Origin of the sequence: Lactobacillus sp. UMNPBX16, from assembly GCF_002553775.1 — a bacterium.
GTDB lineage: Bacteria > Bacillota > Bacilli > Lactobacillales > Lactobacillaceae > Lactobacillus > Lactobacillus crispatus.
The window spans coordinates 1-57,671 of the sequence record NZ_PCYU01000002.1 but is presented as its reverse complement, the minus strand read 5'-3'; the positions used below and the strand labels follow the sequence as shown (position 1 = coordinate 57,671).

Genomic DNA, 57,671 nt, shown 5'->3' with positions numbered 1-57,671 from the left:
TTCTTACTGTGGCAAAGTCTTCCTCCCGTGAAGATGTTTTTTCTGTTCGTTTATTTAATAATAACGTTCTTAAAAAGGCTTAATTATTGGTCGTCTTTGAGCGACTCGTAATTAAGCCTTTTTTAGCGTCAAGTTTGTTTTTGTTTATTTTGTGTTTTATGGAGGAATCAATGAAAAGATTTCGTAAAATCTTGGTAGCCGTTGTGGCAATGCTTGTTGCAGTTGTTGCAACTGCATGTTCAAGTAAGAGCAGTAGTTCAAAGGAAAACTACACTCCTAAGTCATTAACTATTCAATTTGTACCAAGTCAAGCTGCAACTAAGTTGCAAGCTCGTGCTAAGCCTCTTGAAAAGATGCTTTCAAAGAGATTAGGTATTCCTGTTCACGTTTCAATGTCAACTGACTACAACACTGTTGTAGAAGCTATGAAGTCAAAGAAGGTTGATGTTGGTTTCCTTCCACCAGATGGTTATGTATTGGCTCACAAGCAAGGCGCTGCTGATTTGCTTTTGCAAGCTGAACGTTGGGGCGTTAAACAACCAGGCGGTAAGGCAACTAAGAATTTAGTTAAGAACTATCGTGCCGAAATCCTTGTTAAGAAGGGTTCAAAGATTAAGTCATGGAAGGACTTGAAGGGTAAGTCAATCTCAGTTCAAAACCCAACTTCATCTGCAGGTTACGTTTTCCCAGTTGCTGAACTTAAGGAAAAGGGCTTGGATGTAACCAAGGACTCTAAGTTAGTTACTGTAACTGGTCATGACCAAGCTGTTTTGAACGTATTGAACGGTGACACCGATGCAGCATTTGTCTTTGAAGATGCACGTAACACTGTTTTGAAGGACAACCCAAAGATTATGAGTCAAGTTGTTCCAATTTACTTCACTAAGCCAATTCCAAACGATACTATTTCAGTAATTCCAAGCATGTCTAAGTCATTCCGCAAGAAGCTTGCTAAGGCATTTATCGCTGTTGGTAAGTCTAAGGAAGGCCGTAAGGTTATTGAAAGTGTCTACAGCCACGAAGGCTATGATTACGCTAAGGACAGTGACTTCAACATTGTTCGTAAGTATGACAAGATGGTTGAATCCACTAAGAAATAATAATTCAAATTAAGGGAGCTGCGATTAAATGGCAGATAAGCCAATGATCCAATTAAAAGATGTTTCTAAGATCTATGACAATGGGACTGTCGGTTTAAAGGACATCAATTTAACAATTAATAAGGGCGAATTCGTTGTAGTAGTTGGTCTATCAGGTGCAGGTAAATCAACTCTGCTTCGCTCCATCAATCGTTTACACAATATCAGTTCGGGCGATATTTTGATTGACGGCAAGTCAATTACTCAGGCAAAAGGTAAGAACTTGCGTAACTTGCGCCGTGATATCGGAATGATTTTCCAGAGCTTTAACTTAGTTAAGCGTTCCAGCGTTTTACGTAATGTATTAGTTGGCCGCGTTGCTTATTACCCAACTTGGAAGACCACGTTTAATTTATTTAGCAAAGAAGATAAACAAAAGGCCTATGAGGCATTGCAAAAAGTTGACTTGGCTGACAAGGTTTATGCTCGTGCCGATGAGTTATCTGGTGGTCAACAACAACGTGTTGCGATTGCTCGTGTTTTGATGCAAAATCCTAAAATTATTTTGGCCGATGAACCAACTGCATCACTTGACCCACAAACATCAGTCAGAGTCATGAATGACTTAAAGATGTTGAACGAAAAATACGGCATGACTGTTGTTGCCAACTTGCACAGTATCGAATTGGCTCAACAATTTGGTGAACGTGTAATTGGTATTCGCGCTGGTCAAGTTGTTTATGATGGTAAGATGAAGGATACTCCTAAGTCTGTCTTCACTGATATTTATAATGGTGGCGACGGCAGCGAGGAGGCAGAATAATGCCTAAAACAAAAGAGGCAATGAATTTGCCTAAGCGTAAATTCAAGATTATGAATTTGGTTTGGACCATCATCATGGTCGCTGGCTTGTTCATTTCAATTGATGTAACCAATACGCACATTTCTGTTTTATTCCAAAACTGGGATCAATTTGCGGATATTTTTGTGCAAATGTCTCACCCAGATTGGGGCTATATGAGTGTTATTTGGCCTAAGTTGATTGAAACGATTAAAATGGCTGTTTTGGGAACCGTCATTGGGTCAGTAATCGCATTTATTTATTCATTATTAATTGCACGTAATATTGTTAAAAACAAGGCAGTGACTGGTGTGCTTCGTTTTATCATGAACATCATCAGAACTATTCCTGACTTGCTTTTGGGTGCGATTTTCGTAGCTATTGTTGGTATCGGTCCTGTTGCCGGTGTCATGGCTTTGGCAGTTTTCACCTTTGGTGTGGTTGTTAAGCTGTTCTACGAAGCAATTGAAACTATTGATCCAGGTCCAATTGAAGCTTTAACTGCAGTAGGTGCTAATAAATTACAAATTATTCACCAAGCAGTTTTGCCACAAATCATGACTTACTTCATTTCATATGTTTTATATGCATTCGAAATCAATGTCAGAGCATCAACAGTCCTTGGTTATATCGGTGCCGGTGGTATTGGTTTGAACTTGCAACAGACTTTGCAGGTCTTCAACTATGCTCAAACTGGTACGATCATCATCGTTATTATCGTAGTTGTTGTCTTAATCGACTATGTTTCATCTAAGTCACGGGAGGCGTTAATGAGATAATGGATACTACTATGAAAAAATTACCTGCTAAACCCGTTGACCGTAAGAAGCAAGTAGTGCATTGGCTGATTGCGATTGTGACAATCATCATTATTGTTTGGTCATTCACTGGCATTAACTTTGGTGGGATCAAGGCAACTGCTGGCCAGATTGCAGGAGCGATTTTCTCAGGGATTTTCCATCCGGATTGGAAATACGTTTACAATGGCTCTGGTGAAGATCTGATCTCGCAATTATGGCAAACTATTTGTATCGCATTCTTAGGTACATTTATTTCTGCAATTATTTCATTGCCATTTGCCTTTTGGGCAGCACACACTAAGCATAAGCACTGGTACACTTCAAGAATTGGTAAAATTGTTTTGGCAATTATCCGTTCTTTCCCAGAAATTGTTTTAGCCTTGATGTTCATTAAAGCTGTGGGTCCAGGCTCTGCAGCCGGTGTTTTGGCATTGGGTTTCCACTCGGTGGGGATGCTTGCCAAGCTGTTTTCAGAGGCAATTGAAAACTTGGATGACGGACCAAATGAAGCTGTTGTTGCAGCCGGTGGTTCTAAGTTTCATGTGGTCATGTTCTCAACTTTGCCTAACTTGATGCCAGCACTTATTTCAAATACGCTTTATCGTTTTGATGTTTCCATTCGTTCCGCATCTATCCTTGGTTTGGTAGGTGCCGGTGGTATCGGTTATCCATTGATTATTGCCTTGCAATATCGTCAATGGGACCGTGTTGGTATCATTTTGCTAGGGATCATCATTATGGTGGTGATCATCGACTGGATTTCTGGTTGGATCAGAAAGAAGTTAGTCTAATTCCCAAAATTTGAATATTAAAGAAAGCGAAGACGAAAAGTCCTCGCTTTTTTGTTAGCCGTGAAACTTAAATTGGCATTGATTTAAATGATCATTGATTAATCCGATTCCCTGCAAGTAGGAATAAATGACTACAGGTCCCACAAAGGAGAAACCATCTTTTTTCATTTGTTTGGATATCTTTTGCGATAGGTCATTAGAAGTGGGAACGTCATCAAAGCTGGCAATATCATGCACAATTGGAGTAGGTACAAAATTTTGTAAATATTTGGCGACTGAACAATATTTTTGTTCAATTGTCAAAAATGCCCGAGCATTTTTAACAGCAGCATTAATTTTCATTCGATTACGGATAATGCCCTTGTTTTGCATTAATGAATCGATATCTTTATCGGTCATCTTTGCGACTTCAGAGATCTGCCAATTTTTGAATGCAGCTTTAAAATTGTCGCGTTTATGCAAAACTGTGGACCAGCTTAAACCTGATTGGAAAAGTTCGAGCACAAGCATTTCATACAAATGTGACTCATCTAGATTAAGTTTGCACCATTCATGATCGTGATACTCCTGTACTGCTTCGTCTTTTGTATCGCCCCATGGACAGCGAATAATTTCTTGATTCATATTTTTCTCTCTTTCTATGTAAGTAATGTTTTACCCCTCTATTATTTATTACGCAAAAAAATGCGATTATTTTTTGAGAAATTATATTTTTATGTGCGAAATAAGGGTTTTAACAGCTTTTTTTGCTATAATTAGGTGTGAATTTCGAGGAGGATCCTATGGAAAAATTAGATACCATGATGTTGGCTGATGATTTAGCCTTATCACAAGATAAAATTTTAAATGGCGAACAAGACTTTGGCGCTGAAGCTGTTTACAAAGTAATCGATAACTTGGGCGTTTTAAATAACCCAATCAAGGATTACTTCGACATGACTGAAGAACAATATTATGAAGCTGAAAGCGATCACAAACTAACTTTGATCAAGATGGACAGTAAGTTGACTGATTTGCATGATCGCATTTTAACTAACCATGTTGATGGTTTTGTTGATAAGGACGAGATCAACTTGACCTACAATCATGAGAATCCATATGAAGATGATTTATACGATCCAACTACTGATTATCGTGAAATTGTTTACAGCTTGAAAGTTATTGGTGCGGTTCAAGCAATTGCAGCTAAGGACTTGCAAGAAGTATTGTCTAAAGATGCTGTATTATCAATTGGACTTGCCGCATATTCTTTAGCACACAACGCATAAATTATTTGAGTCGGCTGGTAAGCGGCCGGCTTTTTTTGCTTTTTTGAGGCGAAAAGATGAATTTGTTTAAACACATAAAGGGAATAGTTGATCGAATCGTTGGCGCCAAAAAACGCTCTGCAATGGATAAAGATAGTGAATTGCTTGATCCGATGCAAAAATATACTACTGTTGGAGAATATCATGTTGGTGCCGTTGATGGTACGCCGCATGGTAAGGACTATGTTTTAACCGTTTATCAAGACGAAGACGGCGTGTTGCGACAAGCACTTAGTCCAGAGAGTACAACTAAATTAGCACCGGAATATTTACGCAAGTATAATGCGAAACTAGGTCATTTTCGTGCCTTTCATAATAAGAAGACAGGGCGCCGTTATTGGGTGGAAAATTACTTGGATAATTTCACTACGGAAGTGAAAAAGCATATTCGCCCAGGCACTAATTCGGTCAATATCGGTGTAATTACAGATACTCACTTTAAAGATAAAGATAGCAGCGATTTTTATGGCTTTAATGGGCTGCAACATGTGCAAGAATTTTCTTATTTAGATCAATCTGGCTTGGTAGATTTAAAAGTCCACTTAGGTGACTGGATCGATGGCTCCGATGCTGGCCTGGTCAGTGAAAGTGAATTGGTCAAGCTGAACAAGTCTTTTAAGTCGGATCAGGTGCCATATTTGAGTATCAAGGGTAATCATGATGAAAATGATAAGTTTGATGAACATCATGATTTAAAAGCCTCATTTCCAGAAAATGAATTCGAAAATATTATGTGGCCCGATATGTACCGGCAACGAGGAATTCATTATGTTTCGCGCCAGCACGGGGTGGCATACTTTGATTTAGATGACGTGCGGGTGATTTCAGTTAATACGTCAGATGTTCCATATGAATTAAATAACCGCGGGCAAAAGCGCTATGACAATAAGATTGTATTGGCTGTGCGTGAAGATCAAATTGAGGAAATTATCGAAATTTTGGCTAATTCTTCCAACAAAAAGATCATCTTCATGTCCCATGCCAACCCGATTAATCGAAAGGGGTCTAATGCACTTAAGTATAATGGCCGCTCTTTGCACGAACTGCTAGTTGCTTTTAATCAACGTGAAAAAGGTCGAATGCACGCTAGCAATGGTGTTCCAGCAGAATTTCGTTTATCAAATGGTTTTGATTTTACCAATATCAAGAATGCGAGAATTATTGCCTACTTCTGTGGACATCGGCATCGTGAAGACCAGTATCGGATCAACGGGATTCAATATATTTTGTTTAACTGTTCTGCCTTGATGGGGCCAAATCATTCGCTAACAACTAAATACAACAAAAACTTAGACCGAAGAATTGATCAAAATAATGAATTTGCGGGTTATATTGTGAACGTCGATTTAAAACGACACCGCATTCAATCCTTTGGCTATGGTGCAGCTTCTAGACGCCGGGTGTATTTCATTTAGTTAAGGAATAGTAAAGGTATTTGGCTATTACAAGTGTTTAGCTTATAATAAAAAAGTTAAAGTAAAAAATAGTGAATATTATAGCAAATATTAAGATTTAGAGATTTGACTTAGGGGAATTTAAATTATGTGCGGAATTGTCGCGTTTTATGATCCAAAGATAAATGAAAAACAAGCTGTTATTGGTAAAATGATGGCTGCAATTAAACACCGTGGACCTAATTCTGACGGTTATTATACTAACGATGAAGTTGCCCTTGGCTTTAGAAGATTGTCAATTATTGACCTTCGTGGGGGCAGTCAACCTATTTATAACGAAGATAAAACTCGAGCAATTATTTTTAATGGGGAAATTTATAACTTTAAACCATTAAGAGAAGAATTAATTAAGGCAGGTCACGTCTTTTCTACTAAGGCCGATACTGAAGTATTATTGCACGGCTATGAAGAATGGGGCATGGATGGCTTACTTAAACGTGTTCGCGGGATGTTTGCCTTCCTTATTTGGGATGACAACAATAAGACCCTTTATGGTGCCCGTGACTTCTTTGGGATTAAGCCAATGTACTACAGTAACCAAAATGGGCACTTGCTTGTTGGTTCAGAACTTAAGAGTTTCTTGGAATTTCCAAAGTTTAAGCGCGAATTAAACGTTGAAGCAGTTAAGCCATACTTGATGAATCAATACAATGACCTAGAAGAAACCTTCTTTAAGGGCGTTTACCGCTTCCCAGCGGGCCACTGGTTTGAATACAAAGATGGTGAAATGAAGACCCATCAATATTGGGATGCTGAATATAAAGAAAATAGCCTTTCCTTTGAAGAAACTTTGCAAAAGATCAACGAAGATTTGAAAGAAACGGTTGATTTGTATAGAAACGCTGATGTTAAGGTTGGTGCTTTCTTATCAGAAGGAATCGACTCTTCATACTTGACTAGTTTGCTTAACCCAGATGACGTTTTCTCAGTAAGTTTTGATGATTCAACTTATGATGAAGCTTCTAAGGCTAAGGCATTAGCAGATATTAATCACTGGAAGTTCTTCAGCGATAAGGTTGATGCTGATGAAGCTATGCGTGACTTCCCAGAAATGCAATACCACATGGATGAACCTGATGCTAACCCATCAATCATCCCACTTTGGTATTTGTGTAAATTAGCGCGTAAGCATGTTACTGTTGCCTTATCTGGTGAAGGTGCCGATGAATTGTTTGCCGGTTATGTGAACTACGGGATGCACACGCACAATGATATTATTAAGGTCTTTACTTCAGAACTTAAGAAGTTGCCTGAAAAGAAGCGCGTGAAGTTGGCACATAAGATTAAGAGAATGCCTAATTTCCCAGGTAAGGTACATATGTACACCAACTTGGCTGAGCCAAGTGAATTTTATGTTGGTCAATCAGTGATCTATGATATGGATTATCCAACTATCTTCACTTCTAAGGATGCTAACAGCATTTTGCAGCCTACTTACCGCAATAAGTTAACCGTGAACGGTATCTATCAAAAGGACTTCAAGAAGGTTAAGGGTATTGACAATGTTAAGCAGATGCAATATATTGACTTGCACCACTTCATGCTTAATGACATTGAACAAAAGGCTGACAAGATTTCAATGGCTCACTCATTGGAAGTTCGTGTACCATACCTTGATAAAAAGATTGCAGAATTAGCTAACTCAATCCCAACTAAGTACTTAGTTAACCGTCATGATACTAAGTATGCTTTGCGTAAAGCTTCAGAAAAAGTTTTACCAGATGAGTGGGCTAAGAGACCTAAGCTTGGCTTCCCAACTCCAATTAAGCAATGGTTGAAGGAACCACGTTTTTACAAACAAGTTCATGCTCTTTTTGAAGAAGAATTTGTCAATGATATTTTTGACCAAAAGAAGATTATCAAGTTACTTGACGACAACTATGAAGGTGATGGCTCACATAGACGTCAAATCTGGACTATCTACACCTTCCTTGTTTGGTACAAGTTGTTCTTTGTTGATTACGAAAACACAGTTAAGAAATATCAACACGTGCAACCTGAAGTTGCTAAGCTAATTTCACAGGGTAAATTACTATAATTCTAGGGAGATTTTTTGAGGATGAGTAAAAAATTTACGCCGATCTTACTCGGTAGTGATATCAACGTGTATGGTATGGCACGTTCATTTAATGAAGCATATGGCATTAAAGTGAAGGCCTTAGCTGACGTTCAACTTGCTGCTACTCGTTATTCAAGCATTGTGGACGTTGAATTGCATCATGGCTTTAGTAGCGATCCTACTTTTATGGACGTGATGCACAAAAAGATGGAAGAATACAAGAATCACGAGGAGCCAGTTATCTTGATTGCTTGTGGTGATGGCTATGCTGAGTTGCTTTCTAAGCACCAAGATGAATTGAAAAAGGTCTTTATCGTTCCTTACATAAAATATGACTTACTTGAAAAATTAATCTCTAAGGAAGGCTTTTATGAAATTGCGGAAGAATATGGCTTGCCTTACCCTAAGACTAAGATCATTACGATGGATGACTACAAGTCAGGTAAGTACGAGGATGTCCCATTTGATTTCCCAGTGGAATTAAAGCCGGAAGATCCAGTTTCATGGTTGAAGTGTCAATTTGAAGGTCGGAAGAAGACTTTTGCCATTCAAGATAAGGCTGAATTTAAGGATATCGTAACTAAGATTTATACTCATGGCTACAACGCTGACCTTATTTTGCAAGACTTTATTCCTGGTGATGATTCTAACATGCGGACCTTGAATGCTTATGTTGATAAGAACCACCAAGTAAAAATGATGTGTTTAGGGCACCCATTATTGGAAGACCCAACTCCACAATCAATTGGTAATTACATGGCGATTTTGCCTGAGTACAATGAAAAATTGTACGAAGAAGTACAACAATTCCTTGAAAAGTTGAACTACACTGGTATGGCCAACTTTGATATCAAATATGATCCACGTGATGGTGAATTCAAGTTCTTCGAAATCAACTTACGTCAGGGACGTTCTAGCTTCTACGTAACTTTGAATGGTTACAACTTGGCTAAATGGTACATTGATGACTATGTTGAAGATGCCTTGAAAGATAAGGAAACAGTTTATGGTAATAAGCTTGAATCTAAATACAAGCTTTGGTTAGGCGTGCCTAAGAAGATCTTCAATAATTATGCTTATGACAACGACTATAAGACGACTGCTGACGAACTTATTCGTGAGGGCCGCTATGGTACTACTGTCTTTTATGACAAGGATAGAAACTTCAAGCGCTGGTTATTGATGAAGTACATGTTCCATAACTACTTCAAACGTTACAAGACTTACTATGAAGTTAATAAGGGTAAGATCTTTGACGAAGAAAATAAAAAATTAAACAAATAGTTTAAATTGAGAGGTAAAAAATGCCTCTCTTTTTTTCTAAAAAATTTTAGCTGAATCATTTCCCAATTTAATGGTCTTTTGGTTAATACAAGATATATTCATCTATATTTGAACATAATACAAGATGTTGTGCTTTGTGCTATGATAAAGACACGATATTTGGAGTGATTGAAATGCTAAAAGAAGAATTTAACCAACAAAATGTAACAAAATTTAATACGCCTAAAACTTTTGTTAAACGTGATGGGTCAAAGTATCCGTTCGCAATTTTTAAACTCAACATGGTTTTGCATAACCTAGATTTAGATAATGTAGCACCTGCTGTAATTGAAAAAATTGTGGCTAAACTAGATGCTGCTGATGAAGTAAATGCACAAGATGTAGCAGTTGCTTTTAGAGATAGCCTAAATGAGTTGGGTTATTTGGATGAAGCTAAAGCTTATGTGCAATACCGCAAGCACGATGAAGAGGAATGGATTAAACAAACCGATACTCGTGCACGGTTAAAGCGAATGGTTAATGGTGACCCAACGATTGTTAACGAGAATGCCAACAAAGATAGTGAGGTCTTCAGTACTCAACGTGATTTAACTGCCGGGACCGTTGGTAAAACAGTTGGTTTGACCATGATGCCTGAGCACATTGCTAAAGCCCACTTGCGCGGTGATATTCACTGGCATGACTTGGATTACACACCACTTTCACCAATGACTAACTGCTGTTTGATTGACTTTAAGGATATGCTAACTAATGGCTTCAAGATTGGAAATGCCTATATGACTAGTCCTAACTCAATCAATGTGGCTACACATCAAGTTACGCAAATTATTACTAATGTAGCTTCTAGTCAATATGGTGGCTGTTCTTTTGATCGAGCTGATGAAGTGTTGGCTCCTTTTGCAGAGAAAAACTACCAAAAGCATTTAAAGGATGCTGGCAAGTTTATTGATGATCCTGAAAAGCTGGAAGAATATGCTAAGAGTCAAACTAAGAAGGACATTTACGATGCCATGCAAGGCTTGGAATATGAGATTAATACCATGTTCTCTAGCCAAGGACAAACGCCATTTACTACTTTAGGTTTTGGTTTAGGTACTTCTTGGATTGAAAAAGAAATTCAAAAAGATATCTTGCGTATCAGAATTAAAGGATTGGGTAGAGAACGCAGAACCGCAATTTTCCCTAAATTAGTTTTCACCATTAAGAAGGGCTTGAACTTACATCCAGGGGACCCTAACTACGATGTTAAACAACTGGCTATTCAATGTTCAACTAAGCGGATGTATCCAGACGTTTTAATGTATGATACGATCAAGAAAATTACAGGTTCTTTCAAGGCTCCAATGGGCTGTCGTTCATTCTTACAAGGCTGGAAGGATGAAAATGGTAAGGAAGTTAACTCGGGCAGAATGAACTTGGGTGTTGTAACTGTTAACTTGCCAAGAATTGCCATGGAGAGTCATGGCGATAAGAAGTTATTCTGGGAAATCTTCAATACTAGAATGCGGACTTGCCACCAAGCTTTAGCCTTTAAGGGTAGACGTGCAATTCAAGCTAAGCCTGAAAATGCGCCAATTATGTATCAATATGGCGTCTTTGGTAAACGACTTAAGCCAGGTGATGATGTTAACGAGCTTTTCAAAAATGGTCGAGCTACGATTTCGTTAGGCTACATCGGTTTGTACGAAGTAGGGACAGTCTTTTATGGTCCTGATTGGGAACACAATGAAGAAGCACATGATTTTACAATTGAGATCGTGAAGAAAATGCATGACTTGTGTGCTAAGTGGGAAAAAGAGGACCCATATCATTGGCATTACAGTTTGTACTCAACTCCTAGTGAAAGTCTAACTGATCGCTTCTGCCGGCTCGATACGGCAAAGTTTGGCAAGGTGAAGGACATCACTGATAAGGAATACTACACTAATTCGTTCCACTATGATGTTCGTAAGCACCCAACCCCATTTGAAAAGTTGACTTTTGAAGCACCATATCCATATTATGCTGCAGGTGGTTTTATCCATTATTGTGAGTACCCTAACTTGAAGCAAAATCCAGCAGCCCTTGAAGCAGTTTGGGATTGGGCTTATGACAAGGTAGGCTATCTAGGAACTAATACGCCAATTGATAAATGTTATAAGTGCGGTTTTGCTGGTGAATTCAAGTCTACTGCCAAGGGTTTTGAATGTCCTAAGTGTGGTAATCATGATCCTGCTACTTGTGATTGTGTCAAGCGAACTTGTGGCTACTTGGGCAACCCATTGAAGCGGCCAATGGTTCACGGTCGTCATGAAGAAATCGTGCACCGGGTTAAGCATATGGACTTTGGCATGGAAGATAGTTTAGCTACCGAAGAAGAAGTAAAAAACGGTGAGTACTAATGCCTGAAAAAGATAAAAACACTCAAGAAGGACCAGATATCCGGAGTAATTTGATCAAGGTTAATATGGGTGGGGATACCATGTTTGTGGATCCTGACCAATATAAGCCACAGTTAGATCACCAACGTGAGTTAAAAAGAATGCACCGCAAGCCGAAAAATCCAAAACCACAAGAGTGGAAGACTGAGGATTATTCTAAACATAAAATTGCGGATTATAAGCCATTTAACTTTGTTGATGGTGAAGGCGTTAGATGTAGTCTTTATGTTTCAGGCTGTTTGTTCGATTGCCCTGGTTGCTATAATTTAGCAGCCCAAAACTTTAATTATGGTTTTCCATATACGCAAGAATTGGAAGACCGCATTATTAAAGACTTGGGCCAGCCATACGTGCAGGGATTAACCTTACTAGGCGGAGAGCCATTCTTGAATACTTGGGTTTGTTTAAGAATTATTAACCGAATTCGAAAAGAATTTGGCCACAGTAAGGACATCTGGTCCTGGTCTGGATATACTTGGGATGAATTGCAAAAAGAAACACCTGATAAAAAGGAAATGTTGTCTAAGATAGATATTCTAGTTGATGGCCGCTTTATGAATGATTTAAAGGATTTAACCCTGCAATTCAGAGGTTCTAGTAACCAACGAATTATTGATGTGCCAAAGTCGATGAAGGCAGGCAAGGTTGTCATCTGGGATAAATTGCAAAAATAAGATAAACTAAAGTCCGGAATGATTTTCTGGACTTTTTTGCTAGGTGAAAAAATGGAAGAAAAAAATATTAAACAAGTTGATCAAATCATGACGGCCTTGACCCAAGTGATTGATCCAGAATTACAAGTTGATGTAGTAAATCTTGGTCTGATTTATGGCATCGATATCGAAGGAGATAAGGCAACCATTAAGATGACTTTGACAATTATGGGTTGCCCTTTATCTGATTATTTGGAACAACATATTCAAAAAGCTGTTCTTTCAGTTGCTGGAATTAAGTCTTGTGACATTAAGTTGGTCTGGTATCCCGTCTGGACGACAGAGCGTCTTTCTAGTGCAGCTAAAAAGCAATTAGGTGTAACTAACCATGATGATCAAATTAAGCAGGAGAAAGCCACTAAAGAGAAGATTATCGACTTTTCAGTACCGATCAAGAAAATGGCAGATGAATACCCTGACTTTGTTCAACTTATGTACGATTGTGGTTTTACTAGAATTAAAATTCCTGGATTGCTTAAAACGGTGGGGCGTGTGATGACCATTCCATTGGGAGCCCAGGCAATGAAACTTGATTTGGCTAAAGTGAAAAAAGCATTTGAAGATAAAGGATACAAGGTAATCAATGACTGATAAAAAAAGACAGGACGCAATCCTGAAAATTTTGCATTATATTCAAAACGGCGGCGATTTTGCGACCGCAAAGAAGATGTTTCAAGAAGAATTCGATCAGGTTGATGTGGCCGAAATTACAGCGGCAGAGCGCGAATTAATCAAGCAGGGGTTAAACCCAGCAGAGATTCAATACCTGTGTAATGTGCATGCCGATGTCTTTAAGGGTAATATCAAGGAGAATGCGGTAAATCCTGATTTTGCTACTCCGGGGCACCCGGTGCATACGATTAAGCTGGAAAATATGGTACTGAAATCATTGGTTAATGACGCACTCTTGCCAGATTTGAAAAAGTATCAAGCAGGTCAAGATACACTGGATAAAATCAGAAAAGAATTGAGTGATTTGGCAACAATCGATAAGCATTACCGACGTAAGGAGACCTCGCTTTTTCCATTAATGAATAAATATGGCATTACAGCTCCGCCCGAAGTGATGTGGGGCGTTGATGATGATATTCGCGATTTAATTGGGGATGCAAGCAAGATTGCTGGTGAGGAGCATCCAGATAAAGATCAGTTGGCTGAGGCAATTAAAAAGGCGAGTCATGAAGTGATTGAGATGATCTTTAAAGAGGAGAGCATTATGATTCCGATGATTGACGAGGTAGCTGATCAAGATGATTGGTACAACGTTAAACGCGAAGAGAGTCAGATTGGCTATACCCTGATTCGCAAGCCAATGAATTGGAAGCCAAAGGAAGCTAAAAAAGAAGCAGGGCCTATTTCTGTTAGCAATCTTTCATCCTTCCTCATTAATTTTGAAGAAGGAAGGTTAAATTTAGAGCAGTTAAATGCAATTTTGGATATGTTGCCATTTGCATTGACCTTTATTGATGAACACGATAAGGTAGCTTATTTTGGCGGCGGTGCTGAGATTTATCCGCACTCGCGCAATGCTATTGGCAATGACGTATTCTCGTGTCACACTGCTAAAAGTAGACCGTTAATTAAAAAGATTTTTGCGCAATTTCATTCAGGTGAAGTTGACAAGTATGAGTTTCACTTTACTCCACACAAGATGAAGCGCTGCTTATACCTACGCTATTATGCAGTACGTGATAAAAATGGAAAGTATCTGGGCTGCTTGGAGGTAGCACAAGATGTGACGGAAATTAGAAGCTGGACTGAAGAAAAGAAAAAAATTTAACTTGTTGGGCTGTGTTCTAGTAAGGGATGCAGCTTTTTCTTTTGCCCTCGTGCAAAAAATCACAATTCTTGCTAGACTAGATTGAGAGAATGATTAAAAAGAAGGGAAGAGAGAAAATGCGCACAGCACATGGAAAACAACCAGCTGATGAAATCAAATTGCATTGGCTTCTTCTAGGCCAATTACTAACGTGGCTGGGTTCCAGCTTCATTTGGCCATTGACTTCAGTTTACCTGCACGACCATCTTGGCGTTTCACTAGCTTTAGTGGGTGTCGTTTTGCTGTTCAACTGTGTTGCAAATATGATTGGGTCATTTATTTCAGGCTGGTGCTATGACCATATGGATCCATATGTCTTGCTGATTGTGGGGGCTGCTTTAGATGCGGCTGTCTTGTTTGGCATGGCTTTGAATCATAGTTGGCCGTTATATTGGCTCTGGATGACTTTAACTGGCTTTTTGGGCGGCTGGAATGGAGCATTGATTAACTCGATTGCTACTAGTATTAAATCTAAGCCAGGTCGTTATGTCTTCAATATGATCTACTTTGCTCAAAATGTTGGGGTCGTTTGTGGGACATTAGCAGTAGGTTATCTTTATGATTATTCAGTGACTTTATTATTTGTCATTGCTGGTCTTTTATTCGTTGGCGTTTGCGTTAACGCAATTATTAATTATCGGCCAATGATTCAGTTCCACAAGGAGCGTTTGGCTAACAAAGGCGAATCAAAGAAGAAGGCCTTTGAGCCGATGCCAAAATACAATCTGATTATGTCAATTGGCTTTTTTGTTACGATCGCTGTAATTTGGTTGATGTACATGAACTGGGAATCAAACTTGTCTGTCTACATGGTTTCTTTGGGCATTCCTTTTCATCTGTATAGTTTGTTATGGACCATCAATGCCGGAATTATTGTCATCGTGCAAGCTATCTTAAGTCGTTTTACTATCTTTAAGAGCTTATTTAGACAAATTTTATTTGGCACTTTGATGTTTGCAATTTCTTTTGTTACTTTGATTTTTGCCAAAGATTTTGCACATTTCGCCTTATCCATGGTTATCTTAACTTTAGGTGAAGCAACCGCAATGCCGTCGATTCCAACTTATGTCAATGATCTGTCGCCCGATTCTAGTAAGGGCAAGTATCAAGGCTTAACCTTGTCTGCATCGTCAATTGGTCGAGCTCTAGGGCCGTTATTTGGTGGTTTAATCATTGAAGATTTCGGCTATATTCAATTCTTTGCTGTTGCTGCAATTGGTATCTTTTTGCTTTTAGTCATGCTTATTCCAATGCATGCGAAACTACAGAAAAAACTAAAATTATTTGTAAAATAAAAGCAATATGATAGCGTTAATTTTTTTATAATGCTATCATGTTTTTATATAAAAAAATTTTTCCACTAGGGAGGTAATTTAATGTATTTTAACGTACGCGGCGGTGCTGGTGACATTACTAAGGCTAATACTTCAGCGCGTCTACAAGATAATTTATATTTGGCTGTTAACTCAGAATGGTTGGAAAAGGCTAAAATTCCATCTGATCGTTCAAGAACCAGTTCATTTGATGGGATCGATCTTAATATTGAAAAGAACTTGATGCAAGATTTTGCAGATTTTGCTGCTGGTAAGAAGGAACTGCCTACTGTGCCTAACTTCAAGAAGGCAGTTGAGCTTTACAAGGTTGCTAAAAACTTTGACAAGCGAAATGCGGATGGTGCCGCACCTATTCAGGCAGATTTGCACGAAATTTTAGACTTGCGCAACTTCGCTGACTTTAACTTGAAGGCAGCAGATTTTTACAAGAATGGTTTTGCCGTTCCATTTGCTTTCAGTGTTGAAGCAGATATGAAGAATACTAAGATTCACTCATTGAATTTTGGTGGTCCAAGTACTTTCTTGCCAGATACGACTACTTACAAGACTCCAGCTGCTGAGAAGTTATTGGATGTTTTGAAAAAGCAATCTATTAAGTTGTTAACAATGGCCGGACTTGATGAAAAGGACGCAGAAGATTACGCTGGCTTGGCAATTAAGTATGACGCTAAGATTGCTAAGGTAGTTAAGTCAACTGAAGAATGGGCTGATTATCCAGCAACTTATAATCCAGTTTCATTGACTGACTTTGAAGCAAAATTCGATTCCTTCAAGATGGATTACTTCTTGGGCGGATTATTTACCAAGAAGCCAGAACGGGTAATTTCAACTGAACCACGTTACTTAGATCACGCGGAAGAATTGTTGAATGAAGAAAACTTTGCTGAAATTAAGGCTTGGATGCTGGTTAAGTTTATTAATGGCGTAGCTTACAGCTTGTCACAAGATTTCCGTGAAGCTGCCTTTCCATTTAGTCAAGCTTTGTCAGGCCAACCTGAGCTTTCAAGTGGCGTTAAGCAGGCATATCATATTACTAATGGTGACTTCGGCGAAGTAGTAGGTGTCTACTATGGTCAAACTTACTTTGGCGCAGAAGCTAAAGCAGACGTGACTGATATGATTCACAAGATGCTTGATGTTTATGAAAAGAGAATTCGTGAAAATTCATGGCTTTCTCAAGCAACTAAGGATAAGGCAATCGTTAAGTTGCGCGCTTTGATCTTGAAGATCGGTTATCCAGACAAGATTGAAGAAATCTATGACCGTTTACAAGTTGATCCAACTGCTAGCCTTTATGAAAATGAAGTGCAATTTGGTCGGGAACAAATTAAGTACAATCTTGAGAAATTGTACCAAGATGTTGACCGTACGGTATGGTTGATGCCAGGTGATATGGTTAATGCATGTTACGACCCACAAAGAAATGATTTAACTTTCCCAGCTGCAATTTTGCAAAAACCATTCTATGACTTGAAACAAAGTCGTGCTACTAATTATGGTGGAATCGGCGTTGTTATTGCACACGAAGTATCACATGCCTTTGACAATAACGGTGCTCAATTCGATGAGTTTGGTAACATGAAGAATTGGTGGACTGATGAAGATTTTGCTGAATTCAAGAAGAGAACGCAAGCTGAAATCGACTTGTTTGATGGTATTGAATATGGCCCTGTAACCTTGAACGGTAAGCAAATCGTGTCTGAAAATATTGCCGACCAAGGTGGTTTAACTGCTGCTGTTGAAGCTAATAAGGGTGAAGGTGCTGATAAGAAGGCAATGCAAGAGTTGTTTGAAAACTTTGCTCGCGTTTGGGCAACTAAACAATTGCCAGAGTCAATCAAGACACAAGTATCTATTGATGTTCATGCACCCGGTCCAGAGCGTGCCAACGTTCAATCACAATGCCAAGAAGAATTCTATAAGGCTTTTGATGTGACTGAAAATGATGGTATGTGGCTTGCTCCTGAAAAGAGAGTAGTAATTTGGTAAGTAACTTTTCTTAATATCGAGTATGAAAAATTAGCTAAATTACATATAAGCTCCTATAATAAGAATGACTACAGTGCTGCTACTACACTGCAGCCCTTTATAACTTATTACCCATTAATAAATTTTTTGCACTAAAAAAGGCTCCTGTTCGGAGTCTTTTTTTGATGGTTATTTTGTTTTAGCGTTGGAATAATCTTTTGGTTTAATCCGTTTAATATAGGATGGATTTGGTCGACCAAGGATTAATGGAATCCGCTCGATGATTGTGTCAGCGTATTCCAATCCGAACCAGGAAGCAGGATTGGAAGAAAGGTTCTGCAAACGAACACGAGCTTCGACTAACCATTTTTCATATCCTACTAATTGCGTTTGCGGACTAATTACGTCTTGAACAATTACGAAGGCAAAGTCACCAACGTCCCGTCCTGGGGTAGTGGTGTATTCCTGTGGTTGTGCCTCGATCGTTCCGTCAGCAATCAAGTCGTGAACAATCTGACGAATGTAGACGTTCACACTGGTCTGCTTCTTGAATCCAAGATAAAGCTGAATGTTAATCACGTTCTTAGTACCGTAAGTGTTAACAGCATATTCAGCGGTAAATGGCTCGTTAGTAACATTGACAGTGACAAACCAGTAAGCCTTTGCTCGTTTAGGTCTTTTATCCAAAATTGAGTACAGGATTTCACGTTTGATAAACTTGTTGTACTTAACGTTGGCCATGTAAACCAAGTTGGTAGCATAAGTTGGGTAATTTTCATCGTGACTTAAGTTCGTTAACATGTCGGTATATTCATCTAAGCGAACGTAAGCATTGCGAGCTTCACGCTTGTCACGAACCTTGTTGCCGTAATACCAAACATACATTACGAAGCCGATAGCACCAGCGATGAAGAGTGAAACGTAACCACCATGAGTAAATTTAGTCAAACTTGAAATCATAAACATGATGTCAAGGACACCGAAGAAGATCAAGAAGATCCAGTTCCAAACAGTGTTGACTTTCTTCATTACTAACCATTCATAAAGCAGGATGGTAGTCATTAACATTGAAATTGTAATGGACAGACCATAAGCTGCTTCCATGTGAGCTGAAGTTTGGAAGTATAAGACGATTGCGATAGTAGCAACACAGATACCCTTGTTAATGGAAGGAATATAAATTTGTCCTTTTTCGTTAGATGGGTAGTTGATGTTCATTCTTGGCAAGAACTTCAAGCCTGAAGCTTCTGCAACTAAAGTGAATGAACCAGTAATTAGGGCCTGAGAAGCAATAACAGCAGCAATAGTAGCCAAAATGATGGCAAACAATCTGATGTTAGCTGGGATCATTTCAAAGAATGGATTGAGCACACCGCCGTCTGCAGGACGGTAAGTTGGGTTGTTCAAAATCCAAACGCCTTGACCAAAGTAGTTGAGTGACAAGCAAACAAAAACAAATGGCCAAGAACCAATAATATTGCTTTTACCAACGTGACCAACGTCTGAATATAGGGCCTCAGCACCAGTAGTAGCCAGGAAGATTGATCCTAAAATAAAGAGACCTGCCTTGTTATATGGACTAACTAGTAACCTAATAGCGTAGATGGGATTGATTGCTTGCAAGATTGACCAGTCACCAGCCATGTTCATTACACCCATACACCCAAAAAAGTGAACCAAAGGAACATGATTGGGCCGAAGGCTTTACCAATGATACTAGTTCCCATTTTTTGGATAGAAAACAGAACTAGCAGAATGACTACAGTGATGGCAATAACCATGTTTTGAGTAGAAACGGGTACATTGCCGCCAAAGTTCAGTCCTTTCAGTCCTTCAATCGCAGTTGTAACTGTAACTGCTGGAGTTAAAGTACCATCGGCCAAAATAGCGGCACCACCAATTAGCGCTGGTAGAACCAGCCATTTAGCTCGTTTTCTAACCAATGTGTATAAGGCAAAAATCCCACCTTCTCCGTGGTTAGTTGCCTTGAGGGCAATAATTACGGTTTGTAAGGTAGTTAGTAGCGTTACAGTCCAAAGAACCAATGAAATTGATCCAATGATAAAGTCACGATTTACATTACCAATGCCGCCATTGCCTTCGACAATTGATTTCATAACATAAAGCGGACTAGTACCGATATCGCCGTAAACAATACCGATGGCGATCAGTAAGCCAGCCGCGCTCATGCGTTTAGCTTTATTATTCATCATCTCGTTATCTCCCACAACAAAATTGTAGTTTTAATAAAAAAAGAAAATGCCACGATGACATTTTCCCTTGTTGTACCTATTTTCGTCTATTTCGCTGGACAATGCAAGTGAGATTTGTCAGAAATTGAATCTAGAATTTGGTGATGATAAAGTTAGTGCATTATAATAAAAAATATGCAGTAAAAAAGCTCCCATACAGGGAGCCTTTTTGATATAAATTATGAAAGTGATGAAGGAATCTTAGTACGTTGGTCTTCGTCCCATTTTTCCCATGCTTCATAAGTAAGCATTTCTTCTGGCTTAACACCAGTCTTTTCTTCCATGGTCTTAAGCAAGTCCTTAAAGTTGTAGTCGTGGTATTGTAACACATGATCAACCAACTTCTTGCGTGGGAAGTGGATGTTGTTTAAAACATAGCGATTGATATCAACCATGTTGTGATTTTCATCGTAAAGGTTGATAACTTCAAGATCGTCTTCATCGAATTCAGCGATGTAGAAGTTAGCGAAGACCTTTAAGTAATCAGGTTGTTCTTTGAATTCTTCCTGTGGCATAGTAGTCTTGTTAGCTTCTGGCATTACGACTTTAAGGTCGTCGTTTTCTTCATTTTCTTTATTAGCTTGAGCTTGAGCGTTCTTTTCTTCTTCAGTCAAAGTTGTTACCCCTTTATTTATAAATAAATAGATACAAAGTCAATAATAATTTTACAGACTTCTACAAATAAAAGCAAATAGAAGTGGTTGAGAGATGCAAAAGTATAGAAGTCAGTTTTGATTAGTAAAATGGAGTAAAATGAAGTAAAATATAAATGTAAAAAGTAAAATGAAGTAAAATGAGGAAAAATATGTATAATGAAAATCCTTTTGATGCTGAATTTGGCGGGATCCCAGAGCTATATCTTGATTTTAATGATGATGCAGTTAAATTTGCTCAAAGAGCCCATCGTCTCAAGAAACATCCAACTTATTCTCTCTTTATTACAGGGGTACGAGGTTCAGGAAAAACAGTTTTTATGAACAAAGTGGGTAAAGAACTAAAAAAATATAAAGATACTATGGTAGTCACTTTGCACAATTCTGATGATCTTTTTCGAATGATGTATATCAAGCTAGTGCCTATGCTAGATAAAATCAAAAAATGGACGCCATCAATTTCTATTAAAGTTCCTTTTGTATCAGTAGATTTCACTGAAGCAAATGAAAAGCATGATGAAATATATTATAAAGTAGAAATTAACAAGATTCTTAAAGCTTTGAACAAAGTGGGGATTCGTGTTGCATTTTGTATTGATGAAGTGTCAAATACACCCACAATTCAAAAATTGGCTGAGGAATTCAACGACTGGAGCCTAAATAACTATCAAGTTTCAGTGATTATGACCGGACTATTAAGTGAAGTGGCGGAACTATCAGGCACACATAATTTAACCTTCTTGGTTCGGGCGGATAGGTTTCACGTCTCTAAACTATTTGCGTCGTCAATTGCCAGAACTTACATGGATGTATTAGACATAACAGCTAAGCAAGCAGAAATTTTGGCAGATATGTCAAAAGGCTATGCTTATGCATTTCAATTGATCGGAGATTTGATGTATGAAAATTTGAGTCAAAAGATGACGTTTGAAAAAGCTTTGGAATATACTAAACTTAGATTCCGTGATGTACTTTTCAACCAAGCGTATGATGTAATTGCTCATGAATTAACGGATGTGGATTTTCAATTTTTGTACGCTATGGCGCAAGATAATAGTATTAGTTCAATTATTAGGACTATGCAAAAAAGTAAGCAGTATGTTAATAGCTATCGTGCAAAATTAATTAAATATGATCTAATTAAGCCAATAATTAGGGGAAAGGTCGGTTTTACCTTACCTTTGTTTAGAGATTTCATTCAAGCAAAGTATGATGAACTTAATTGGGGCTAGAATTTATTGAAAAAATTCGGCAGAAAATCACAGAAATGAACGCAGATCCAGTTTGGAGGGATACTATTATGGACTATGAGACTAAGCTAGCTGAAGAGCGTGAATACGGTGAAGAAAAAGGAATTTTAAGTGCAACAGTGAATGCAATTAAGAAGATCATTCGTCGTAACCGGAGCTATGGTGTATCAGATTCCAAACCTTTGGAGGATCTGACAGAAGACTACCATGATTCTGTTTCCCGGGATCAAATTGAACAAATGATGAAAGAAGCCTAGGTCTAATGAAAATAGCCGCTACTCAATGTGAGTAACGGCTATTTTTTACTTCTCGTCATCAGCGGAGCTAGAACTTGCGCAGATGATTGATCGTTGCTTGAGGAAGCCGCGCTGGATTGGTTGATGGATGATAATTTAAGTAATTATTCTTTTGAAAAAATATTTCTTACTTGTTGGAGTAAATTATCGAATTCTGTTGATTCTTTTATGTGGCCGATTATTTTTCCATGACGGGCAATGAAATCATACGATAGCATTTGAAATAATAATGCATCTCCATTTGTGTGACTAGCATAATCTAGCACATAGAATCTAAATGGATCATCTCTAATATGGTTATGAGTAATTGCTAGTCCTATTACTAATCCAGACTTTTTAGTGTAAGCATGTCTGCTCACTACTAAATAGCGTCTACGAATATTTCCTTTTTCAGGATCATGTCCACCCATTTCGTGACCAGCATGTGGTTCAGCATCGATCATTATTATGTCACCTTGATGGACATCAATCCTTCTCATTTGCTAGTTCCTTTCCGACAGGTTTGACTTCTCTAGGATTGTATCCTAATTCTTGGTATTCTCGCTTTATTTCAGTATCATAATCATAATCGTCATAAGCGGGGTCTGACCATAAATCATAATTGTTTTTAGCAATTCTTTTGTATACAATATCACCGTTTTTATTTACATCAACAGAGAATTCTGTATTAAGTGGAACTTTGATAGTACTTGGAATGGTAAGCACTATTGAATTTCCTTGTTTTCTAGCCTTGACTATCATAATAAGCCTTCCTTATGCTAAAAATATTTTATTATTTAAGTATATACTGTGAATACAGTGAGCACAAACAAAAGGAGCCACAAATTGGCTCCTTTTTCGTTTGCTTACTTGTTATCATCAGCAGCAGAGCTGGAACTTACGGCAGATGATTGATCGTTGCTTGAGGAAGCCGCGCTGGATTGGCTGCTGGATGATTGTTCCTGCTGGTGATCGCTTGAAGAAGATGAAGAACTTGATTGATCATCTGACTTCTTGTTTGATGAGCTGGACTTCTTGGACTGCTCTTTATCCTTATCAGATGAGGATTTTGCAGAATCATCCTGACTAGAATTGTCTTTGTTAGAATCTGCATCAGAATTATTAGATTTTTGCTGGTCAGGATCAGCGTTCTTTTTATTGGAATTATTATAGGAAGTATTATTGTGCGTTTGAGTGTTGGCATGGCTAATGTAAGCACCGGCGCCACCTCCACCTAAGATGAACATCGCAGCAATAACACCCCAAAAGACCAATTTCTTCATAATAATAAACTCTCCTTATTTTTAGAAAAAATATTAACGAATTTGAGCCAATTGGTGACTTTGAATCGTTAGTTATAGTGTAAGACATCCGGCCGGCAGGTTGATTACAAAATACTCAATTTTAACTAATTATTAAGAGGTAGAAGAAAAATATGAATTACGAATTAACTGAACAATCAATCCAATATGTATTTGGCAACAAGAAGTATAAGAATGGGCAAAAGACCCGTAACTTGAAGAACGTAAAGACTGGCGCTAAGGCAGATGAGTTGCAAAAGGTGGGTCAAGCAATTGCTAGTTTGCAAGAAGACTCACTTGATGAAGCATACTTAGTGCAGAAGTCACGTCTTGTACCAGCAGCTGAATAAATTAACGAACATATTTAGGAAATAAGGAGAAAAAATGATGGCTAAAACTACTAAGACTATGAAGTTAACTTTCTTGAACGGAGAAAAGAAGAAAATTAGTATTACATTGGGGGATGCAGTCGATAATCTAACTGCGGATCAAGTACGCGGTGCGATGAACACGATTGCGGAAGCCGATGCATTCGAGAAAGATGGTGTTGCATATTATCACACTCCTCAATCAGCTGCATACATTGAACGCACTGTTACTGATATCTTTAATGATTCAGCAGAATCTGCAGTTGAGCCTGCAGCTAAGCAAGACTAATCTGGACTTGCTTGACCAACTAATTAGCTTGGTCAAAAGGCTCAGGAGAAAATATCGCAAGATGTAGAGTTCACACTTAGACCTTTAACAGAAATCGTATAGTAATATTACTTTTTCAATTGATTTTGTTACATCGTTGTAAAATTTAAGAAAAAGTAAAGAAACAGTAAAGCGGGCGTATGCTCGCTTTTTCTTGTTGTGTCTAGGATTACGGCATTTTGTTATTTTAGATTTGTGTGAATGGTATTGGGATAGGGAATAGGTGAATTATTACAAAAGCAAGATTGTAGTCAATTTAACTTGCTATTTTTTGGTGAGGTTAGTACAATATGAATCGTGGTAAGTAATAGGACGTGCTTCAGGCGTGTCGCCTGTACGCATGCTGATCCTTCAGCAAGACTACTACCTCACGAGAGTTATAAACTCGTGGATCTTGCTTTGAATGATTTTGTACATTATAGGCTCCTACATGCTGAACCTATGGCCTATTACATTTTTTATATTTCAAGGAGGAAAAGACCACATGAAGAAAAATTTAAGAATTGTTAGCGCTGCTGCTGCTGCTTTATTAGCTGTTGCTCCTGTTGCTGCTTCTGCTGTTTCTGTTAACGCTGCTGACTCTACTGCAACTACTACTGCTAACGCAAGCAAAGCTGTAACTACTGTTGATCTTGGTGGTAACAACTCAGCAACTGTTGCTCAAAATTCAGATGTAAATCTTGCTACTAACTTTACTGCTATTGCCTATGTTGCAGGTCAAAATGGTGCTCAAGGCACAAGCGGCGTTGTATCTGGTTCAGTATCAGCAACTTACAACGGCCAAACTTACACTGGTAATTTAACTACTGATGTTAACAAGAATACTAAGGTTTACAATGCAACTACTAAGAAAGAAGTTGCTGTAAATTCAGCTGATTTTGTTGCTGGTCAATACTACGCAGTTATTCCAAATGTTTCATTTAACTTTGGTCCTGCTAACGCAAACAAGAAGGTTACCATTGCCCTTAAGGGTGGTGTATTAACTCCAGCAGATAAGAGTGTTAAAGCTGGTGAAAGTGTTACAATCACTTTAGACCAAAACGGTGTTGCAAACTTTGCTGAAGTTCAAACTCCTAACTTTAAAGCTGTAAATCCATTTAGCAACGCAACTGTTGCATGGTACAACAACAACGCAGTTGCAACTTCAGCTAACGTAACTGTTAACGCTGGTAGCAACAACCTTGTAAATGTAAACCAAATCGTTGCAGCTTTGAACAATTACAAGCCATTCGAATTAAGCCGTGGTGACAATGGTAACGTAACTTCAACTTCACTTACTTCACCAATTACTGCTGAAGAAGTAACTAACCAATTGAAGAAGCAAAACATTACTGTTGATGGTGCTGGTTACTTTACTGCACCAACTTCATTAAGTTTGTCATTCACTGCTACTGCAAACAACAGTAACGCATCAGCTGCTTTACCTGTAACTGTTTCAATTCCAAATGGTAAGGTAACTACTGTACCAAGCCAAAGCAAGACTATTAGGCACAACGCATACTACTACAAGGAAGATGGTACTACTCGTGCCAACAACGACAAGGCTAAGCGTTATGAATCAGTAACTGTTGCTATGTCAACTAAGAAGATCGGCAACAAGGACTTCTACGAAGTAATCAAGGATGGCAAGGCTACTGGTATGTACATCAACGCAGACAACATTGATGGTACTAAGCGTACTTTGAAGCACAACGCATACGTTTACAAGACTTCAAAGAAGCGTGCTAACAAGGTTGTTCTTAAGAAGGGTGAAGAAGTAACTACTTACGGTGGTACTTACACATTCAAGAACGGCAAGCAATACTACAAGATCGGCAACGATACTAAGAAGACTTACGTAAAGGCTTCAAACTTTTAATTAAGTCTATGTAGTAGATAAAGATAAAACGAGGCATTCGCCTCGTTTTTCTTTTGCTCTAGTTTTCATTATTCTTACACTTCATTTGTAGTCACACATATTAGTTAAGGCGAACAGTAAGTAGCTAATCTACTGTATTTTCCATGATATAATTAAGCAAGTATATAATACGAGGAAGTGTATTAATGAAACTAGATGACATTAAAAATATGGAAGCTACTTATCTTGATTACAAGGAATCATTGGAGACTACTAAACCTGTAAGTTGGCTTAAATCTGTTGTAGCTTTTGCAAATACTAAAGGCGGGCATATTATCTTTGGTGTGACTGACGAAGAGCATAAGTTTATTGGAATAGATAATTTACAACAAACTTCTTCTAAAATCTCTGAACTTATTTCTACCCGAGTTTCACCTTGGCCTAGATTTACATTAGCTCCTATTGATAGTGAATATTCAGATAAGAAATGCATTGATCTAGAAGTCGCTCCTGGTCCAGATTATCCATATTATTATATCAATACGCAAGAACATGCTATTTTTATGCGGCATGGAGATCGTTCAGAAAAAGCAACACCGATAGAGCAAAATAATTTACTGCTAAAAGGAATGAACAAAACATTTGATGCACTTCCGACTAGCTATAAATTACCAGATGTAAGTTTCACCTTATTAGCTGCTACCTTTAAGAAAGAAACTGGTGAAGACTTTGATATTTCACGCGATTTAATTTCGATGGGATTTGTAACACAAGATAATATCGTGACTAACGCAGGGCTATTACTGTGTGATCAAGGTTATTTACGCCAGTCTAAGATTGTCTGTACTCGGTGGAAAGGAATCGAAAAAGGCAGTGTTGATGGAGATGCCTTAGATGATGAAGAATTTACAGATGCAAGTTTGATTACTCTGCTATCTAATGCAGAAGCATTTATTAGAACCAATTCTAAGAATCCTTGGACAATTCGTGGAATGCGACGAGAAGAAAATAGCGACTATCCATTCAAGGCTGTTCGAGAAGTTTTAGTTAATGCATTAATTCACCGTGATTATCAGATTCAGGGTTCTGAAGTACATGTTGATATGTTTGATGATCGGATGGAAATTGTGTCGCCTGGTGGCATGATTAATGGGAGTAGAATTCAGGATCTTAATCTAAAGCATGTTCCTTCTATGAGAAGAAATGAAATTATCTCTGACATTTTTGGTAGATTACATTACATGGATCGCCGTGGTAGTGGTATCCAACGAATTTTGAGTGCATATACCGATTTTGTAGAGCAGCCTATCTTCTATTCAGATGATACAGTATTTTTAGCAACTTTGCCCAACAGAGGAATTGCTACGCCAAAGAGTCCACTTCAGAGTGAGAAGAGTCCACTTCAGAGTGAGAAGAGTCCACTTCAGAGTGAGAAGAGTCCACTTCAGAGTGAGAAGAGTCCACTTCAGAATAAAGAAAGCAATATAATAAAAAAATGGAATGAAAAAGGTATAAATAAAATCTTTAGAGGACAAACCACTAAAAAATTATTAGAATTTTATATGAGATATAGCTCTAAGTATTCGTTTAATCGAAATTTACTTGCTAATTTTTTAGAGATAGCACCAAATTCTGCATCGAAAATTATTCAAAAATGTAGAGAGATTGGAATTATGCGAATGGAAAAACGCGGAGTTTACTTCTTTACTGATTTAGGTTGATAAATGCAAAATAATGTTAAAGATATCAAATAAATCACTATAATTATATTTTCAAAACGATACATCAAAACAAATAGAGTATCGTTTTTTCTTTTGCTCTAAAAAAGGCGTCGCTGTTGCGACACCTTGGAAGATAATTCTGCTGTGAACTATTGATTATTGTTTACTATAAACTTCATGTACTAGTTTGATAATTTTATCGTGGCTAAGCATATCGCCATAATTATTTGTGAGTTCTTGTAGGACTGTATCTTTAGTTCCATCCATTCGCTTAATAGTTAGGACTAGCTTTTTAGCATCTTCTACTTTTGCTTTTTTAGTTGCTTTTTTAGCAACCTCATTCATTTCGTATTCTAGCTTGTCCATGTCTTCGACCCACTTTCCGCTGTTCACGTAATGGTCGACATCCTTTTGCAAGCTGGCGATATAGCCTTCCGGATGGTTGATGATTCCGTTCATGTAATCTAGGAAATCAACCATCTTTTGGTTTAGATCATGATTATTGCCCTTGGAATTGAAAACCTTAACGTGCGTACCAGTCTTGAATTCTCGGATATCGACTTTTAGTTTAAACATATTTTACTTCATTTGATTCCATTACAGCACGTAATTTATCTAAAAGTTCCGTGATATCGTGAAAAATAGTAACTTTTCTTTCTTAATTGTTATATAAAGTTGCATATTACTTTTATTTTGATTTTGTTATAATTTTATTCGGTGCTTGTACCTCCTAATGTCCAGTCCATTAAAGGAGGTGAGTATAATGCGGGACATTCTTAATATAACTATTACGGCTGTAATTGCGCCGATTGTGGTGAGCGTTTCCGTTCATGCACTTAACGAAGCCTATGACGATTGGCTAGAGAGTCATCGCTGCAAGAAGCGAAAGCATAAGCGCAATAAAAGAAGACAGCACAGGCACCGATAGTTAGCTATGAGAAGGCTTTTGTAGTGCTTTCAATAATTTAGCGAAAATAAAAACCATTGCTCAACCGGAATTCGAGTAATGGTTTTTGTTTGCACTTTTTTGAATATAATGCAGTTTTCTTAATATAACCTACACCTAGTATAACATAATTTTTTTCTCTGTATAGTCTAGCACCTGGTTCATTGTTTACTATTGTTCCATTACAGCACGTAATTTACCTAATAACTGCTTTTTTAATCGTTTCAATGTAATGCGTGGTACGCCGCATTCCTCAACTAATTGCGTGATTGTCTTCTTCTCAAGCAAATGTTCAAACAGAATTACTTGTTCAAGATGACTAAGCTTCTTAGCTTCATTCTTTAGTGCAACAAGGTTGTCCCAAGCTGCAGCTTCACCAAGATCATAGGCTTTATCGATGGCTGTATTACGTTCGCACACTCGTTGTTCGCGGCGTAGAGTATCAATTATATGCCAGAGAAGCTTCTTGAAACTCAATTTATCAATTTCCGTACGCGTTTTTTGACCATCTAGCTTGCGCAACATCTCGGCATACAAAATTACACCTTCTTGCAACAGATCTTCATAGAGATGATAGTCCGGTCGAACATGTGCCGCCTTTAAGGCACCACCAACTAACTTACGATTGTTCCATGCTTCTTCGAAATATTTTTGACTTGTCATTGTGACATTCTCCTTAAGTGATGTCACAAGCGCTTGTGTACTATTAGATTAGCAAGATTGAATCCGCAGAAAAACTTAGTGGTGAGATGCTTTAATCCCAAGTGTTGCATGTGTTTGTTAATTTCTACGATAAGCAAAGCCAAGTCAGATAGTACCTGACGAAGAACAGATGATAGTCAAAAAAGTGCAAAAAAATACAGCTCATGAGAGCTGTTAACGATTATATCTGATCTTAATAATCTGCTTAGTAAAAAAGCGGTGTTCACGGTGCAAATAATCTAATGGCTTAAATTCTTTTACAATTGTAAGTAGATGCAAGTTTAAAACATGATTATAGAATTTGTCAGCTAGCTTTTTGAAACTATCAACAGCATACAAGTCCAGTTGCACATAATAGTTGGAATTATGCAGGATTGAGTCAGAATTAATGACTGTTACGCGAAGATTATTTTCTTGCAACATATGCTGATAATATAAGTCAGAATAATAATGATTATGAAACAGATACTGACCAATTATCTTCGTAAGATTGGGCTTAGGAGAATCAAAAGCAAAATTATAAACCAAGCCGTTTTCATCAAGTGCAATACTGTTGAAAATAGCTTGATCATGGCGTTTAACGTGAAAGTCTTTAATCCAGTGCAAGCAAATCCAGTCCGTGAAGAAGTTTCCACTAAATGCATGCATTGAAAAATAAAGCACATTGTACATGACAATCCCTTGATAGATATCAACTCCAGCCTCGCGAGCTAGCATTCTCTGCCAAATCATATCGCAATGTACGGCATGCCGCATCAAACCTTGCATCATGGCATGTGTTGACTTTTGACTAAGCACAATTCCACGATTCAGGTCGAAGGCTACTGCCTTATATTTGCCTAAGATAGGATTTTGCTTGAACTCATAGACTGCCAATGTGTTCTTATTGAGTCGATATTTATTGTCATACTTGATGTATTGCTCTAATTGCGAGTCATTCTCAATTCTCCGCTTGGTAAGGTCTTTGGACCAATTACGATATTTTATGTCAGTGGGCAAGCTAATAATCCCCAAGTTACGTTGCTTGTAGGCTGACACATCCATCACACTCCCTATGTTTGAATATATCTATATTGTTTTAAATATTGAATAGTATTATACAGTATGAAGCATTGATTGTATAGCTAGAAATTATTATGCTGAAAAAACAATTTTATAAAAAATTTTGCCGATTTTTTGCGTAATAAACAATAGAGGGTAAATTTTATCCTACTGTTTTTTAGAAAGAGGTGCGCAATGAAAAATACGCACAATAACAGGCAATGGTTTGGTTTTTCAGAAGACAAAGTTTTTGGTGAAATCATGTCCAATCCAGCTTTTTGCAGACATGTTTTGCAAGGAATTCTGCCGGAGATCCCAATTAAGAAGATCTTTCCGCCTAAGAAGCAAGAAGTAATCATCGATCCTGAGCATCGCGATCAAAAAGATGTCCGACTCGATATTTTTGTTGAGGATATTAACGGCAACCTTTACAATATTGAGATGCAGCGGTCAGACGATGACGATATTGCTCGTCGCATGCGCTATTATGCTTCGAAAAACGATCAAAGGTATACTCTCCACCAGGGCTATACTTACAATGATTTGAAAAATGTCTTCATTATTTTTCTTTGCACGTTCAAAACTAAGCAAAAAGTTGCAATCAAGTCTACATACCAAACTATTAATGTAGACAATCATGCAGATATATTGCAGGATGGCTTGACTAAAATTATAATTAACTCAAACGGAGTTCCTGATGGAACCGAGACTGAAACATTACTTAATTTAGTCAAACTCATGAAAGATTTACCGGTACATGGCGATAAACTCTTTGATAAGGCACAAAAACGCATCGAATCAATGAATGCCGATCCAGAATGGAGGGATACTATTATGGACTTTGAAACTAGAATGCTTGAACGCGAGCAAGTTGGTGAAAAGAAAGGCCGTATGGAAGGCGAGAAGAAAGGCAGAAAAGAAGGCGAAAAGAAAGGCCTGCAGCAAGGTCTTAAAACAGGTGCGCTTACCTTAGTCGCTTCTTTGAAAGATGTTGGCTGCACTAGCCAACAAATCCTGCAGCAATTAAAGCAAAAGTATGGCAACGTATTCTCTGATAAGCAGTTAGAAGAATTTCTGAAACAGAGCTAAGTTGTAACAACAATATTTTCCAAGATGTCGCATAAGCGGCATCTTTTTTGAGCCAATCCATTAATTTAAACGTAAATACTGCAAACAAACCATGAATATAGAAAAATATAAAAAAATATGCTAACATGTTCATATAAAGATGAAACAACTTGCATGTGCGAGAATTAAGACACAAAAAAATCGCTACTCTAATCGGACAAATGAGTAACGATTTTTTGTTTCACCAAATTTTATAGCATTAAAACTAAATGTATTGGCTGAGGGTATCGCAACAGCGGTGCCTTTTTTTAGAGCCAAAAAGCGGTATTTATATGATTGATTGCTAATCAAGGCAATTAGAAAAAACTGATGATCATTGAGATCATCAGTAAAAGGTGCAGATTAGGTGAGAAAAAAAGGAAAATTAATTAGATTTACTTTTACTGAACATCTTTCGTATAAGATTGGGCATTGCTTCAGCTTGAGCTATTAATCCGATATACCATATAAAATAATAGCTTTCCTTTGAAAAAGACTGTTAAGCTACACAATACACAGCCTAACAGTCCAACAAAATTATAAAAGTCACAATAAGAGGACGGACAGGACCATATCGCCTGTCAAGACTAACGATCAGATATAAAGCCTCTGTCGGGCACCATAGCGCCTCACAACTATAGCGAAAAAACACAGCATTATATCAGCCTGATTTGATTTTTTCTATGAAAAATTATAACAATATTATAATCTAAATTCAATTATTTTTACTTAAACATTAGTCAAAGTCATGCTTATTTTTCAGAGCAAAAGAAAAACGAGGCAAATGCCTCGTTTTCCTTATATACTACTTAGACTTAATTAAAAGTTTGAAGCCTTTACGTAAGTCTTTTCAGTATTGTTGTTGATCTTGTAGTATTGCTTACCATTCTTGAATGTGTAAGTACCACCGTAGGTAACAACAGTGTCACCCTTCTTAAGAACAACCTTGTTTGCACGCTTCTTTGAAGTCTTGTAAACGTATGCGTTGTGCTTCAAAGTACGTTCAGTACCATCAATGTTGTCTGCATTGATGTACATACCAGTAGCCTTGCCGTCCTTAATTACTTCGTAGAAGTTCTTGTCGCCAATCTTCTTAGTTGACATAGCAACAGTTACTGATTCGTAACGCTTAGCCTTGTCGTTGTTAGCACGAGTAGTACCGTCTTCCTTGTAGTAGTAAGCGTTGTGCATAATAGTCTTGGTTTGGCTGTCAACAGTAGTCTTCTTACCGTTTGGAACTGAAACAGTTACAGGTAATGAAGCAGTCTTGCCGTTAACATTTGACTTAGCATTCAAAGTTACAGTGAAGGTATCAGGTGCTTCAAAGTTACCAGCATTGTCAACAGTAATGTTTTGCTTCTTAAGTTCAGCCTTAACAGCTTCTGCATCAGTAGTAATATTTACTGGATTGAACTTCTTGTCACTGTATTGAACAGCGTTGTATTGGTCTTCCAATTTATTAAGAAGGTTAGTTACATTCATCTTACCGTTTTGTGCAAGATCCATGTACAAGCCTTTGGTTTCAGTAGTACCACTGTTCTTGTTAATGAAGAATACAGCGTTAGTATTTGATTGGTCATAAGCAGTAAGTGATTGAGTGTAAGTCAAATCAGTTGCATTACCAAATTGGTCTAACTTCAATTCAGTTACAGTCTTATCACCTTGCTTAAGAGTTGCACCCTTAGGAAGGTTGAAGCTTACAGTCTTGCCGGCCATACTGTTACCAAAGCTAAAGCCAACACCCTTAAGAGTTAAAGTGTATGTTTGACTAGCGGTTACAGTGTTTAAGTCGTTTTGAGCCTTGTTATTAGTTGCATCCCAGCTGTAAACAACCTTGTTATCTGAACCAACGATAGTAGCTTGCTTAGCAGCATTAGCTACGTTTAATGATACGCTAGTACCATTAAGGTTAGCAGTTAATTCACCACCAAAAGTAGCATTAGCAGTTACGGTATTACCTTCCTTAACTGGTGCGTTTAAGCTGAATGATGATGATACATTTACAGTATTTTGAGCGTTAGTAGCAGTGTTACCTGCACCGTTCAAGTTAAGTGATACATTGCTGTTAGTAGTTGCTGAAGTGTTAGCAGTAGTAGTTGCAGTAGAGTCAGCAGCGTTAACAGAAACAGCTGAGGCAGCAACTGGAGCAACAGCTAATAAAGCAGCAGCAGCGCTAACAATTCTTAAATTTTTCTTCATGTGGTCTTTTCCTCCTTGAAATATAAAAATGTAATAGGCCATAGGTTCAGCATGTAGGGAGCCTATAATGTACAAAATTCTTCAAAGCAAGATCCATGAGTTTATAACTCTCATGAGGTAGTAGTCATTGCTGAAGGATCAGCATGCGTACAGGCGACACGCCTGAAGTACGTATATTGTGTACTCGATTTTTGCCAAGCGATGAAAGGGTGGTTTTTGTCCTCTTATTTGCTAGGGGTAGGTGGGTGGGTTTTGTCCGCTGCGTGATTTTTGGGATGAAAAAAGAACTAAGAAGCAGAAACCTGTTAAAGAATCATGCCTTATCTCAAGCTATTTCAGATGTTGGCTGGCGTAGTTTCCTGAACATGCTGGCTTATAAGGCAGATCTATATGGCAAAGAATTTCTAACAATTGATCCTAACTACACCACCCAAAGATGCCATCAATGTGGCAGTATTATGGGCCAAAACGGTTATAAGAAATTAACCCTTAGGGATCGAGAGTGGACTTGCCCAATCTGTCGAACGCACCATATTCGTGATTGGAATGCCGCCGTGAACATCTTAGAAAAAGGATTAGGCAAGTGGCAAAATCCTAAAATAAAAAAAGCAGCCTAAGCTAGGCTGCAGTCCGCTAGCAACTCGCGGACTCAAAAGGCTTTGGTAATTAGACGACCTCTATCGGCAATAGTCAAAAGATTATTGCTGGTAAGTCAAATCCGTATCTAAGCAAGTTGGTGTTCTGGTTGGTGCAAGCTAACAAGCCACCAAGCCCAAGACTTCAGTCTAGGGTAGTTGACTATTGATACATGTACAGATAAAAATGCATGTATTATTACTTGTACTACTATCATAGTAAAATTGACATATTCATGAATTATTCAGTAGAATTAAAGCAGGCTTTCAGCAACGGTTAGCTACCGCGAAAGCTTAGTAACTTAGTGCTGACTCCACACCCCTCACAAATCCTGATGTTACGGAGGTGATGAGTCATGCCAAATTGGATAAGACTGGAGAGTGCGAAAGCCGCGTGATAGCTTGGTCTATTGCAATAAGTATAACGCTAGGCGCAGTTGGCAAATTTGTCATCAATCTAGCAAAAGCTTATGCGATAATAAAAAAAGCTAACCACAAGGGTTAGCACGAACCGTCACCTGAGTTACGATTGGGGTTAGCAACTTGCACTTGCTAGCTCCTTTTCTTTTATTATTATATGAAATAAAACCAAAAACTGCAATCAATTAAAATTTGGTGTAAGTGTAAATGTTTTTGCGGTAGCCTAAAAACCATTAGTCTGACCTTAATTCCTTAATAATTTATGTGGTTTAACATTCGATTGAATTTACTTAAATAACTTCCGCCAGCAACTTCTGTTGTTAACGCTCCATGTTGAATTCCAATGTGCGTTTCATGACGCCGCTTTAAGTTATCTCTAGCTGCTGCCTGTAATTTCTTGCTGATCAACTTACCTGTCTCAAAGTCACTATTGAGACATTGCTCTAAGCCGTGACAGCACTTTTTGAAATGCACGAAGCTATTAGCTACTTCCTTGTAGGAATACTGGATGAAAACAATGAAGAACTACAGAAAAGTGTAGCAGATGCACATTATTATGCTACTCAAACAGAACTTGATGCTGAAAGTATTGATGATAAACTTGCTTTAACCGTAGTCAAGTTACTGTTATTAGCTAAAAACGTACATACTTATTTTGCTACTGAGCTTGCTAAACATAGCTTTGAAGTTGAAATGCTGATACAAGCATTATGTGTTGAAATTATGAATAATGTTGAAAAAATTGCATAAGCACAATGAAAAAGTTACATTTATTAGTAACTTTTTTATTGTTTTGTGTTGATTTAGATGCTATAAAATGTGTTAGTATCTATAAAGCTTGCGAGGATAATTGGCTCATAACTTGAAAGATCAGCATTTTCAGGGCGGGCTACTACTTTCAATTTATGAATACAAAATATGTTAATCTTTCCCACGGTAATATCTTTTAAGTTCTTGATATAAAGAACTATTTTCTAGCAAGTATTCATTATAGTGAAAAATTCCTAGTATTTTCTGGCAGAAAGGTTGCATTATTGTGACTACAATTGTAAACTAATAAGTGTTAGGAGGTTACAAACGTAAACTTAGAATTCAATTAATGGAGGAAGCCAATTGAAGGATGCAAAGAATGTAACCATCACCGATTCTGAATGGATGGTTATGAAAGTAATTTGGACAATGGGACATGCGACTAGTCGTGAACTAATTGATGCTATGAACGAATTAGAAGGCTGGTCAGCTTCAACAACCAAAACGCTACTTCACAGGTTGATTCAAAAACAGGCGGTTGCGCAGCATGGCGGCAGTCGACCATTCACGTATAAGCCGGTTGTTGGCGAGAAGGAATCAATGGCAGCAGCGGCAGATGATTTGTTTGACCATATGTGTGCGATGCGGGCTGGTTCAACAATTGCCGGCGTTATTCAGTCAAGGGAACTCTCACGGGCGAATATTGCGAACTTACAGGCGATTCTAGCTGAAAAGGCCAAAACAGCGCCCGAAGAAGTTCAGTGTAACTGCTTGCCAGGTGATCAAACGTGTTAAGACTGTGGTGTTCTGTTTACTTTTAGGATTGCTGCACAAAAATCCCGAGCCCGGGGATTTCCACACAAGGAACTTATATTTAGGCTTCTAACCGCTTTGCTACGCACACTTATTTTTAGGAGGGTCGATAATCATGGAAAATAAAGAGGAACATATGAACATGAAAAACATGAGTGCTAAGAATATGGAAAATAATGAATCAAATATGAGTCATATGGATCACGATATGACCGAAACGGATCACAGCCAAATGAACATGAATCACGGTGATATGGATATGGCTGGGACCGACATGATGATGCACGGTGGCTCAATGATGCATATGGGGAATTTGAAAGTTAAATTTTGGGTCTCCGTTGTCTTAGCGATTCCAGTTTTATTGTTAGCACCAATCATGGGTTTAAACGTTTCCATCCTTAGTTTCAGTTCACCGCTAATTGTTGGCATTATCATCGTTTTGTTTGATACGGCACTTTACTTTTATGGCGGAATGCCCTTTTTAAAGGGGGCTAAAGCGGAAATTCAGAATAAATCTCCTGAAATGATGACGCTAGTAACCCTTGGAATTTCCGTTTCGTATTTCTACAGTTTGTACGCATTTATTGCCAACAACTTCTTGAACCCGGCAAATCCTGTAATGGATTTTTCGTTCGAACTTGCAACCCTGATTTTAATTATGCTTCTAGGACACTGGATTGAAATGAATGCATTGATGGGGGCTGGGAATGCATTACAAAAGATGGCGGCTCTGTTGCCTAAGACGGCCCATCTAGTTACAGATAATGGTGAAACAAAAGAAGTGCCAGTATCTGATTTAAAAGTTGGTCAAGCTTTCCAAGTGCGTTCAGGTGAGAGTATTCCAGCCGATGGTGTTATTACGGCTGGGGAGTCGACCGTGAATGAAGCACTGGTAACCGGTGAATCTGCTGCCGTTACCAAGAACGTTGGCGATAAGGTCATTGGTGGTACAATCAACAATAACGGGACGCTAACGGTTAAAATTAGTGGTACTGGTGACTCCGGCTATCTTTCTCAAGTAATGAAAATGGTTCGAAATGCCCAGCAAGCTAAATCTAAAGCAGAAGATAAAGCTGATTTAGTTGCCAAGTATCTATTTTACGCGGCACTTAGTGTTGGGATTATTGCTTTCTTTGCCTGGTTACCCCAGGGATTGGCGACTGCAATGACGATCATGGTGACCGTCTTCGTGATTGCTTGCCCGCATGCATTAGGATTAGCGATTCCATTAGTGGTTTCTCGTTCTACTACGATTGGCGCTCAAAATGGGCTATTAGTTCGAAATCGCCAAGCCATTGAAGCAAGTCAACATGTTAGCCACGTTCTCTTGGATAAAACTGGCACGTTAACAGAAGGTAAATTTACGGTGAATGCATTGATTCCAAATGATGGGATTGACGAAACAACGTTATTAAGCCGACTGGCCGCCCTTGAAAATAATTCGACTCATCCACTGGCCCAAGCAATCATTGCTGAAGCCCAAGCGAAGGACATTGAAGTCGTTGCGGCTGAAAAGTCTCAAAATATTCCGGGCGTTGGTATTTCCGGTAATATTGATGGCACTGACTATATGATTGTTAATGGTAACTATTTAACGAAGCAAGGGATCAGGTTTGACAAAGCCGCTGCTGATAAATGGGCTGCTAAGGGTAATTCCGTCAGCTTCCTATTGCAGGGCACCCAAGTTCAAGGAATGGTTGCTGAAGGCGACACCATCAAAGCGAGTGCTATGGAATTAATTAGTGGTCTTCAGAGGCGAGGAATTACCCCCGTAATGCTCACTGGCGATAATCCAAAAGCCGCGGAACACGTTGCTAACTTACTAGGATTGACTGAATTCCATGCAGGCCTATTACCAGATGATAAGCAAAAGATTATTGCTGATTATCAAGCAAAGGGCAATCACGTCATCATGGTTGGTGACGGCGTAAATGATGCACCAAGTCTTTCCGCGGCCGATATTGGAATTGCAATTGGTGCCGGAACCGATGTTGCCATTGATTCCGCTGATGTTGTGTTGGTTAAATCAGAACCCAGCGATATTTTACATTTTCTTGATTTGGCTAAAATCACAAATCGGAAAATGGTTCAAAATCTCTGGTGGGGAGCAGGCTACAATATTGTCGCAATTCCACTCGCTGCCGGTGTGTTGTCATTTATGGGAATCACTCTAGACCCAGCCGTTGGTGCTGTGGCCATGGCGATGTCGTCAATTATCGTGGCAATTAATGCGATGGGATTGACTGGTAAAAAGATTAAAAACGTGTAATTAAGTGATGACAAAAACTTATTATAGAAACAAAGCAAAAGGAAGTGAAACTATGTCACAATGGATTCTGATAGCCCTTTTTCTTCTAGCACACCCACTCATGATGCTATTTATGCACAAGGGTATGCACGGTGGCTCTGGTAGTATGGGCTGCTGTGGAAACAACACTCAACAAAATTCCAATAATACTGAAAAGCCACGTAAAAAAGTCAATTAACTTGGGGGTATATATTATATAAAAATATTAACTGGTAGTCGCGGTGATGAGGTCCATGAACACCTTTACGAAAATGGTCAAAGACGGGTTGGTCATCGTATACTAAAGAAAAATACAGTGACAAACAAGTAATGACAAAAATAGGAGAAAGACCAGCTGGTAGTTTGGTCTTTCTCCTATTTTTAAGTAATAGTCTTCGTCATTAATTTATTCTAAACCGAATTCTTTATCAATTAATTCTTGCAGCTTACCATTTTTAGCAGCTTCTACTGCATCAGCTTGTTTAAAATGGCTTGTATCAAGTGCACCTTTGATCGAATTATCGAATCCCAAAATATAATTTGTGGCAATTAAATAAATGATTCGTGTTGGAGCTAAGCCGTATACTTGGTGATTAATAATATGAAGAATCCGTTCACGATCATCAGGGTAAAACTGCTTCATGACAGGGTTTGCGTACAATCTTTTAACAATTTCAGTGATATACAAACCAGATTTCATGTATAAATCAGCAAATGTCTTGTTAGGATCATCAAATATACCTGGATTGTTGGCTTCCAAGTCATCAACCATGTGCTTTACAACCTTTTTAGGCGTGAAGATTTGGTTGGTCTTTTGTGGCGGAATATAGTCGAAGATGTCCTCTTCATTGTTTTCATCAAAGTAGTTGCGGAGCTTGTATTTCAAGTCAAATTGGCAGAAACAACAAAATCTTAGAGGTTCGGAGAAATGATTATGAAAACGTTAGATAAGGTTATTGTTGATATGAGTGACCCTGCTTTCCCTTATATTCTTCAGCCTATTGCTGAAGATCGATTGAAAAAAATGCATTCTAAATAGTTAATTCATTTTCTTGTGGTTAAGCTAACACTAGCCTGCCCCGCTCGGGTAGAGTTCTGCATGAGATGCGCTCGCTATGCAATAGCCCGTCGGAGGTTTTTCTAGCCGGATAATAGGCGCAGAAAAATAGCAGTTCTCCCAGTAGGAAGGGAGAACGCTACTACCTCGTAGAACCCACACTTTGCCTTGTAAAGTATAGTTGGTTATACTTACTTGGAAATAATCACCGAATTCCAGTTAGAAACTATTTTGTAACTACGTTTTGAGGAGGATAAAATGCGTTCTTACGTCCGGCATTACCCACTAGCGATAGCTAAATTAATGTGTCTGTGCTCCCCTAAAATCTGCTGATTTATTACTGACTAATACAGGAGGTTTTTATGGGACAGACAATCATATCTGCTATTGGTGTTTATATTTCCACCAGTATAGATTATTTAATTGTTTTGATTATTTTATTTGCACAGCTATCACAGAATAAACAGAAATGGCATATTTATGCTGGGCAATATCTAGGCACGGGCTTACTTGTAGGGGTGAGTTTAGTTGCTGCTTATGTCGTCAATTTCGTGCCTGAAGCATGGATGGTTGGATTGCTTGGTTTAATCCCTATCTATTTAGGGATTCGCTTTGCAATTGTTGGAGAAGGTGAGGAAGAAGAAGAAGAAGAGGAAGAAATTATTGAAAGATTAGAACAAAGTAAGGCAAATCAACTGTTTTGGACAGTTACATTGCTGACAATTGCGTCTGGCGGAGATAATTTAAGTATCTATATACCTTATTTTGCTTCGTTAGATTGGGCACAGACCCTCGTGGCGTTGCTTGTGTTTGCAATCGGCGTAATTATCTTTTGCGAGCTTAGTCGGGTGCTATCCTCTATTCCGTTAATATCCGAGACAATTGAAAAATACGAGCGAATCATTGTGCCCTTAGTATTCATTCCACTTGGACTATACATCATGTATGAAAATGGCACGATAGAGACTTTTCTAAACTTTATTTTATAGATAAAAAAGCCCCTTAAATGATATGACCCCCGAAATTAGTGTTCTAATTTCGGGGGTTATTTTCATGACTAAATAGACTAAAGAAATCAAACTTGCTATCTACCACGAATGGGTAAATGATTACAGAAGAGGCACCTACCTTAGCCGGAAATATGGGATGGGGCGTGGAGGAATCCAGTATTTGGTGGGCTTGATTCAAAAACATGGTGAAGATATTCTGGATCGCCCTCAACAGAAATATACTGCTGATTTCAAGCTTGCTGCCATTGATAGAGTTCTGCTAGGCGGTGAAGCACTTAGACAGGTTTCTCTAGACTTAGGACTTGCAAAAACAGTCCGTCTTTTTATAGAAATTATAAAATTTGTACTTTAACTCGCATAAATCGTAAATATCTAATATAGGGATGCTGAGATCGCAATTCTAAGAACAAGTTTATTAAAGCTATTAATAATTAATCAAATAAGGTCACAGAAACACAAAAAATCTAGTTAGCAAAAAACTAACTAGATTTTTTAATATCTTTTACTCATTAGTAAGCAATAAAGTGATCAGAGTGTTCTTGGCGACCATCCTTGTTACGTTCTTGCCATGAAACTGAAAAACCAAAGTAAGTAGTTTCTGGGTGATCAATAGAGTTATAAGTCAACATGATTTGGGCATGACGAAGTTCAACTGTACTAAAGAGCATTCCAACTACATCATTGTAAACAGAACGTTGTAAAGTAGACTCTTTTGGAATATTTGAAGCTTATCTGTAAAATATTACAAATGTTACTTTTTTACAATAAATCTGTTGAAACGCTTGTCTAGACCTGATTTGCTGGATACAATGGAGGTGTTACATTAAGGAGGACACGTTTTATGAAGAAGAGACTTTTGACCAGTTTTGCTGCTGCCGCTATGCTTACTTCTGTAGCTGTGCCAGCAGTAAACACTACGATGATGAATCAGGCCTCAAGCCAACGAGTTTCTGCCGCTACCGCTGATCAAACTGCATTTTTAAATAAAGCTGCTAAACAAGCAGTTAAAGCAGCCAAAAAATATGGAACTTTGCCATCAGTGATGATTGCCCAAGCAATAACTGAGTCAGGCTGGGGTAAATCAGGGTTAGCCGTGAATGCCAACAACCTTTTTGGGATGAAGGCTGATAGTTCTTGGACTGGTGAAACTTATACTACCAAGACTAGAGAAGAAGACAAGAACGGTAAGAGTTACTATATTACTGCCGCATTTAGAAAGTATCCATCTTTTGAACAATCATTTGAAGATAATGGAAGCAAGTTGAGAAATGGTGTTTCTTGGGATCCATTGCGTTACAAGGGTACTTGGATTGAGAATGCTTCAACTTATGCATCAGCTACCAAGGCTTTGACTGGGACTTACGCTACCGATTCTAAGTATGATAGGGCTTTGAATAGTCATATTACTAGTTTGAATTTGACCAAATATGATCCTGTAACTATTAATACTACGAGAACTTATACTGCTGGTAAGGATAGTTCAACTTATAATTGGCCAACTGCTCCATCTGTTGCCAGTGCTATTGGCTCTGTTAAAGCTGGTGAAAAAGTAGTAGTTACCAAGACTATTACTTTCCATGATGGTTCAAGCAGAATGTATATTGATGGTCGCGGTTGGGTTAATGGCTCAGTTTTGGACAAGAGCAGTTCTGCAACTAAGGAACCAGTAACTCAGGCACCTAAGAATGTGAAGCCCGTTTCTAAGAACTTGATGCATAATGCCTATGTTTATGACCAAAATGGTAAGAAGTTAAAGGGCAAGATGTTCAAGACCAGTGATGAAAATGGTGGCAAGTGGATCAACACTTACGGTACCAAGACAATCAAGGGTAAGACTTACTATCGTGTCGGTGAAAATGAATACATTGCAGCTGGCAATATTGATGGTACTTTGAAGTTCTTGAAGAAAACTTCCTATGTTTATAATCAATATGGCAACCGCGATAACAATTTGAAGCACAAAAAGCATAGCCAAATTGCCACTTATGGTAGTGCAGTAACAATTAATGGTAAGAAATACTATCGAGTAGGTATTCGTCAATACATTAAGAAATCAAACTTCATGTAGTTAAGGAAAGAATTTCATTGTGAAAGTACGCAAATTTTTGATTGCCTTAATTGCATTTTTCGGCGTAATTGGTGTAATGTCAACTAACCAAGTCGACGCCGCTTCAATTAACAGTTTGGCTAAGAAGTACCAATATAGTGGGGTTACCTATTTATACAAAATGCTCAAACTAGAGGGGATAAAGTACAATGAATTCCCTGGTGTTGAGTATCAAAATGGCAAACCAGAAGGGATTGTAGTTCATGAAACTGATGATCCCGGTGCGACTGCTCACGATGAAGCAATTTACTTTAACCGTGAATGGAATAAGATTAATGCTTACGTAAATGCTTTTGTTGATAGCAAGCAAATTATCCAAATGTGTTCTCCTAACGTTGGTACTTGGGGTGCAGGGCAACAAGCTAATAACCGCTTTATTCAAATAGAACTATGTGAAGAAAGCAGTCGTGATGCCTTTGCTAAGTCAGTTAATAATGATGCAATTTATATTGCTAAGTTGTTGCACCGCTATGATCTAAAGCCAGATAATGCTTGCGATGATGGTGATGGTACAATTTGGTCGCACAAGGCAGTTAGCACCTTTTTAGGTGGGACTGATCACGTTGACCCTGATGGTTACTTTGCCAAATGGGGTTATGATATGGATCAATTTTATTCTTTAATAAAGTATTACTACGACTTACAAAAGAAGAATGAAAATACTAACAGTAAAGATCCAAACAAGATTAAGGACGAAGTATCAGCAGAAGTTCAAGGCGCAGTAACTTTAGGCCATGATGCTTATGTTTACGACAAGAACGGCAAGAAGACCAAGACCTTGAAGTTAGCTGGTAGTCCAGTAACTGTTTTAGGTTACAAGTTGATCAATAATAAGAAATACTACCAGATTGGTAAGAATCAATATGTAGTAGCTACTAATATTGACGCGACAGTTAGAACTGCAAAGAAGAATACTTACTTGCGGACACGCTTAGGCCGAATTCAAAAAGATAATTTGGTCAGAAAAGGCAGCCGAGTGATGACTTACGGTAGTAAGATCACCATTAACAATCAAAAGTATTATGCTTTGAATGCTACGCAATATGTATTAGCAAGCGATATTAGATAGAAAAAGATACGTCTTAAACCACAATTAATGGGAATTAAGGCGTATTTTTTGTATAATTCTTGTGTTGAATGTGAAAAGGGGAGAGTATATGGCGCAATTATCACTATTTTTAGTCGTCTTATTGGCGCTCGTGATTCCAATTTTTATGGCGCGTTTTAAAATTAGTACCGTGCCAACCGCAATTGCGGAAATTATTGTGGGAATTATTGTCGGTTCGAGCGGCTTTAACATTGTGGTTTCGACACATGATTTGACGTTTTTATCGAACCTCGGCGTAACTTTGCTGATGTTTTTATCAGGGATGGAAATTAACTTCGATCTCTTGCAACGGAAAAATAATCCGAAAGCTAAGTCACAAGCAGGAAAAACAGTTGATCCTTTGCCTACTGCTTTAACTGCTTTTGCCGGCATTGTGATTATGGCCTTTATTTTAGCTTATGTTTTGAAGCTAATTAGCTTATTTAGCAATATTGTTTTAGCAGCGATTATTTTTATGACTGTTGCTTTAGGGGTTGTTATTGCTACCTTGAAAGAAAAAGATATCCTTGGGCGGCCGATCGGACAGACGGTCTTACTGACTGCCGTGTTAGGTGAAGTAATTCCGCTGCTTTTGTTAACGATTTATGCTTCAGTTAATGGGGGCAACGCAGAGCAATTATGGCTGATTATCCTACTTTTTGTAGCGGCAATCTTTCTTTTGCGTCGTTTCAAGCAGCCATATCTTTGGTTTAGCAAAGTAACCAAGGCTACGACCCAATTGGATATTCGCTTGGCCTTCTTCTTAATTTTTGCTTTAGTTACAGTAGCCGAACGAGTTGGTGCCGAAAACATCTTAGGTGCATTCTTAGCCGGAATGGTTATGAAGTTGTTAGAGCCTAGTGAAGCTACTAAAGATAAGTTAACTTCCATTGGTTATGGTTTCTTTATTCCAATTTTCTTCATTATGACTGGAGTGGGCTTGAACTTAAAGTCATTATTTGCTCATCCATCATCATTGATGCTGTTGCCAGTTTTGGTTATCTTCTTGTTCTTGGCTAAAGCTCCAGTCGTCTTAATCTATATGCGTTACTTTGAGAAAAAGAATGCTTTTGCTGGTGGTTTTTTAACGGCAACGACGATTACGATTGTTTTGCCAACCTTGCAAGTTGCGCGTAAATTGCATGCAATTACTTCGACTCAATCTGACGTCTTTATCTTAGCAGCAGTAATTGTCTGCATTGTTAGTCCAATTGTCTTTAATTCTAACTTTGTTTTATCACCAGAAGATCGGATCAAAGAAACAGTTACTATCGTGGGTGCCAATGCCTTTACGGTACCAGTTGCTCATGATTTACATGATAATTGGTACTCAATCAAGATGTTTACTGATCAAAAGGACCAATACGAGACTTATGATAGCCGAGTTAAAGGCTTAACTTTGCTCAATAATTTGGATAATCAAAGTCTAGAACATAGCAGCGCCTTTGATTGTGATATTTTTGTCGCAGCAGGGCATCATGATCAAGAAAATGCACGCATGGCAGAATATGCCAAAGACTTAGGTGTTAAACGGGCAATTGCGCGGATGAATGAAGTAGACAGTGATACTTTATCGCACTGTCAAGAAGCAGGCGTGGAAGTATTTAACTTTACTAATGTGCGTTCAGCTTTAATGCGGGCCTTGATTGAATCACCAACGGTCTACAAGATTATGACTGATACCAATAACGTTTTGTACTCAGTAAAGGTGAAGAATACGCGTTATACTGGGCGACCACTTAGTGATTTGGAATTTGTTGACAAGATCACGGTTAGTCGAATTCGCCGTGGCAATGAATGGTTGATTCCGCATGGTTGGACTGTAATTGAACCAAATGATATTTTGATCTTTTCCGGGGCCTTTAAGGATGCGGATCAAGTAAAGAAATTATTGAGTCATCAAAATTAACCAAAAAAACTAGTTGCAAATTTTGCAGCTAGTTTTTTACTATCTTAATGATTTTGTCCTTCTACGGCTTTTATATCACTTTGACCATCACGCTCAACAATTGCGCCAATTGCTGCGGTTAGGCCTTTAACAATATCAGCTAGTGCCATCGAAGGCTGATTTGGCCTGGTGATAACCTGTTCTGGCAAAAATGGAATATGAATGAAGCCAGCTTTAAGCTTAGGAAATTCTTTTGTGCGCATGTACTGCACTTGGTAAAAAATATGGTTGCAGACATAGGTGCCAGCTGTGTTAGAAACTATTGCTGGTAAACCTGCCGCCCGAATTGCCTTGGCCATGGCCTTGATCGGCAGTTGTGTGAAGTAGGCGGTGTCCCCATCTGGTTGAATCGGTTCATCTAGTGGTTGATAGCCATCATTATCAGGGATGCGGCCATCGTTAATGTTGATGGCTACACGCTCAGGAGTTAGGGCGGACCGACCGCCAGCTTGACCAACATTGAGTACGTAGTCAGGTTGCTCTTTTACGATTGCTTGATGCACGACTTGGGCTGATTTATTAAAAACTGTAGGGATTTCTAATTTAATAATTTTTGCTCCCTTGATGGTATCAGGCAATTTTTTGACTGCCTCAATGGCAGGATTAATCTTATCGCTGCCAAAAGGATCAAAACCAGTTACTAGAATTTTCATTGTTTGTCTCCATTTAGAAAATTTTGAGAATAGTTAAATCATTGAATTTCTTGCTTTGGTCAAAATTTGCATTGTCTCTAAAGTATTCACGAAAGCTAAGTCAGCTTTTTGGGTATCATGTTGGTTGATCATTTGAGCAAAGGCATTAAACTCAGCCGCCATACGGTGAGGATATTTGTTTAAGCTGTAACGCTTAGGCTTTTCATTGCGCATCTCAACTGTGAAATTATCGAGCGTTCCCGTTGAACCGTCAAAGTAGATGCTGCCTTTTTCACCTTCAATAAAGGAACGTGGTGTTACGTAGCTATCTTTGGCCGCAGTGAGGGATGCTTGCTTATCAGGGTAAGAAAGATGAAGAATCCCAGAAGTATCAACGCCTTTTTGCATATTTGCATAATATTGAACTTGATCAGGCAAGCCAAACAACGCAGCTACTAAGTGAATATTGTAGATATTCAAGTCCATCAAGGCGCCACCATCTTTTTTAGGGTCAAAAACTGGGGCAATTTTACCAGTCAAGAAGGCATCATAACGGCTGGAATATTGCGTATAATTCAGATTAATGATGTGGATTGGGGCGATCTTAGCGATTTCTGCTTTAATCTGTTTGAAGTTCTCTAAATAAAGGTTAGTAATGGCTTCAGCAATGATTAAGTCTTTTTCGTCAGCGAGCTTTTTTAGTTCTTCAGCTTCGGCAGTGCTTTGGACAAAAGGTTTTTCACAGATGACATTTTTGCCATGTTCAAGCGCAGCTTTAGCAACTTCGTAATGAAGAAAGTTGGGTACAGCCACATAAACTGTGTCAACTCCAGGGTCGGCTAGCAATTCATCATTGTCGGTGTAAGTGCGGGCAATGTGATATTGCTGGGCTAAATCTTGCGCAATTTTTTCACTACGTTTAGTTGATGAAATGGCCGTAATCGTCATGTTTTTTATTTGGTCAGCGGTTGTTAAAAAATCGTGGACGATCATGCCGCTGCCGATAATTCCTAATTTCATTTTTGACCTACTTCTTTTTAGTATTAGTAGTTGGCAAATCTTTGGCGTTGGTTGCGGAAGTTGGGACTTTCAAGAAGTCGTGGCTGCCGAAGTTGCCGTAACTTTGACCAACCTTAACGTGCATTAATTTGCCTAGTTTTAAGTTAACAAAGACATTAAAGGTGGATAGTTTATCATCCTTAACAACAGCCTTTACATTCATTGATTGGTATTTGCCCAATTTTTGAATTTGCTTGAAAACCTTAGCTTGATTGGTGCTTTGTGCAGTAGTGTTAAAAATTGGTGCTGCCGCCTTTTTCATTAAAGCTTGATCAGTACTTTTAGCAGTTAAAGTGTAAGTATAAACACCATCTTTTTTGCTTTTCTTCATCTTATAAGCTGAAACTAACTGATCACTTGGGTTGGTAATCATGTGATTATTCATAATTGCATCAGTTAATTCAGCGTAATTGTGGCCAGTAAGTTTTTCAAGATCAGCCTTATACCAAGTGCTTTGCCCATTGATGTAAACATTATTGAGGTTAACCCATTCTTCATTGGAACTGGTTTTACCTTTATTGGTTGTTTGGTTAGTGATATGGTAAACCGTGTTTTTCCCACCAAAGGTAGTATTGGCTAAAGCTACTTGACTTGAAGTATCTGTTCCCAAGGTAACTGATTGAATAACTTGTCCAGATTGAAAGCCTTTCTTCATCTTTTGCACCACTTGAGTCTTGGTTAAAGCTGGCGCAGCTTTCTTTTCTTGTTTACTACAGCCCCCTAATAAAAAGAGGGCGGCGAAGGATAAGCCGATAATTGTTTTCTTTAATTTCATTTGCATTTCTCCTGTATGTTTCAATTAATTCTATTATAACTAAAAAATCTGCTTCTTATTGACGAAGCAGATTATTCTTTAATTTTATTTTGTATTAAGCTTGCCTAAATCAACGGCTGACTTCTTAACTGAAGCGGGTACAGTTAACTTTTTAACTTGGTTAATTTGATCAATTTGCATGGTGAAGTTCTTCTTTTGACCGTCGTCTTTGTAGGTCGAGTCAATATTAACCTTTTTGATATGATAGTTTTGATCAACGTTAATTTGGATATCATTTTTGATCGGCTTCACATTATCAAGATCAATCCCGATTAAAGCAGTGAAAGCCGAGTCAGAAATAATGGCATTCCAAATTTTCTTGTTGTTTCCTTTATAAATAAGCAGGTAATCTTTGCCGTTTTGCTTTACCTTAAAGGATTTAGCAGTAGGGATAAAAGGCATGAGCAAGCTGCCGTTTAAGCTATCGGTGATGGCGCCGTAAGCACTAGTTTTAGATAATTTAGTCTTGAACCAGTGTTGTGAGTTGGTACCCTTCATTTTGATGTAATTGTTTTTGCCTTCAATCCACATTTGATAGTGGTTAGAATTGCTAGAAACATTGGCATAAATGACAGTTGGCTTTTTAGTGTATTGTGCTTCAGCTTTTTGTTGCGTTTTTTGATTAGCTGATTCATTCCAAGAAGCGTGCATTGAATTAAAATTATCTTTTTCTGCCTTGGTTAAAATAGTTTTAGCAGTAGGTAAATTAGCTGTTTTGTTTGAATCTGTTTTAGAGCAAGCTGTTAAAAAGAGTAGTGCTAATAAAACGGTAATGATAATATTTTGGTGTTTAAATTTCATACATAACTTTCTTTCATTAAATTTTTTCTTCTAGTATAGCAAGAATAACGTTACAAAATTGAAAAAACACGATTTTTTTAGTCTTAACTCTATGAAAAAATTTGTGAAATGTGTAAAATATGGATGAAACATTGAATTTTAAAAGGAGATATTTCATGTCAAAATTAGTTTTAATCCGTCACGGTCAAAGTGAATGGAACCTTTCAAACCAATTTACTGGTTGGGTTGACGTTAACCTTTCAGAAAAAGGTGTTGAAGAAGCTAAGAAGGCTGGCCGTTTAATCAAGGAACACGGTCTTGAATTTGACCAAGCTTACACTTCATTATTAACTCGTGCTATCAAGACTTTGCACTTTGCACTTGAAGAAAGTGGCCAACTTTGGATTCCAGAAACTAAGACCTGGAGACTTAACGAACGTCACTACGGTGCTTTACAAGGCTTGAACAAGAAGGCTACTGCTGAAAAGTACGGCGATGAACAAGTTCACATTTGGCGTCGCTCATACGATGTTTTGCCACCAGCTATTGATGATGACAACGAATTCAGTCAAGCACATGACCGTCGTTACGCAAACTTGGACCCACACATCGTTCCTAAGGCTGAAAACTTACACGTATGTCTTGATCGTGTAATGCCATTCTGGGAAGACCACATTGCTCCAGATTTACTTGACGGCAAGAACGTAATTATCGCAGCTCACGGTAACTCACTTCGTGCTTTGACTAAGTACATCGAAAACATTTCTGATGAAGACATTATGAACTTGGAAATGAAGACCGGTGAACCAGTTGTTTACACATTCGACGAAAACTTGGATGTTGTTAACAAGGAAAAGTTGGACGACTAATTTATTAAGTAGTTATTCACACAAATAGAACTTCGGCGTAAGTCGGAGTTTTTTTATGCACCAAAAAAGGCATCACCGTTAAGGGATGCCTTCTTTGTATCAACTTGCTCCAAAAACTATAATTATTTCTTTGATTTCATAATTTTTTTGGAACAACTTCATTATATTATAAATAAAGAAAGATCGCCATTTTTTCTAAGAAAGTGGTGAAAATTGACAGTTGTATATGATAAGTGCTATTTTGAGTTACAGGAGTGTAGAAATTGGGAGAAAAATATGCAAACAATCGATAATTCTCTCTTTCAAGTCTCTGTCGATGAGAATGGGGCCCGGATGGCACATCTGGTGTCTTTAACAGATCAATTTAATTATCTCGGCGAGCAAGAAAGTGAAGAAGGTATGGCACTTGCTTTTCCAGTAATGGATCAAGCCGATAATTTGGCTAACAAGTTGCCTTGGACCGTTGTTGACAAAGGTGATACTCGCGTAAGTCTAACTTTAATTGATACGCCGGAGAGCTATAAGAGTTTTCCATATCATTTTGAAGTAATGACTACTTATGCTTTGGAGGGTAATCAAGTCAACATATCCTTTTATTTGAAAAATTCTTCAAATAAGGAACTGCCATTTTCTTTGGGCTTTATCTTACCAACTTCTTGGCAAAGTGAAAGCCAGGTCAATAAGATTAGTTTGACTGGCAAAGAACATGGCATTGATCTTACTTCAACTGATTTTAAGTTGAGTGCAAAAGAAGGAAGCGTTACAGCTTTTACGGATAAAATTGAATTAGAGGCAAAAAGTAGCCATAATTTTGCGTTAAGCTTGACTTTGAAGTAAAAATTAGTAACGATTTTAATAAGATATACTAAGCAAGTCAGCGATGATTTGCTTTTTTTGTTATAATACATTCAATGTGAATTTACATCATAATAGGTATATTTTATGAAAGATAGAAAACAAAGATCTAATCACTCGCATAATAGTCGGGTAGACACACACAGTTATAAAAATCGTCATATTTGGGTCTGGGTTATTAGTATCGTAGCCTTGCTTGCGGTTGCTGGAGCGGCGTACTTTGCCTCAGTTTATTTCCGTACTAAGTCAGCGGTTGATAAGACCTATGATCCTAAGACTGCAGTGAAAACTACAGGTGAATTTGATGGAAAGAAGAAGTTCGCTGTTTTACTGATGGGGACTGATACAGGTGCCCTTGATCGAACTGAAAAGCGCGGCCGGACTGATACCATGATTTTAGCTGTAGTTAACCCTGCTAAGAAGCGTTACACATTGGTCTCAACACCGCGTGATACGATGGCACAGATGGTTGGAAGCGAGAGCTTCAAGACAGAAAAGATTAACGCCGCTTATGAATTAGGCGGGGCTAAGATGTCAATGGATTCAGTTTCTAAGTTAATCAATGTGCCAATCAAGTATTATGCCGTGGTTAACATGGGTGGAATCATGAAGATGATTCGCTATGTTGGCGGAATTAATATTAGACCAACGCTTAGCTTTGAATATGGCGGTTATATTTTTAAAAAGGGCAAGCTGACCCATATGGGTGGTGCAGGTGCGCTAGCATATTCTAGAATGCGTTATGATGATCCGCGTGGAGATTATGGTCGTCAAGAACGACAGCGGCAGGTAATTACCACCTTGATCAAGAAGGCAGTTTCAATTAGTTCATTATCAAATCTGGATTCAATTTTGACTTCTGTGTCAAGCAATGTTCGGACTAACTTGCCATTTAGTGCGATGCAGCAGATTGCGATGAATTATCGTAGTTGTGCCAATTCGTCATCTAGTGATTATCTACATGGTTACAATGCAATGATCGACGATGCGGCTTATCAAGTACAGCCAACTAGTGAATTGCAACGGATTTCTAACCTGGTGCGCAAAGAATTAGGTTTACCTAAGGAAACGATTTCAAATAATGAAACTTTCCAAAACGAAAAGAATATTGCAAATGGCTTTAGCTTTAAGAGCGAAAAAACGCAGCACTATCATATCTATGATTACACCGAAGAAGGTGATAATTAATGGCGCGCATTTGGGCTACTCTGATTGGCTACATTTTTGGAAATTTCTTAACGGCGATGATCGTTGGCAAAATCTTTTTAAAAATAAATCCTACTGAATACGGTTCACATAATCCAGGAACGGCTAACATGGGTGCTGTTTTTGGTAAAAAATGGGGTATTTTAACCTGTTTAGGCGATTTGCTTAAAAGTTTAATTGCCTTGTTTATTGTATATTTTGCTTTTCCAGCTCATATTAATATTGCTTATACAGGGCTAGGCCTGATCTTAGGACATTGTTTTCCAATCTGGGATCATTTTCGAGGTGGCAAAGGAGTTGCGGTTGCAGCTCAGGTAGCAGTTTTTTATAATTGGAAAGTTGGCTTTGCTACTTTATTAGTGGCTTTGGTATTAACAGCAATTATGCAAAATTTGACGATTCCGCCTTTAGTGTTTATGCTTTTATTCAGTATAAATACATTCTTGCATAATCAAGAAGCAGGATTTGTTTTTATCGTGATTACTTTGATCATGTGCTTTAAGTTCTGGCATGATATCGTAGACTTTTTCACCGGTCATGGCAAAAAGGTGGATATTCTGCTTTCAATTAAAAAGAAGCTAGGGATCATTAAGTAATGACAGAAATTTTTAGTGAGGACACAGACTAGAGAAAATGAGTGAGATTAACAAGAAAAAATCACTAAATGCTCTTCAAATCATTTGTTTGATTGTTGCAGCATTTTTCATGCTAGTGCAGATGTATTCTTGGGGGAGCACTTTTGGTAGATTACCATTAAGTACCCTAATGAGATTTATTCCAGGACTACTTGGTCACAGTACGATGGTACTAGTACCAATGGTCTTTGGTGCTGTTTATAGCAAAAGAAAGGTTCATCCAACTGAAGCCTTTAAGTTTTGGATTATAGCGGTTGTTACACTAGTGCTTTTATACTTGGTGAACTTCTTTAAACGACCAGGTACCTTTAATATGTGGAAGCTCTGGGGAGTATTTTTCCCAGTTTTGACTAGTACATCAGTATTGTTGGCTGGCTTGATTTTTAGTATGCTAGTTCAACCATACTTGTATGAATTACAACATCGCATTACTACTAAGCAAAATGTATTATTGCTTAGCGCATTAACTTTGACTGGTTTTGCGACTAGTGCAGGTACAATGATCTTTAACAAGTCAATTTATGGCATTTATTTGATCTTGTACTTTGCTTGGGGGATGTTTTTAGCTAACGTTAAAATTCCTAAAAAGGTCTTTGGCTGGTCAATTGCAGCTGGAGTAATGTCTTTCTTCGTAATGTTTATCGGTGTTCCCGGATTTAATGGGGTTTACTGGTACCAACGATTATCTGGTCGAAGTGGCGTTTATTCCTGGAATCCTAAATTTTTAAGTAATATTGCTTCACCATTTTTGTTCTTAATGGTTTTAGCAGCTTTCTTAATCTTTAGAAAAGTGATCGTTAGCTACAGTGCTAAGCAGATGCACTTCTTTATTCCAGTAATTATTTTTATGGACGCTCCAATTATTGGTGGTTTTGTTAAATCGTTCCGCTTTACCAATAGCGCTGGATTTAACAAGTTCTTGATGATTGTCATCATGATGCTAGCTGCCTGGGGCTTAAGCTGGCTATATGAGCGCTATTTATTCAAGGTGAAGCCGGTTAAACGGACGGTTGCTTTTTTCAAGCAACATAATAACTTAGCAGAAATTGTTGAAGATGCTTGGACTAACTTCACTGCTTGGATAGTTGAAAATCGAGTACGACTACTTACATGGGGCTGGTTCTATGTATTAAGTTTTGCTTCATTTTTAATTGAATCAGATAATCTGCGGATCCAAATTACGACTGCAACTGATATCAATGCCGTAATTTTCTTGCTCGGGACTAGATTCTTCGCTATTATTTTGACAGCAATCTTCCTTGATGCAATGTTTGCAATTTTCTACTTCATTACTACGCGTTACTGGACTTCAACAGTTTTAGTAACTGTAATTACAATTGGTTGGGCTATTGCTAACAAGATTAAATTAGATCTTCGTGGGGAACCAATTTATCCAACTGAATTAGACGAAATTGTTAACTGGAAGACCTTGATGCCAATGGTCGGCCAACAAAAGATAATTATGATCGCTATTGCCTTAGTAATTATCATTGCATTGACTGTCTTTCTTGAAATTAAGTTTCCAATTAAGAAAAAGGGCTCATGGAAACGCCGTGGTATTTGGGCATTGTTGAGTTTGCTTTTGTTCATGACACCAGTGCGCTTTAACCACGATGGCGGAATTATTTATCACATTAACCGTGGCTTTGATAATAAGCAATCGTTTAGAAACCCTGAACGTGATATTCAAATTAACGGTCCATTATTGAACTTCTTGAATTACTTTGACCTGCAGATTATGAATAAGCCAACTAACTATTCAAAATCTACAATTCAACATTTGAATGAGAAGTACAGCAAGATCGCTAATGAAATTAACAAAACAAGAAAGAATACTTTAAAGGATCAAACTATTGTCTACAACTTGAGTGAAAGTTTTGTTGATCCATATACTTTCCCAACAATTAAGATTGATCCAAAAACTTCAAACCCAGTTAAGTTTATCCAATCAATGAAGAAACGTGCCACATACGGTAGCATGCTTAGTGCCGGTTACGGTGGTGGTACTGCAAACATGGAATGGGAAACTTTGACCGGATTCAACATGGGTATGTTCAAGTCAACCTTGACTCCATATGTACAAATCGTACCAAACTACGACTTCTACCCAACCATTGGTATGGACTTCAACTACAAGTCAGCTGTTCACCCATTCATTGGTACTTACTACTCAAGAGTAGAAGACTACAAGAGATTTAAGTTTAACAAGTTCGTTTACCTTGGTTCTAAATACAAGATCATTGATCAAAAGAAACTTGGTAAGAGTACTTACAACTCTGACTTCACTGCTTATGCTAACGGTTTGAGACAAATCAACAGCATGAAGGGTGGTCAATTTATTAACTTGATCTCAATTCAAAACCACATGCCTTACAACAACTGGTATCCAAACAATGAATACATGGGCAAGGTATCTGGTGAACTCTTCAACACTGCCGCTGTTCGTGAGCAAATGGCAACTTACATCAAGGGTACGCAATACACCGACCAAGCTGTTAAGAAGTTTATTGGTCAAATTGATAAGATCAAGAAGCCAATTACCATTGTCTTCTACGGTGACCACTACCCAAGTATCTTGTCACAAAACTACACTGGCAAATATCCTGTTCAAATGCACTCAACTCGTTACTTCATTTACTCAAACAAGTACGCAAGACAACACGGTGCTAAGAACAAGTTGACTCACAACACTAACTTCGTCAACACTAGTGACTTCACTGCTATGATGCTTGAACAAACTAACACTAAGGTAACTCCTTACCAAGCACTTTTGACTGAAGTTCACGAGAAGCTTCCTGCAATTACCATTAACTTTAATGGTGACAAAGGCTTCCAATTGGTTGACCAAAAGGGTCACTTTGTAGATCCTAAGAAGTTGACTTCAGAACAACAAGCTATATTGAACGATTACGAAATGGTTCAATATGATATGACCGCTGGTCAAGCTTATGGCCTAAAAGCTAAGGGCTTTTACAAGATCGGTGACTAGCTAGAAGAAAGCTTGAGAGAAATCTCAGGCTTTTTTGTGGCAAAAAGAGTTGACGAAAGATGGTCTTCACGTTAAGATATCCTTATCTAAGTAGCAAATCAGCTCAGCGTTCAGAGAACTAGCGGTGTGGTGTGAGCTAGGCAGGCTGATTTTGACGAAGTACTAATGGGGTAGTTTCCATAAAGACTATTAAGAGGCGCGATACGCGCAAACGTGGGTGGTACCACGGCTAATAATGTAATTTAGTCGTCCCTTGGTCTTTTGACCAGGGGACGTTTTTTATTGGAGGAAAAACTATGGCAAAATTTGATATTTTGGAAGATTTAAAATGGCGTGGTGCCATTAATCAAGAAACTGATGAGGAAGGTTTGAGAAAGTACTTAGCAGAACATGACGATTTGGCATTGTACTGTGGTACTGACCCAACTGGTGATTCCCTTCACATTGGACACCTTATTCCATTCATGATCTTGAAGAGATTCCAAATGGCGGGCTACCATCCAGTAATTTTAATTGGTGGTGGTACTGGTGCGATTGGTGACCCATCAGGCCGTAAGACTGAACGTACTTTACAAACTGCGGAACAAGTTAAGCACAATGAAGAAAGCTTAACTAATCAAATGAAGAAGTTATTTGGTACTGAAAATTTTGAAATTAGAAACAATGCTGAATGGCTAAGCAAGCTTAACTTGATCGACTTCTTGCGTGATTATGGCAAGTTCTTCCAAGTTAACAATATGATTAACAAGGATGTTGTAGCTAGCCGTCTTGAAAATGGTATTTCATTTACTGAATTTACTTATCAAATTTTGCAAGCAATTGACTTCTACCACTTGAATAAAGATGATGGTGTTCAACTTCAAATTGGTGGTAGTGATCAATGGGGCAACATTACTGCTGGTATTGATTTAATCCATAAGCTTGAAGGTGCAGATCGTCCAGCCTTTGGTTTAACTATTCCATTGATGCTTAAGGCTGATGGTACTAAGTTTGGTAAATCTGCTGGTGGTGCTGTTTGGCTTGATCCAGAAAAGACTAGTCCTTATGAATTTTACCAATTCTGGATTAATCAAGATGACCGTGATGTGGTTAAATACTTGAAGTACTTCACTTTCCTTAGCCGTGAAGAAATCGAAGATTTAGCTGAAAAGACTGAGAAAGAACCTTGGAAACGTGCTGCACAAAAGAAGCTAGCTGAAGAAGTTACCAAGTTTGTTCATGGCGAAGCAGGTCTTGAAGAAGCTAAAATGATTACTGATGCCTTGTTCTCGGGCAATATCAAGAACTTATCAGTTGCTCAAATTGAACAAGGTTTGAAGAATGCTCCAAGTGCGGAAGCTGGCAATGAAAAGAAGAATATTGTTGATTTCTTAGTTGACACTAAGATTGAACCTTCTAAACGTCAAGCTCGTGAAGATGTAAAGAATGGTGCCATTTATGTTAATGGCGATCGTGAGCAAAGTACTGATTTCGAAGTTGATCCATCAAGTGACTTTGATGGTAAGTACGTTATTATTCGTAAAGGAAAGAGAAAGTATACTTTAGTTACAATTAAATAATTAAATATATGATTTTAACATTTTATATATAAAAATAGAGGAGACTGTAAAATAGTTTGTGTAAGGATGAATGATTCCTTAAATTTATTTCTTTAAACATTAGAAAAAGGAGTTCCTTTCTCGTATGATTGGTTTGAACAAAAAAAAACATACAGAAAGAAGAACTCCTTCATGAATGATTTTACCAAAGATTTTGCTCAAGCTCTATTCAATCCAGACAAAATAAATGATTTATTGCGCAAAGAGCTACAACAGGCTGTTAATAACTTGTTAGAAGCTGAATTGACTGCCTTTCTGGGCTATGATCCCT

At 38.1% G+C, this 57,671-nt stretch carries 51 protein-coding genes and 6 pseudogenes (1 of these 57 running past the window's edge); 40 read left to right on the top strand and 17 right to left on the bottom strand.

All coding sequences use genetic code 11. The annotated features are described in order from the left end of the window. From CP367_RS10810 to phnE (CP367_RS00395), 5 genes are all read left to right on the top strand, one after another. Window positions 1-83, top strand: the 3' portion of a protein-coding gene (locus tag CP367_RS10810; RefSeq protein ID WP_089145672.1) for a hypothetical protein. Its footprint begins 58 nt before the window's first position; only the last 83 of its 141 coding nucleotides appear in the window; its start codon lies off the left edge, out of view; the stop codon is at window positions 81-83. A gap of 87 nt (window positions 84-170) precedes the next feature. Next, window positions 171-1,100, top strand: coding sequence for a phosphate/phosphite/phosphonate ABC transporter substrate-binding protein (locus tag CP367_RS00410; protein ID WP_035442974.1), 930 nt, complete (start codon window positions 171-173; stop codon window positions 1,098-1,100). 28 nt (window positions 1,101-1,128) lie between these two features. Beyond that, window positions 1,129-1,902 carry a phosphonate ABC transporter ATP-binding protein gene (gene phnC, locus CP367_RS00405; RefSeq protein WP_005727467.1) on the top strand — a complete coding sequence of 258 codons (774 nt, stop codon included), beginning with the start codon at window positions 1,129-1,131 and terminating at the stop codon, window positions 1,900-1,902. Further along, window positions 1,902-2,699 (top strand): phosphonate ABC transporter, permease protein PhnE, encoded by a 798-nt coding sequence (gene phnE, locus CP367_RS00400; protein WP_061204374.1) that lies wholly within the window; start codon window positions 1,902-1,904, stop codon window positions 2,697-2,699. Before phnC ends, phnE (CP367_RS00400) begins: the two co-directional genes overlap by 1 nt. Next, complete coding sequence (phnE, locus tag CP367_RS00395; protein WP_013085700.1) at window positions 2,699-3,511, top strand: phosphonate ABC transporter, permease protein PhnE; 813 nt, start codon at window positions 2,699-2,701, stop codon at window positions 3,509-3,511. Before phnE (CP367_RS00400) ends, phnE (CP367_RS00395) begins: the two co-directional genes overlap by 1 nt. Before the next feature lie 54 nt (window positions 3,512-3,565). On the opposite strand, the gene CP367_RS00390 is transcribed toward phnE (CP367_RS00395), so the two are convergent. After that, a complete protein-coding gene (locus CP367_RS00390; protein WP_089145673.1) occupies window positions 3,566-4,135 on the bottom strand; it encodes a DNA-3-methyladenine glycosylase I in 570 nt (189 codons plus the stop codon). A gap of 158 nt (window positions 4,136-4,293) precedes the next feature. Here CP367_RS00390 and CP367_RS00385 point away from each other — a divergent pair, with 158 nt between their 5' ends. The 10 genes from CP367_RS00385 (at window position 4,294) to CP367_RS00340 (ending at window position 17,890) form a co-directional block, all read left to right on the top strand. Next, complete coding sequence (locus CP367_RS00385) at window positions 4,294-4,779, top strand: hypothetical protein (protein ID WP_089142945.1); 486 nt, start codon at window positions 4,294-4,296, stop codon at window positions 4,777-4,779. Window positions 4,780-4,835: 56 nt separating this feature from the next. Beyond that, window positions 4,836-6,233 (top strand): metallophosphoesterase, encoded by a 1,398-nt coding sequence (locus CP367_RS00380; RefSeq protein WP_089142946.1) that lies wholly within the window; start codon window positions 4,836-4,838, stop codon window positions 6,231-6,233. A 127-nt stretch (window positions 6,234-6,360) separates the two neighbouring features. Beyond that, window positions 6,361-8,310, top strand: a complete 1,950-nt coding sequence (gene asnB, locus CP367_RS00375) for an asparagine synthase (glutamine-hydrolyzing) (protein ID WP_089145674.1) — start codon at window positions 6,361-6,363, stop codon at window positions 8,308-8,310. Between the two features lie 21 nt (window positions 8,311-8,331). Beyond that, complete coding sequence (locus CP367_RS00370) at window positions 8,332-9,615, top strand: hypothetical protein (RefSeq protein ID WP_005718381.1); 1,284 nt, start codon at window positions 8,332-8,334, stop codon at window positions 9,613-9,615. 173 nt (window positions 9,616-9,788) lie between these two features. Then, on the top strand, window positions 9,789-11,996 hold the full coding sequence (gene nrdD / locus CP367_RS00365) for an anaerobic ribonucleoside-triphosphate reductase (protein WP_005718383.1): 2,208 nt from the start codon (window positions 9,789-9,791) through the stop codon (window positions 11,994-11,996). Further along, window positions 11,996-12,709: an anaerobic ribonucleoside-triphosphate reductase activating protein gene (gene nrdG / locus CP367_RS00360; protein ID WP_005718384.1), complete on the top strand. Its 714-nt coding sequence runs from the start codon at window positions 11,996-11,998 to the stop codon at window positions 12,707-12,709. The genes nrdD and nrdG overlap by 1 nt, the downstream gene beginning before the upstream one ends. 51 nt (window positions 12,710-12,760) lie before the next feature. Then, window positions 12,761-13,339 carry an iron-sulfur cluster assembly protein gene (locus CP367_RS00355; RefSeq protein WP_089145688.1) on the top strand — a complete coding sequence of 193 codons (579 nt, stop codon included), beginning with the start codon at window positions 12,761-12,763 and terminating at the stop codon, window positions 13,337-13,339. Next, on the top strand, window positions 13,332-14,528 hold the full coding sequence (locus CP367_RS00350) for a DUF438 domain-containing protein (protein ID WP_089145675.1): 1,197 nt from the start codon (window positions 13,332-13,334) through the stop codon (window positions 14,526-14,528). The genes CP367_RS00355 and CP367_RS00350 overlap by 8 nt, the downstream gene beginning before the upstream one ends. Window positions 14,529-14,644: 116 nt before the next feature. After that, entirely contained in the window at window positions 14,645-15,862 is a 1,218-nt protein-coding gene (locus CP367_RS00345) for an MFS transporter (RefSeq protein ID WP_060461616.1), read from the top strand. A gap of 81 nt (window positions 15,863-15,943) precedes the next feature. Continuing rightward, window positions 15,944-17,890, top strand: coding sequence for a M13 family metallopeptidase (locus CP367_RS00340; protein WP_054832988.1), 1,947 nt, complete (start codon window positions 15,944-15,946; stop codon window positions 17,888-17,890). Window positions 17,891-18,058: 168 nt separating this feature from the next. Here the strand turns inward: CP367_RS00340 and CP367_RS00335 are convergent. Both CP367_RS00335 and CP367_RS00330 read right to left on the bottom strand, forming a co-directional pair. Then, window positions 18,059-20,079: pseudogene (locus CP367_RS00335) on the bottom strand (KUP/HAK/KT family potassium transporter). Window positions 20,080-20,300: 221 nt separating this feature from the next. Beyond that, window positions 20,301-20,735: a hypothetical protein gene (locus CP367_RS00330; RefSeq protein WP_035443615.1), complete on the bottom strand. Its 435-nt coding sequence runs from the start codon at window positions 20,733-20,735 to the stop codon at window positions 20,301-20,303. Between the two features lie 191 nt (window positions 20,736-20,926). On the opposite strand from CP367_RS00330, the gene CP367_RS00325 reads away from it, so the two are divergent. Then, window positions 20,927-22,006, top strand: coding sequence for an NB-ARC domain-containing protein (locus CP367_RS00325; protein ID WP_005721691.1), 1,080 nt, complete (start codon window positions 20,927-20,929; stop codon window positions 22,004-22,006). Window positions 22,007-22,074: 68 nt separating this feature from the next. Further along, the gene (locus CP367_RS00320) at window positions 22,075-22,281 is read left to right on the top strand and encodes a hypothetical protein (protein ID WP_233186489.1); all 207 of its coding nucleotides are present in this window, start codon (window positions 22,075-22,077) and stop codon (window positions 22,279-22,281) included. A 143-nt stretch (window positions 22,282-22,424) separates the two neighbouring features. Here the strand turns inward: CP367_RS00320 and CP367_RS00315 are convergent, their stop codons facing one another. The 3 genes from CP367_RS00315 to CP367_RS00305 form a co-directional block, all read right to left on the bottom strand. Further along, complete coding sequence (locus tag CP367_RS00315; RefSeq protein WP_233186488.1) at window positions 22,425-22,799, bottom strand: type II toxin-antitoxin system PemK/MazF family toxin; 375 nt, start codon at window positions 22,797-22,799, stop codon at window positions 22,425-22,427. Then, a complete protein-coding gene (locus CP367_RS00310) occupies window positions 22,786-23,061 on the bottom strand; it encodes a hypothetical protein (RefSeq protein WP_013085715.1) in 276 nt (91 codons plus the stop codon). The genes CP367_RS00315 and CP367_RS00310 overlap by 14 nt, the downstream gene beginning before the upstream one ends. 104 nt (window positions 23,062-23,165) lie before the next feature. Next, window positions 23,166-23,582, bottom strand: a complete 417-nt coding sequence (locus CP367_RS00305) for a hypothetical protein (RefSeq protein WP_005718396.1) — start codon at window positions 23,580-23,582, stop codon at window positions 23,166-23,168. Window positions 23,583-23,734: 152 nt separating this feature from the next. On the opposite strand from CP367_RS00305, the gene CP367_RS00300 reads away from it, so the two are divergent. The 4 genes from CP367_RS00300 (at window position 23,735) to CP367_RS00285 (ending at window position 27,854) form a co-directional block, all read left to right on the top strand. Next, window positions 23,735-23,950 (top strand): hypothetical protein, encoded by a 216-nt coding sequence (locus CP367_RS00300; protein ID WP_005718397.1) that lies wholly within the window; start codon window positions 23,735-23,737, stop codon window positions 23,948-23,950. A gap of 34 nt (window positions 23,951-23,984) precedes the next feature. Further along, window positions 23,985-24,257, top strand: coding sequence for a DUF2922 domain-containing protein (locus tag CP367_RS00295; protein WP_005724048.1), 273 nt, complete (start codon window positions 23,985-23,987; stop codon window positions 24,255-24,257). A gap of 523 nt (window positions 24,258-24,780) precedes the next feature. Next, a complete protein-coding gene (locus CP367_RS00290) occupies window positions 24,781-26,154 on the top strand; it encodes an SLAP domain-containing protein (protein WP_089145676.1) in 1,374 nt (457 codons plus the stop codon). A gap of 185 nt (window positions 26,155-26,339) precedes the next feature. After that, window positions 26,340-27,854: an ATP-binding protein gene (locus tag CP367_RS00285; RefSeq protein WP_089142955.1), complete on the top strand. Its 1,515-nt coding sequence runs from the start codon at window positions 26,340-26,342 to the stop codon at window positions 27,852-27,854. A 156-nt stretch (window positions 27,855-28,010) separates the two neighbouring features. On the opposite strand, the gene CP367_RS00280 is transcribed toward CP367_RS00285, so the two are convergent. Then, window positions 28,011-28,430, bottom strand: a complete 420-nt coding sequence (locus CP367_RS00280; RefSeq protein ID WP_013085720.1) for a hypothetical protein — start codon at window positions 28,428-28,430, stop codon at window positions 28,011-28,013. Window positions 28,431-28,617: 187 nt separating this feature from the next. On the opposite strand from CP367_RS00280, the gene CP367_RS10745 reads away from it, so the two are divergent. After that, window positions 28,618-28,782 carry a hypothetical protein gene (locus tag CP367_RS10745; RefSeq protein ID WP_155515509.1) on the top strand — a complete coding sequence of 55 codons (165 nt, stop codon included), beginning with the start codon at window positions 28,618-28,620 and terminating at the stop codon, window positions 28,780-28,782. Between the two features lie 189 nt (window positions 28,783-28,971). Here the strand turns inward: CP367_RS10745 and CP367_RS00275 are convergent, their stop codons facing one another. Both CP367_RS00275 and CP367_RS00270 read right to left on the bottom strand, forming a co-directional pair. Further along, complete coding sequence (locus CP367_RS00275; protein ID WP_089145677.1) at window positions 28,972-29,463, bottom strand: sigma-70 family RNA polymerase sigma factor; 492 nt, start codon at window positions 29,461-29,463, stop codon at window positions 28,972-28,974. Window positions 29,464-29,676: 213 nt separating this feature from the next. Further along, on the bottom strand, window positions 29,677-30,546 hold the full coding sequence (locus tag CP367_RS00270; RefSeq protein WP_089145678.1) for a hypothetical protein: 870 nt from the start codon (window positions 30,544-30,546) through the stop codon (window positions 29,677-29,679). 192 nt (window positions 30,547-30,738) lie between these two features. Between CP367_RS00270 and CP367_RS00265 the strand changes: the two genes are divergently transcribed. Further along, on the top strand, window positions 30,739-31,632 hold the full coding sequence (locus tag CP367_RS00265) for an Rpn family recombination-promoting nuclease/putative transposase (protein WP_089145679.1): 894 nt from the start codon (window positions 30,739-30,741) through the stop codon (window positions 31,630-31,632). Window positions 31,633-32,469: 837 nt separating this feature from the next. Here the strand turns inward: CP367_RS00265 and CP367_RS00260 are convergent. Continuing rightward, window positions 32,470-33,849, bottom strand: coding sequence for an SLAP domain-containing protein (locus CP367_RS00260; RefSeq protein WP_089145680.1), 1,380 nt, complete (start codon window positions 33,847-33,849; stop codon window positions 32,470-32,472). 281 nt (window positions 33,850-34,130) lie between these two features. Here CP367_RS00260 and CP367_RS00255 point away from each other — a divergent pair. Then, window positions 34,131-34,466, top strand: a pseudogene (locus CP367_RS00255) (RNA-guided endonuclease InsQ/TnpB family protein); the annotation flags it as partial. Window positions 34,467-35,156: 690 nt separating this feature from the next. Here the strand turns inward: CP367_RS00255 and CP367_RS00250 are convergent. Next, window positions 35,157-35,351, bottom strand: a pseudogene (locus CP367_RS00250) (ISLre2 family transposase); the annotation flags it as partial. 21 nt (window positions 35,352-35,372) lie between these two features. Here CP367_RS00250 and CP367_RS00245 point away from each other — a divergent pair. From CP367_RS00245 to CP367_RS00230, 4 genes are all read left to right on the top strand, one after another. Beyond that, on the top strand, window positions 35,373-35,654 hold the full coding sequence (locus CP367_RS00245; protein WP_089145682.1) for a hypothetical protein: 282 nt from the start codon (window positions 35,373-35,375) through the stop codon (window positions 35,652-35,654). A 363-nt stretch (window positions 35,655-36,017) separates the two neighbouring features. After that, a complete protein-coding gene (locus CP367_RS00240) occupies window positions 36,018-36,449 on the top strand; it encodes a CopY/TcrY family copper transport repressor (RefSeq protein ID WP_089145683.1) in 432 nt (143 codons plus the stop codon). 133 nt (window positions 36,450-36,582) lie between these two features. Further along, window positions 36,583-38,736: a heavy metal translocating P-type ATPase gene (locus CP367_RS00235; protein WP_089145684.1), complete on the top strand. Its 2,154-nt coding sequence runs from the start codon at window positions 36,583-36,585 to the stop codon at window positions 38,734-38,736. A 52-nt stretch (window positions 38,737-38,788) separates the two neighbouring features. After that, window positions 38,789-38,953, top strand: coding sequence for a DUF2933 domain-containing protein (locus tag CP367_RS00230; protein WP_080542591.1), 165 nt, complete (start codon window positions 38,789-38,791; stop codon window positions 38,951-38,953). A 207-nt stretch (window positions 38,954-39,160) separates the two neighbouring features. On the opposite strand, the pseudogene CP367_RS00220 reads toward CP367_RS00230, so the two are convergent. Further along, a pseudogene (locus CP367_RS00220) lies at window positions 39,161-39,637 on the bottom strand (type III restriction endonuclease subunit R); the annotation flags it as partial. Window positions 39,638-40,173: 536 nt separating this feature from the next. On the opposite strand from CP367_RS00220, the gene CP367_RS00215 reads away from it, so the two are divergent. Further along, entirely contained in the window at window positions 40,174-40,800 is a 627-nt protein-coding gene (locus tag CP367_RS00215; protein ID WP_089145686.1) for a CadD family cadmium resistance transporter, read from the top strand. Between the two features lie 85 nt (window positions 40,801-40,885). Continuing rightward, window positions 40,886-41,134 (top strand): annotated as a pseudogene (locus CP367_RS00210) (IS3 family transposase); the annotation flags it as partial. 196 nt (window positions 41,135-41,330) lie between these two features. On the opposite strand, the gene CP367_RS10735 reads toward CP367_RS00210, so the two are convergent. Next, a complete protein-coding gene (locus tag CP367_RS10735) occupies window positions 41,331-41,489 on the bottom strand; it encodes a hypothetical protein (RefSeq protein ID WP_023488447.1) in 159 nt (52 codons plus the stop codon). A 173-nt stretch (window positions 41,490-41,662) separates the two neighbouring features. Here CP367_RS10735 and CP367_RS00205 point away from each other — a divergent pair, with 173 nt between their 5' ends. From CP367_RS00205 to CP367_RS00195, 3 genes are all read left to right on the top strand, one after another. Then, complete coding sequence (locus tag CP367_RS00205; RefSeq protein WP_089145687.1) at window positions 41,663-42,889, top strand: glucosaminidase domain-containing protein; 1,227 nt, start codon at window positions 41,663-41,665, stop codon at window positions 42,887-42,889. Between the two features lie 19 nt (window positions 42,890-42,908). After that, window positions 42,909-43,997, top strand: coding sequence for an SLAP domain-containing protein (locus CP367_RS00200; RefSeq protein ID WP_013085731.1), 1,089 nt, complete (start codon window positions 42,909-42,911; stop codon window positions 43,995-43,997). 88 nt (window positions 43,998-44,085) lie between these two features. Further along, a complete protein-coding gene (locus CP367_RS00195; RefSeq protein ID WP_065989875.1) occupies window positions 44,086-45,924 on the top strand; it encodes a monovalent cation:proton antiporter family protein in 1,839 nt (612 codons plus the stop codon). A gap of 44 nt (window positions 45,925-45,968) precedes the next feature. Here CP367_RS00195 and pcp read toward each other — a convergent pair whose 3' ends face one another. The 4 genes from pcp to CP367_RS00175 form a co-directional block, all read right to left on the bottom strand. Continuing rightward, on the bottom strand, window positions 45,969-46,616 hold the full coding sequence (gene pcp, locus CP367_RS00190; RefSeq protein WP_065989873.1) for a pyroglutamyl-peptidase I: 648 nt from the start codon (window positions 46,614-46,616) through the stop codon (window positions 45,969-45,971). A gap of 33 nt (window positions 46,617-46,649) precedes the next feature. Further along, on the bottom strand, window positions 46,650-47,615 hold the full coding sequence (locus CP367_RS00185; RefSeq protein WP_013085734.1) for a Gfo/Idh/MocA family protein: 966 nt from the start codon (window positions 47,613-47,615) through the stop codon (window positions 46,650-46,652). A gap of 7 nt (window positions 47,616-47,622) precedes the next feature. Further along, the gene (locus tag CP367_RS00180; protein WP_013085735.1) at window positions 47,623-48,429 is read right to left on the bottom strand and encodes a hypothetical protein; all 807 of its coding nucleotides are present in this window, start codon (window positions 48,427-48,429) and stop codon (window positions 47,623-47,625) included. Window positions 48,430-48,513: 84 nt separating this feature from the next. Then, complete coding sequence (locus CP367_RS00175) at window positions 48,514-49,269, bottom strand: DUF6612 family protein (RefSeq protein ID WP_013085736.1); 756 nt, start codon at window positions 49,267-49,269, stop codon at window positions 48,514-48,516. A 155-nt stretch (window positions 49,270-49,424) separates the two neighbouring features. Between CP367_RS00175 and CP367_RS00170 the strand changes: the two genes are divergently transcribed. The 7 genes and pseudogenes from CP367_RS00170 to CP367_RS00140 form a co-directional block, all read left to right on the top strand. Next, entirely contained in the window at window positions 49,425-50,117 is a 693-nt protein-coding gene (locus tag CP367_RS00170; RefSeq protein ID WP_005721679.1) for a 2,3-diphosphoglycerate-dependent phosphoglycerate mutase, read from the top strand. Between the two features lie 276 nt (window positions 50,118-50,393). Continuing rightward, window positions 50,394-50,954, top strand: a complete 561-nt coding sequence (locus tag CP367_RS00165) for an aldose 1-epimerase (protein WP_023488455.1) — start codon at window positions 50,394-50,396, stop codon at window positions 50,952-50,954. 105 nt (window positions 50,955-51,059) lie between these two features. Beyond that, on the top strand, window positions 51,060-52,160 hold the full coding sequence (locus tag CP367_RS00160; protein ID WP_089146225.1) for an LCP family protein: 1,101 nt from the start codon (window positions 51,060-51,062) through the stop codon (window positions 52,158-52,160). Next, a complete protein-coding gene (locus tag CP367_RS00155) occupies window positions 52,160-52,774 on the top strand; it encodes a glycerol-3-phosphate acyltransferase (RefSeq protein WP_089146226.1) in 615 nt (204 codons plus the stop codon). Before CP367_RS00160 ends, CP367_RS00155 begins: the two co-directional genes overlap by 1 nt. Window positions 52,775-52,811: 37 nt before the next feature. Next, window positions 52,812-55,802: an LTA synthase family protein gene (locus tag CP367_RS00150; RefSeq protein ID WP_089146227.1), complete on the top strand. Its 2,991-nt coding sequence runs from the start codon at window positions 52,812-52,814 to the stop codon at window positions 55,800-55,802. Window positions 55,803-56,098: 296 nt separating this feature from the next. Continuing rightward, window positions 56,099-57,361 (top strand): tyrosine--tRNA ligase, encoded by a 1,263-nt coding sequence (tyrS, locus tag CP367_RS00145; RefSeq protein ID WP_005724067.1) that lies wholly within the window; start codon window positions 56,099-56,101, stop codon window positions 57,359-57,361. Between the two features lie 171 nt (window positions 57,362-57,532). Then, window positions 57,533-57,671, top strand: a pseudogene (locus tag CP367_RS00140) (IS256 family transposase); the annotation flags it as partial.

Coding starts and splice junctions, on each gene's coding strand:
- CP367_RS00410 (WP_035442974.1), top strand. CDS start 171: ATGAAAAGATTTCGTAAAATCTTGGTAGCCGTTGTGGCAATGCTTGTT.
- phnC (WP_005727467.1), top strand. CDS start 1,129: ATGGCAGATAAGCCAATGATCCAATTAAAAGATGTTTCTAAGATCTAT.
- phnE (WP_061204374.1), top strand. CDS start 1,902: ATGCCTAAAACAAAAGAGGCAATGAATTTGCCTAAGCGTAAATTCAAG.
- phnE (WP_013085700.1), top strand. CDS start 2,699: ATGGATACTACTATGAAAAAATTACCTGCTAAACCCGTTGACCGTAAG.
- CP367_RS00390 (WP_089145673.1), bottom strand. CDS start 4,135: ATGAATCAAGAAATTATTCGCTGTCCATGGGGCGATACAAAAGACGAA.
- CP367_RS00385 (WP_089142945.1), top strand. CDS start 4,294: ATGGAAAAATTAGATACCATGATGTTGGCTGATGATTTAGCCTTATCA.
- CP367_RS00380 (WP_089142946.1), top strand. CDS start 4,836: ATGAATTTGTTTAAACACATAAAGGGAATAGTTGATCGAATCGTTGGC.
- asnB (WP_089145674.1), top strand. CDS start 6,361: ATGTGCGGAATTGTCGCGTTTTATGATCCAAAGATAAATGAAAAACAA.
- CP367_RS00370 (WP_005718381.1), top strand. CDS start 8,332: ATGAGTAAAAAATTTACGCCGATCTTACTCGGTAGTGATATCAACGTG.
- nrdD (WP_005718383.1), top strand. CDS start 9,789: ATGCTAAAAGAAGAATTTAACCAACAAAATGTAACAAAATTTAATACG.
- nrdG (WP_005718384.1), top strand. CDS start 11,996: ATGCCTGAAAAAGATAAAAACACTCAAGAAGGACCAGATATCCGGAGT.
- CP367_RS00355 (WP_089145688.1), top strand. CDS start 12,761: ATGGAAGAAAAAAATATTAAACAAGTTGATCAAATCATGACGGCCTTG.
- CP367_RS00350 (WP_089145675.1), top strand. CDS start 13,332: ATGACTGATAAAAAAAGACAGGACGCAATCCTGAAAATTTTGCATTAT.
- CP367_RS00345 (WP_060461616.1), top strand. CDS start 14,645: ATGCGCACAGCACATGGAAAACAACCAGCTGATGAAATCAAATTGCAT.
- CP367_RS00340 (WP_054832988.1), top strand. CDS start 15,944: ATGTATTTTAACGTACGCGGCGGTGCTGGTGACATTACTAAGGCTAAT.
- CP367_RS00325 (WP_005721691.1), top strand. CDS start 20,927: ATGTATAATGAAAATCCTTTTGATGCTGAATTTGGCGGGATCCCAGAG.
- CP367_RS00320 (WP_233186489.1), top strand. CDS start 22,075: ATGGACTATGAGACTAAGCTAGCTGAAGAGCGTGAATACGGTGAAGAA.
- CP367_RS00315 (WP_233186488.1), bottom strand. CDS start 22,799: ATGAGAAGGATTGATGTCCATCAAGGTGACATAATAATGATCGATGCT.
- CP367_RS00310 (WP_013085715.1), bottom strand. CDS start 23,061: ATGATAGTCAAGGCTAGAAAACAAGGAAATTCAATAGTGCTTACCATT.
- CP367_RS00305 (WP_005718396.1), bottom strand. CDS start 23,582: ATGAAGAAATTGGTCTTTTGGGGTGTTATTGCTGCGATGTTCATCTTA.
- CP367_RS00300 (WP_005718397.1), top strand. CDS start 23,735: ATGAATTACGAATTAACTGAACAATCAATCCAATATGTATTTGGCAAC.
- CP367_RS00295 (WP_005724048.1), top strand. CDS start 23,985: ATGATGGCTAAAACTACTAAGACTATGAAGTTAACTTTCTTGAACGGA.
- CP367_RS00290 (WP_089145676.1), top strand. CDS start 24,781: ATGAAGAAAAATTTAAGAATTGTTAGCGCTGCTGCTGCTGCTTTATTA.
- CP367_RS00285 (WP_089142955.1), top strand. CDS start 26,340: ATGAAACTAGATGACATTAAAAATATGGAAGCTACTTATCTTGATTAC.
- CP367_RS00280 (WP_013085720.1), bottom strand. CDS start 28,430: ATGTTTAAACTAAAAGTCGATATCCGAGAATTCAAGACTGGTACGCAC.
- CP367_RS10745 (WP_155515509.1), top strand. CDS start 28,618: ATGCGGGACATTCTTAATATAACTATTACGGCTGTAATTGCGCCGATT.
- CP367_RS00275 (WP_089145677.1), bottom strand. CDS start 29,463: ATGACAAGTCAAAAATATTTCGAAGAAGCATGGAACAATCGTAAGTTA.
- CP367_RS00270 (WP_089145678.1), bottom strand. CDS start 30,546: ATGGATGTGTCAGCCTACAAGCAACGTAACTTGGGGATTATTAGCTTG.
- CP367_RS00265 (WP_089145679.1), top strand. CDS start 30,739: ATGAAAAATACGCACAATAACAGGCAATGGTTTGGTTTTTCAGAAGAC.
- CP367_RS00260 (WP_089145680.1), bottom strand. CDS start 33,849: ATGAAGAAAAATTTAAGAATTGTTAGCGCTGCTGCTGCTTTATTAGCT.
- CP367_RS00245 (WP_089145682.1), top strand. CDS start 35,373: ATGCACGAAGCTATTAGCTACTTCCTTGTAGGAATACTGGATGAAAAC.
- CP367_RS00235 (WP_089145684.1), top strand. CDS start 36,583: ATGGAAAATAAAGAGGAACATATGAACATGAAAAACATGAGTGCTAAG.
- CP367_RS00230 (WP_080542591.1), top strand. CDS start 38,789: ATGTCACAATGGATTCTGATAGCCCTTTTTCTTCTAGCACACCCACTC.
- CP367_RS00215 (WP_089145686.1), top strand. CDS start 40,174: ATGGGACAGACAATCATATCTGCTATTGGTGTTTATATTTCCACCAGT.
- CP367_RS10735 (WP_023488447.1), bottom strand. CDS start 41,489: ATGCTCTTTAGTACAGTTGAACTTCGTCATGCCCAAATCATGTTGACT.
- CP367_RS00205 (WP_089145687.1), top strand. CDS start 41,663: ATGAAGAAGAGACTTTTGACCAGTTTTGCTGCTGCCGCTATGCTTACT.
- CP367_RS00195 (WP_065989875.1), top strand. CDS start 44,086: ATGGCGCAATTATCACTATTTTTAGTCGTCTTATTGGCGCTCGTGATT.
- pcp (WP_065989873.1), bottom strand. CDS start 46,616: ATGAAAATTCTAGTAACTGGTTTTGATCCTTTTGGCAGCGATAAGATT.
- CP367_RS00185 (WP_013085734.1), bottom strand. CDS start 47,615: ATGAAATTAGGAATTATCGGCAGCGGCATGATCGTCCACGATTTTTTA.
- CP367_RS00180 (WP_013085735.1), bottom strand. CDS start 48,429: ATGAAATTAAAGAAAACAATTATCGGCTTATCCTTCGCCGCCCTCTTT.
- CP367_RS00175 (WP_013085736.1), bottom strand. CDS start 49,269: ATGAAATTTAAACACCAAAATATTATCATTACCGTTTTATTAGCACTA.
- CP367_RS00170 (WP_005721679.1), top strand. CDS start 49,425: ATGTCAAAATTAGTTTTAATCCGTCACGGTCAAAGTGAATGGAACCTT.
- CP367_RS00165 (WP_023488455.1), top strand. CDS start 50,394: ATGCAAACAATCGATAATTCTCTCTTTCAAGTCTCTGTCGATGAGAAT.
- CP367_RS00160 (WP_089146225.1), top strand. CDS start 51,060: ATGAAAGATAGAAAACAAAGATCTAATCACTCGCATAATAGTCGGGTA.
- CP367_RS00155 (WP_089146226.1), top strand. CDS start 52,160: ATGGCGCGCATTTGGGCTACTCTGATTGGCTACATTTTTGGAAATTTC.
- CP367_RS00150 (WP_089146227.1), top strand. CDS start 52,812: ATGAGTGAGATTAACAAGAAAAAATCACTAAATGCTCTTCAAATCATT.
- tyrS (WP_005724067.1), top strand. CDS start 56,099: ATGGCAAAATTTGATATTTTGGAAGATTTAAAATGGCGTGGTGCCATT.